Source organism: Gluconobacter sp. Dm-62, from assembly GCF_018256155.1.
Classification (GTDB): Bacteria; Pseudomonadota; Alphaproteobacteria; order Acetobacterales; family Acetobacteraceae; genus Gluconobacter.
The window spans coordinates 1-56597 of sequence record NZ_JAERLY010000015.1; the positions used below are offsets into that span (position 1 = coordinate 1).

General features: G+C 60.9%; 54 protein-coding genes, 2 tRNA genes and 1 other RNA gene (1 of these 57 running past the window's edge). 29 read left to right on the top strand and 28 right to left on the bottom strand.

The window, feature by feature from the left end; all coding sequences use genetic code 11:
* Positions 1-116 precede the first annotated feature (116 nt).
* The 6 genes from JK202_RS12585 (at position 117) to JK202_RS12610 (ending at position 5644) form a co-directional block, all read left to right on the top strand.
* A complete protein-coding gene (locus tag JK202_RS12585) occupies positions 117-1064 on the top strand; it encodes an alpha/beta hydrolase (RefSeq protein WP_211561576.1) in 948 nt (315 codons plus the stop codon).
* Between the two features lie 47 nt (positions 1065-1111).
* The gene (locus JK202_RS12590; protein WP_211561577.1) at positions 1112-1270 is read left to right on the top strand and encodes a hypothetical protein; all 159 of its coding nucleotides are present in this window, start codon (positions 1112-1114) and stop codon (positions 1268-1270) included.
* Entirely contained in the window at positions 1267-2178 is a 912-nt protein-coding gene (locus JK202_RS12595) for a DnaJ C-terminal domain-containing protein (protein ID WP_211561579.1), read from the top strand. Before JK202_RS12590 ends, JK202_RS12595 begins: the two co-directional genes overlap by 4 nt.
* A gap of 4 nt (positions 2179-2182) precedes the next feature.
* Positions 2183-2332, top strand: coding sequence for a hypothetical protein (locus tag JK202_RS12600; protein ID WP_211561581.1), 150 nt, complete (start codon positions 2183-2185; stop codon positions 2330-2332).
* Between the two features lie 36 nt (positions 2333-2368).
* Positions 2369-3868, top strand: a complete 1500-nt coding sequence (locus JK202_RS12605) for a peptide MFS transporter (RefSeq protein ID WP_211561583.1) — start codon at positions 2369-2371, stop codon at positions 3866-3868.
* Positions 3869-4087: 219 nt separating this feature from the next.
* Positions 4088-5644 carry a carbohydrate porin gene (locus JK202_RS12610; RefSeq protein WP_211561585.1) on the top strand — a complete coding sequence of 519 codons (1557 nt, stop codon included), beginning with the start codon at positions 4088-4090 and terminating at the stop codon, positions 5642-5644.
* Positions 5645-5732: 88 nt separating this feature from the next.
* Here JK202_RS12610 and JK202_RS12615 read toward each other — a convergent pair whose 3' ends face one another.
* Both JK202_RS12615 and JK202_RS12620 read right to left on the bottom strand, forming a co-directional pair.
* Positions 5733-7976: a TonB-dependent receptor gene (locus JK202_RS12615; RefSeq protein WP_211561588.1), complete on the bottom strand. Its 2244-nt coding sequence runs from the start codon at positions 7974-7976 to the stop codon at positions 5733-5735.
* 148 nt (positions 7977-8124) lie between these two features.
* Complete coding sequence (locus tag JK202_RS12620) at positions 8125-9681, bottom strand: carbohydrate porin (RefSeq protein ID WP_211561590.1); 1557 nt, start codon at positions 9679-9681, stop codon at positions 8125-8127.
* A gap of 300 nt (positions 9682-9981) precedes the next feature.
* Between JK202_RS12620 and JK202_RS12625 the strand changes: the two genes are divergently transcribed.
* A complete protein-coding gene (locus JK202_RS12625; RefSeq protein ID WP_211561592.1) occupies positions 9982-10611 on the top strand; it encodes a POTRA domain-containing protein in 630 nt (209 codons plus the stop codon).
* Between the two features lie 25 nt (positions 10612-10636).
* Here the strand turns inward: JK202_RS12625 and JK202_RS12630 are convergent, their stop codons facing one another.
* Genes JK202_RS12630 through JK202_RS12640 form a run of 3 tightly spaced genes read right to left on the bottom strand, consistent with a single transcriptional unit; the run spans position 10637 to position 13193 of the window.
* A complete protein-coding gene (locus JK202_RS12630; protein ID WP_211561594.1) occupies positions 10637-11224 on the bottom strand; it encodes a DUF1643 domain-containing protein in 588 nt (195 codons plus the stop codon).
* On the bottom strand, positions 11221-11769 hold the full coding sequence (locus JK202_RS12635; protein ID WP_211561597.1) for a peroxiredoxin: 549 nt from the start codon (positions 11767-11769) through the stop codon (positions 11221-11223). The genes JK202_RS12630 and JK202_RS12635 overlap by 4 nt, the downstream gene beginning before the upstream one ends.
* Positions 11770-11825: 56 nt before the next feature.
* Complete coding sequence (locus JK202_RS12640; protein WP_211561599.1) at positions 11826-13193, bottom strand: lytic transglycosylase domain-containing protein; 1368 nt, start codon at positions 13191-13193, stop codon at positions 11826-11828.
* Between the two features lie 207 nt (positions 13194-13400).
* On the opposite strand from JK202_RS12640, the gene JK202_RS12645 reads away from it, so the two are divergent.
* The 3 genes from JK202_RS12645 (at position 13401) to JK202_RS12655 (ending at position 15374) form a co-directional block, all read left to right on the top strand.
* The gene (locus JK202_RS12645; RefSeq protein ID WP_211561601.1) at positions 13401-14270 is read left to right on the top strand and encodes an ABC transporter permease; all 870 of its coding nucleotides are present in this window, start codon (positions 13401-13403) and stop codon (positions 14268-14270) included.
* Positions 14271-14274: 4 nt separating this feature from the next.
* On the top strand, positions 14275-15072 hold the full coding sequence (locus JK202_RS12650) for an ABC transporter ATP-binding protein (RefSeq protein WP_211561603.1): 798 nt from the start codon (positions 14275-14277) through the stop codon (positions 15070-15072).
* A gap of 83 nt (positions 15073-15155) precedes the next feature.
* Positions 15156-15374, top strand: a complete 219-nt coding sequence (locus tag JK202_RS12655; RefSeq protein WP_211561605.1) for a hypothetical protein — start codon at positions 15156-15158, stop codon at positions 15372-15374.
* Between the two features lie 36 nt (positions 15375-15410).
* Here the strand turns inward: JK202_RS12655 and JK202_RS12660 are convergent, their stop codons facing one another.
* From JK202_RS12660 to ssrA, 3 genes are all read right to left on the bottom strand, one after another.
* A complete protein-coding gene (locus JK202_RS12660; RefSeq protein ID WP_211561607.1) occupies positions 15411-15803 on the bottom strand; it encodes a VOC family protein in 393 nt (130 codons plus the stop codon).
* 93 nt (positions 15804-15896) lie between these two features.
* Positions 15897-16472 (bottom strand): SspB family protein, encoded by a 576-nt coding sequence (locus JK202_RS12665; RefSeq protein WP_211561609.1) that lies wholly within the window; start codon positions 16470-16472, stop codon positions 15897-15899.
* 98 nt (positions 16473-16570) lie between these two features.
* Positions 16571-16898: a transfer-messenger RNA gene (gene ssrA, locus JK202_RS12670) on the bottom strand.
* Between the two features lie 94 nt (positions 16899-16992).
* Between ssrA and thyX the strand changes: the two genes are divergently transcribed.
* On the top strand, positions 16993-17904 hold the full coding sequence (gene thyX, locus JK202_RS12675; protein WP_211561611.1) for an FAD-dependent thymidylate synthase: 912 nt from the start codon (positions 16993-16995) through the stop codon (positions 17902-17904).
* 635 nt (positions 17905-18539) lie between these two features.
* Here thyX and JK202_RS12680 read toward each other — a convergent pair.
* From JK202_RS12680 to JK202_RS12690, 3 genes are all read right to left on the bottom strand, one after another.
* A tRNA-Thr gene (locus JK202_RS12680) sits at positions 18540-18614 on the bottom strand.
* A 79-nt stretch (positions 18615-18693) separates the two neighbouring features.
* Complete coding sequence (locus tag JK202_RS12685; protein WP_211561613.1) at positions 18694-18849, bottom strand: hypothetical protein; 156 nt, start codon at positions 18847-18849, stop codon at positions 18694-18696.
* The gene (locus JK202_RS12690) at positions 18846-20045 is read right to left on the bottom strand and encodes an Mrp/NBP35 family ATP-binding protein (protein ID WP_211561615.1); all 1200 of its coding nucleotides are present in this window, start codon (positions 20043-20045) and stop codon (positions 18846-18848) included. Before JK202_RS12690 ends, JK202_RS12685 begins: the two co-directional genes overlap by 4 nt.
* Before the next feature lie 125 nt (positions 20046-20170).
* Here JK202_RS12690 and JK202_RS12695 point away from each other — a divergent pair, with 125 nt between their 5' ends.
* The 3 genes from JK202_RS12695 (at position 20171) to JK202_RS12705 (ending at position 24458) form a co-directional block, all read left to right on the top strand.
* Positions 20171-21757 carry a Do family serine endopeptidase gene (locus JK202_RS12695; protein ID WP_211561622.1) on the top strand — a complete coding sequence of 529 codons (1587 nt, stop codon included), beginning with the start codon at positions 20171-20173 and terminating at the stop codon, positions 21755-21757.
* Positions 21758-21784: 27 nt separating this feature from the next.
* The gene (locus JK202_RS12700; protein ID WP_211561624.1) at positions 21785-22852 is read left to right on the top strand and encodes an aromatic acid exporter family protein; all 1068 of its coding nucleotides are present in this window, start codon (positions 21785-21787) and stop codon (positions 22850-22852) included.
* Between the two features lie 148 nt (positions 22853-23000).
* Complete coding sequence (locus tag JK202_RS12705; RefSeq protein ID WP_211561626.1) at positions 23001-24458, top strand: mannitol dehydrogenase family protein; 1458 nt, start codon at positions 23001-23003, stop codon at positions 24456-24458.
* A gap of 81 nt (positions 24459-24539) precedes the next feature.
* Here JK202_RS12705 and JK202_RS12710 read toward each other — a convergent pair whose 3' ends face one another.
* Both JK202_RS12710 and JK202_RS12715 read right to left on the bottom strand, forming a co-directional pair.
* The gene (locus JK202_RS12710) at positions 24540-24692 is read right to left on the bottom strand and encodes a DUF3309 family protein (protein ID WP_077803360.1); all 153 of its coding nucleotides are present in this window, start codon (positions 24690-24692) and stop codon (positions 24540-24542) included.
* Positions 24693-24766: 74 nt separating this feature from the next.
* A complete protein-coding gene (locus tag JK202_RS12715) occupies positions 24767-25597 on the bottom strand; it encodes a TerB family tellurite resistance protein (protein ID WP_211561627.1) in 831 nt (276 codons plus the stop codon).
* A 170-nt stretch (positions 25598-25767) separates the two neighbouring features.
* Between JK202_RS12715 and JK202_RS12720 the strand changes: the two genes are divergently transcribed.
* A complete protein-coding gene (locus tag JK202_RS12720) occupies positions 25768-26088 on the top strand; it encodes a hypothetical protein (RefSeq protein WP_211561628.1) in 321 nt (106 codons plus the stop codon).
* Here the strand turns inward: JK202_RS12720 and JK202_RS12725 are convergent.
* Positions 26082-26315 (bottom strand): ribbon-helix-helix domain-containing protein, encoded by a 234-nt coding sequence (locus JK202_RS12725; RefSeq protein WP_211561629.1) that lies wholly within the window; start codon positions 26313-26315, stop codon positions 26082-26084. The genes JK202_RS12720 and JK202_RS12725 overlap by 7 nt on opposite strands.
* A complete protein-coding gene (gene queG, locus JK202_RS12730; protein WP_211561631.1) occupies positions 26312-27370 on the bottom strand; it encodes a tRNA epoxyqueuosine(34) reductase QueG in 1059 nt (352 codons plus the stop codon). Before queG ends, JK202_RS12725 begins: the two co-directional genes overlap by 4 nt.
* A 157-nt stretch (positions 27371-27527) precedes the next feature.
* Here queG and JK202_RS12735 point away from each other — a divergent pair, with 157 nt between their 5' ends.
* On the top strand, positions 27528-29069 hold the full coding sequence (locus tag JK202_RS12735; protein ID WP_211561681.1) for an adenosine deaminase: 1542 nt from the start codon (positions 27528-27530) through the stop codon (positions 29067-29069).
* Complete coding sequence (locus JK202_RS12740) at positions 29066-30142, top strand: purine nucleoside permease (protein ID WP_211561633.1); 1077 nt, start codon at positions 29066-29068, stop codon at positions 30140-30142. The genes JK202_RS12735 and JK202_RS12740 overlap by 4 nt, the downstream gene beginning before the upstream one ends.
* Positions 30143-30154: 12 nt before the next feature.
* Here the strand turns inward: JK202_RS12740 and JK202_RS12745 are convergent, their stop codons facing one another.
* From JK202_RS12745 to mazG, 7 genes are all read right to left on the bottom strand, one after another.
* The gene (locus JK202_RS12745) at positions 30155-30934 is read right to left on the bottom strand and encodes an MgtC/SapB family protein (protein WP_211561635.1); all 780 of its coding nucleotides are present in this window, start codon (positions 30932-30934) and stop codon (positions 30155-30157) included.
* Positions 30935-30997: 63 nt separating this feature from the next.
* Complete coding sequence (locus JK202_RS12750; protein ID WP_211561637.1) at positions 30998-32047, bottom strand: purine nucleoside permease; 1050 nt, start codon at positions 32045-32047, stop codon at positions 30998-31000.
* A 131-nt stretch (positions 32048-32178) separates the two neighbouring features.
* Positions 32179-33324 carry a tRNA guanosine(34) transglycosylase Tgt gene (gene tgt, locus JK202_RS12755; RefSeq protein WP_211561683.1) on the bottom strand — a complete coding sequence of 382 codons (1146 nt, stop codon included), beginning with the start codon at positions 33322-33324 and terminating at the stop codon, positions 32179-32181.
* Between the two features lie 29 nt (positions 33325-33353).
* Positions 33354-34397, bottom strand: a complete 1044-nt coding sequence (queA, locus tag JK202_RS12760) for a tRNA preQ1(34) S-adenosylmethionine ribosyltransferase-isomerase QueA (protein ID WP_211561639.1) — start codon at positions 34395-34397, stop codon at positions 33354-33356.
* Between the two features lie 90 nt (positions 34398-34487).
* Positions 34488-36908, bottom strand: coding sequence for a glucose/quinate/shikimate family membrane-bound PQQ-dependent dehydrogenase (locus JK202_RS12765; protein WP_211561641.1), 2421 nt, complete (start codon positions 36906-36908; stop codon positions 34488-34490).
* 127 nt (positions 36909-37035) lie between these two features.
* Positions 37036-37299, bottom strand: a complete 264-nt coding sequence (locus tag JK202_RS12770; protein ID WP_211561643.1) for a hypothetical protein — start codon at positions 37297-37299, stop codon at positions 37036-37038.
* A gap of 179 nt (positions 37300-37478) precedes the next feature.
* Complete coding sequence (gene mazG / locus JK202_RS12775; protein WP_211561645.1) at positions 37479-38261, bottom strand: nucleoside triphosphate pyrophosphohydrolase; 783 nt, start codon at positions 38259-38261, stop codon at positions 37479-37481.
* Positions 38262-38444: 183 nt separating this feature from the next.
* On the opposite strand from mazG, the gene argC reads away from it, so the two are divergent.
* The 7 genes from argC to JK202_RS12810 all read left to right on the top strand — a co-directional run bounded on the left by argC (position 38445) and on the right by JK202_RS12810 (position 45738).
* Complete coding sequence (argC, locus tag JK202_RS12780) at positions 38445-39344, top strand: N-acetyl-gamma-glutamyl-phosphate reductase (protein WP_211561647.1); 900 nt, start codon at positions 38445-38447, stop codon at positions 39342-39344.
* Positions 39345-39419: 75 nt separating this feature from the next.
* Positions 39420-39503, top strand: a tRNA-Leu gene (locus JK202_RS12785).
* 54 nt (positions 39504-39557) lie between these two features.
* The gene (locus JK202_RS12790; protein ID WP_211561649.1) at positions 39558-40715 is read left to right on the top strand and encodes a phosphoserine transaminase; all 1158 of its coding nucleotides are present in this window, start codon (positions 39558-39560) and stop codon (positions 40713-40715) included.
* Positions 40712-41851, top strand: a complete 1140-nt coding sequence (locus JK202_RS12795; protein ID WP_211561651.1) for an ATP phosphoribosyltransferase regulatory subunit — start codon at positions 40712-40714, stop codon at positions 41849-41851. The genes JK202_RS12790 and JK202_RS12795 overlap by 4 nt, the downstream gene beginning before the upstream one ends.
* 57 nt (positions 41852-41908) lie before the next feature.
* Entirely contained in the window at positions 41909-43198 is a 1290-nt protein-coding gene (locus JK202_RS12800; protein ID WP_211561653.1) for an adenylosuccinate synthase, read from the top strand.
* Positions 43199-43287: 89 nt separating this feature from the next.
* Positions 43288-45258 carry a hypothetical protein gene (locus tag JK202_RS12805; RefSeq protein WP_211561655.1) on the top strand — a complete coding sequence of 657 codons (1971 nt, stop codon included), beginning with the start codon at positions 43288-43290 and terminating at the stop codon, positions 45256-45258.
* A gap of 9 nt (positions 45259-45267) precedes the next feature.
* A complete protein-coding gene (locus JK202_RS12810) occupies positions 45268-45738 on the top strand; it encodes a hypothetical protein (RefSeq protein WP_211561657.1) in 471 nt (156 codons plus the stop codon).
* Between the two features lie 28 nt (positions 45739-45766).
* Here JK202_RS12810 and ftsY read toward each other — a convergent pair whose 3' ends face one another.
* The 3 genes from ftsY to dapF are packed head-to-tail and all read right to left on the bottom strand — an operon-like array spanning position 45767 to position 48759.
* Positions 45767-46726: a signal recognition particle-docking protein FtsY gene (gene ftsY / locus JK202_RS12815; protein ID WP_211561659.1), complete on the bottom strand. Its 960-nt coding sequence runs from the start codon at positions 46724-46726 to the stop codon at positions 45767-45769.
* A 60-nt stretch (positions 46727-46786) separates the two neighbouring features.
* A complete protein-coding gene (locus tag JK202_RS12820; RefSeq protein WP_211561661.1) occupies positions 46787-47989 on the bottom strand; it encodes a radical SAM protein in 1203 nt (400 codons plus the stop codon).
* Positions 47986-48759 (bottom strand): diaminopimelate epimerase, encoded by a 774-nt coding sequence (dapF, locus tag JK202_RS12825; protein WP_211561663.1) that lies wholly within the window; start codon positions 48757-48759, stop codon positions 47986-47988. The genes JK202_RS12820 and dapF overlap by 4 nt, the downstream gene beginning before the upstream one ends.
* 84 nt (positions 48760-48843) lie before the next feature.
* On the opposite strand from dapF, the gene JK202_RS12830 reads away from it, so the two are divergent.
* A complete protein-coding gene (locus JK202_RS12830) occupies positions 48844-49494 on the top strand; it encodes a class I SAM-dependent methyltransferase (protein WP_211561665.1) in 651 nt (216 codons plus the stop codon).
* Between the two features lie 196 nt (positions 49495-49690).
* The gene (locus JK202_RS12835; protein WP_211561667.1) at positions 49691-51511 is read left to right on the top strand and encodes a DEAD/DEAH box helicase; all 1821 of its coding nucleotides are present in this window, start codon (positions 49691-49693) and stop codon (positions 51509-51511) included.
* Positions 51512-51575: 64 nt separating this feature from the next.
* On the opposite strand, the gene JK202_RS12840 is transcribed toward JK202_RS12835, so the two are convergent.
* The 3 genes from JK202_RS12840 to JK202_RS12850 are packed head-to-tail and all read right to left on the bottom strand — an operon-like array spanning position 51576 to position 54311.
* A complete protein-coding gene (locus JK202_RS12840) occupies positions 51576-52679 on the bottom strand; it encodes a DUF563 domain-containing protein (RefSeq protein ID WP_211561669.1) in 1104 nt (367 codons plus the stop codon).
* A gap of 8 nt (positions 52680-52687) precedes the next feature.
* The gene (locus JK202_RS12845) at positions 52688-53566 is read right to left on the bottom strand and encodes a polyphosphate kinase 2 family protein (protein ID WP_211561674.1); all 879 of its coding nucleotides are present in this window, start codon (positions 53564-53566) and stop codon (positions 52688-52690) included.
* On the bottom strand, positions 53556-54311 hold the full coding sequence (locus JK202_RS12850) for an SDR family NAD(P)-dependent oxidoreductase (protein WP_211561686.1): 756 nt from the start codon (positions 54309-54311) through the stop codon (positions 53556-53558). Before JK202_RS12850 ends, JK202_RS12845 begins: the two co-directional genes overlap by 11 nt.
* Positions 54312-54457: 146 nt before the next feature.
* Between JK202_RS12850 and JK202_RS12855 the strand changes: the two genes are divergently transcribed.
* From JK202_RS12855 to JK202_RS12865, 3 genes are all read left to right on the top strand, one after another.
* The gene (locus JK202_RS12855; RefSeq protein WP_211561688.1) at positions 54458-55072 is read left to right on the top strand and encodes a YqgE/AlgH family protein; all 615 of its coding nucleotides are present in this window, start codon (positions 54458-54460) and stop codon (positions 55070-55072) included.
* Between the two features lie 58 nt (positions 55073-55130).
* Entirely contained in the window at positions 55131-55784 is a 654-nt protein-coding gene (gene grxB / locus JK202_RS12860) for a glutaredoxin 2 (RefSeq protein ID WP_211561675.1), read from the top strand.
* A 62-nt stretch (positions 55785-55846) separates the two neighbouring features.
* Positions 55847-56597 carry the 5' portion of a M20/M25/M40 family metallo-hydrolase gene (locus JK202_RS12865; protein WP_211561676.1) on the top strand. Its footprint extends 641 nt past the window's final position, so the window shows 751 of its 1392 coding nt (coding positions 1-751); the start codon lies at positions 55847-55849; its stop codon lies off the right edge, out of view.

Below are 56597 nucleotides of genomic sequence, written 5' to 3' on the forward strand. Positions count from 1 at the left end.
TGGCAGGGCAAAGCCCTCACCGACACAAGGCTCCCCGTCGAAGTCAAACAGCAAAACGCCATCGTCCGAGCCTTTACCCGGTAAAATACCGGATGCGCCTGAACAGGAGACGCAGAATGAAGTCGAAAATGTTTCGTTCCCTCGTTCTTCTGTCTGGTGTTGTCGGACTGACATCTCATGCGATTGCGGCTGAAAGCAGTGCCATTACGGCACCGGGCCCACAGGGAGCTCTGGCCGGGACATTCGTAAACGCGGGCACCGGCAAGCCCGTTGTATTGATGATCCCCGGCTCCGGCCCGACCGACCGGGACGGGAATTCAGCTCTGGGGCAAAAGCCTGCGACGCTGCGGCAGATTGCCAATGGTCTTGCCGCTCATGGAATTTCGTCCGTCCGGATCGACAAGCGTGGCATGTTTGGCAGCAAAGAGGCCGTGGCCGACGGCAATCGCGTCACGATTGCGGATTATGCCGCTGATGTGCGGAGCTGGATTGCGGTTATCCGGGTCAAAACGGCTGCACGGTGTGTCTGGCTGGCAGGGCATAGCGAGGGTGGGCTTGTCGCACTGGCAAGCGTGCAGGGGCAGGCCGACATCTGCGGACTGATCCTTCTGGCCACGCCCGGTCGACCTCTTGGCGAAGTCATGCGGGCGCAGCTTCACGCCATTCCTTCAGCACAGACTGTCCTGCCGCAGATCAATGCGGCTATTGATGCGCTCGAAGCCGGCCATCACGTGGATGTCCAGACGCTGCACCCGGGTCTGCGCGGCGTGTTTCATCCGCTGGTGCAGGATTTCATGATCGATCTGTTCCATCATGATCCGGCGGCTCTGCTGAAGGCGTATCATGGGCCGGTTCTGATTGTTCAGGGTGGTGAGGATCGCAAGGTCAGTCCGACTGAAGATCTGCCGTTGCTGAAAGCGGCAGATCCGCAGGCGCAGGTCGTCCTGCTGCCGAATGCGATCCACCCGCTGGCAGATCTGGGCGCTGCTCCATCTGCGGATGGATCGCTCCCGCTCGATGGCGCAGTGGTGCCTGATATTGCAGAGTTTGTTCTGAAACATTGACCCCAGCCCCGTGTGATCACACATCTGGGAATAACGGAGGATCAGACATGGCAGACGGCGGACATCCCGCAGAGGATTATCTTCGACCGAAACTGCAGGCCCTGATCTCAGACGGTGTGCGGGCCGGGTTCCCGCAGGATGAAGTCATTGCGGTCCTGATTTCCCTGCTGGATGAGGGACCTGAAGAAGACGGGGAGATGACATGAGCGATCCATATTCGGTACTGGGCGTTTCGAAAACGGCGACGGACAAGGAAATCCGCAGCGCGTACCGGAAGCTGGCCAAACAGTACCATCCGGATCACAACCCGGACGACAAGAAGGCTGAAGAGCGCTTCAAGTCGGTCGGTCAGGCCTATAATATTGTTGGCGACAAGGAAAAGCGCGCCCGCTTCGATCGGGGCGAGATCGATGCCGACGGTCAGGAACGTGGCCCCTTCGGCGGCGGTGGTGGATATGGTCCAGGCGGTCCACGTCCGGGCGCACAGGGCTTTCAGGGCGGGTTCAATCAGGAGGACCTTGGGTCTTTCTTTTCGGACATGTTCAGTGGCGGCTTCAGCGGTGATTTCCAGCCGGGCGGTTCTGGTGGCCGTCGTGCGTCCAAGGGATCTGACCGTCGCTATGCCGTGACGATCTCGTTCCAGCAGGCCGTTCTGGGAACATCTCTTGATCTGGCACTAGGCGAGGGGGGACATACCGAAGTTCGTATCCCGCCAGGTGTGGAAGACGGACAGACCCTGCGCGTGCGTGGCAAGGGTGCTCCCGGGCGTTCAGGCATGGACGGCCAGCCGGGTGTGGCCGGTGACGCGCTTCTGACGATCACCGTCACACCCGACAGCCGCTATGTTCGCGAAGGACGCAATTTGCGCATCACGCAGAATCTGGACCTGAAAACGGCCATTCTGGGTGGCAAGATTGCCGTCTCGACCCCCAAGGGGGATGTTTCGGTCAAGATCCCGAAGCATTCCGACAGCGGCAAGGTCCTGCGTTTGTCCGGCCGTGGGATCGGGGGCGATAAAAAGCATCCGGCCGGTGATCTGCTGGTGACGTTGCAGGTCCATATCGGTACTGTCTCCCCCGAGCTGGAGGCCTTCTTCGGCCAGCAGGAGAGCTGAAGACATGGGGATGGTGCGTCGCGTCCGGTCGAGACTGCCGGAATGGCCGTGGAGTGACATCATCGGCGGAATCGTGGCGCTGATCTTCGTGGTGGCTCTGGGCATCATCAGTACGCACGCACTGATCCTCGCCGGGGAATGGCATTTGCCCTAAGATGCGGCCCGTCTTCTGGTTTCTGACGGGCTCTGCATGACCGCTTCCTCTTTTTCTCCGGTCGGCGCTTCTGCGCCGGGACTGCGCCGCAAGGCCTTTACGGTCGTTCTGGCCATCGAACTGTGGGAGCGGTTCGGATATTACGGCATGCAGGCCGTCCTGACACTGTTCATGGTCGAACAGCTCAGGATGACCGATGTCGCTGCCAATCTGATGATGGGCGCCTTCGGGGCACTAACGTATATCACCCCTCTGCTTGGCGGCTTTATTGGAGATCGCGTGCTGGGCGCGCGGCGAACCACGGTCATGGGAGCTCTTCTGCTGACCGGTGGCTATGCCCTTCTGGCCGCAGCGTTGCAGTCCCATACATTGCTTCTGGTGGCGATGGCGCTGATTTCCACGGGAAACGGTCTATTCAAGCCCAATGCCGGAAATCTGGTACGCCGGATTTACAAAGGTGATGACGCCGCGCTCGACGCTGCATTTACGCTCTACTACATGTCCGTCAATGTCGGCTCGACAGTTTCCATGCTGCTGACGCCCTGGTTGCAGATCCATTATGGCGCGCCTTTTGCATTCGCGACATGTGCCGTCGGGCTTGGGATCGGACTGCTTTATTACGTATTGCGGTCCGGCTGTCTCGACGCCACCACTCCTGCTTTCGAAAAACAGCCTGTGCCGCTGCGCAGGTTTGGGCTGGTCGGGGCCGGTCTCGTCCTGCTGACTGTCTTCAACGCATGGATCCTCGGCAGCGATACGCTGGCCCGGCTTTGCGTCATTGCAGCGGGAGCGACCCTCGCAGCGATCTGGGCAGCACTCTATGTGCGGGCACCGAAAATCGAACGTCCGGGGCTGCGGCTGACCTATATGCTGTGCCTGCAAGGGACGATCTATCTTGTTTTCTACCAGCAGATGATGACGTCCCTGACGCTTTTTGCCCTTCGTGGCGTTTCGGGAGACTACCGCATTGGCAGCCTGACGCTGTTTCATATGTCTGCGGGGCAGTTTCAGGTTCTCAATTCCCTGTGGATCATGGCGCTCAGTCCTCTGCTGGCGTTTCTCTACAACCGGATGGGACAACAGCAGAAGCAGACCTCCCATGCCCGCAAGATGATCCTTGGGTATGCGATGGTCGCGCTTGGATTTGCAGTATGGTGGACAGCCGCCGCCCATGCCGACGGATTGGTGTCTCCCTGGGTCATGGTGGTGGGATATGGCTGCCTGTCTCTGGGCGAACTTCTGACAATCGGTCTGGGGCTGGCCGTCGTCGCCTGTTACTCCCCCCCCAGGCTGAGTGGCTTTATGATGGGTGCGCTCTACCTGCTGTGGGGCATTGCCATGTATGTGGGCAGTCTCATCGCCAATCAGGCCGCGCTGTCTCCGGAAGTGATCGCCGGGGGAGGAGGCACTTCACTGTATGCCGGGCTTTTCCGGACGCTGTGTGAAATTGCAGCGGGACTTGTGGTGATCCTGCTCTGCCTTGAGCCCCTGACTCGGCGATGGGACCGCGAACACGCAACTGTGATCGGGCAATAGAGGCCACGGAAACTGTAGCGTTAAACTTTTTGTAATCCGGGAGAAATCTCAGGATAAAAAAATCGCGTCAGGTGTCCAGTCTGTGTCGATGACGACATATTATGAAAACTGACGTCTCTCGCACTCTATTCTGGACTGTTTTCGGACTGTATGACATTGGCCAGCCGCACAACCATGCGCGGGCGGCTGCACTGGTGTCACAGGGAGACGGTTTGGAAGATGGGGAAGCTCGGACAAGGTTGGACGAAAACGCTGTGGATGGCCTCTGCCATGACAGCGGTGCTTCCCGGCATAACTGCCGTCGGACATGCCCAGACAACACCGGCAGGCATCGTGGACGGTCACCAGAAAGCGGCTGCCCGGACCAGTACGGCAACTATGGGCACGCCGCAGATCCGGACGAAATCCATTTCTCCCGTACCCCAGCTCGTGAAGCCGACCCCCGCAGGCGTTAAGCCGGTGGCCAGCACGTCTGACACCACGGAAAACCGTTTCTTCCCGGCATCGTTCCACGACTGGCTGACCCAGAGCACCATGACCGGTGACTGGGGCGGCTGGCGGACCTGGCTGACAGACAAGGGCATCAACATCGGCGGACACTATCTTGAGGATAGCGCTGGCAACCCGATGGGCGGCAAGACGAAGGCCGTGCGCTATGCGGATGAGTTCGGCATCAATGTCGACTTCAACCTCAAGAAGCTGACAGGCCTGAACCTGGGTATGTTCCACACGCTGATCACGGCCCGTCAGGGCCTTGGCATCGGCGCCACGCTTCCGGCGATGGACAGCCCACAGCAGATCTTTGGATCGGGCGAGACGGTGCGTCTGACGCGTCTGTCCTGGGAAATGCCCTGGAACCGGTATGTCTCGACCGAGGTCGGTGAGATCAACACCGAGAACGATTTCGAGCAGTCATCCATCTACTGGGGCATGAGCCAGTACTGCCAGTTTGAATCCAACGCGATTTGCGGCATGCCGCAGTCCATCGCGATGAACTCGGGCTATGGCTGGTATCCGACAGCTCATCCAGGCGCATGGGTGAAGTTCTACCCGGCCGGGAACGACCATTATCTGGTGCAGTTCGGCGCGTATTCGATCGATCCGACGATCTCGAACACGCATAACGGCTGGAAGCTGAACCTCCACGACGCCATCGGAACCTACATCCCGTTCCAGCTGGGCTGGCATCAGGGCGGCAAGGACGATTACAGCGGCCCGCTCCAGACCAACGTCAAGATTGGCGGCTACTGGGATACGTCCGAAGTCAGTGACGTCTATTCCAAGCTGAGCATGTTCTCCGTCCCGGCGCAGTATCTGCTTTCGGCGCCAAGCGAAAAGGTCCGCGGCCGGTTTGGTGGCTGGTTCCAGTTCGACCGGATGCTGGAGCGTGACGCAGGCGATCCGAACCGCGGCACGACGCTGTTCACGTCCTTCACCTGGGGCGATCCGCGTACGTCCGTCGCACCGTACTTCATTACCTGGGGCGTAACCCGTAAGGGCACGTTCCGCAGCCGTCCGAACGACACGATCAGCATCGGCATGAAGATGCTGTGGGTGAACCCGAAGCTGACGAACTGGGTGCGTCAGGTTCAGGCCGCCGGTGGCACCAACATCTACAAGCCCTCGGGTGAACATGCCCTCGAGCTGAACTATGGCTGGCGTCCGACGCCATGGCTCGTGATCCGGCCGGGTGCGCAGTATATCTGGAGCACAGGTGGCACGAACCGCTACAAGAACCCGCTGCTTCTGGATTTCGAAACGGGCATCACCTTCTGAAGTGTCCCGATCGGAAAGACCGGACATGAAAAACGCGCCGCTCCTGCAAGGGAGGGCGCATTTTTCGTTTTCGGTGGTGTGAGACGGATTACAGATCCGTCGTGAAGGAGAACTTGAACGTCCGCGGCATGCCCTGCATCAGATAACCGTTGAAGGCCGAGGACCAGTAACGCGTGTTGGCCAGGTTATCGACACCAAAGCGCAGTGTGACCGGCGTGTGATGCGTCACGAACGTATAGCGGCCTGCCAGATCAAAGCGCGTCCAGACCGGGATATGCAGCGTGTTGGCGGTGTTGACCCACTGCTTGCCGGTGTTGACCACGCGGCCCACGACCGTGGCGCCCTTGAGGAACGGCAGATCGTATTCAAGATTGCCGTTGATCGTGTAGTTCGGTACGCCGATGGCCGTATTGCCGTCCTGAAGACCGCCTGCCGTATGGCGTAGATCAGCCTGAATGAGCGTGCCGCCGCCATTAAAGCGCAGGCCGGGCAGGATCTCGCCATTGAGCGTCAGTTCGATGCCGCGATTGCGTTGCAGCCCGTCTTCGCGGAACGTGAACTCTCCTGTATTGCCAAGTGCGACGGAATAGGCGTTGGGCTGTGAAATCTCATAGACGGCGAGGGCGGCGCTGAAGCGGCCCGTGTCGTATTTCGCACCCACTTCATACTGCGTGGATTTGTAGGGCGGGAAGATCTCGCCCAGATTCTGGACATTCCCGCTGGCGGTCGGTCCCTGTGACAGGCCCTCGATCCGGTTGAAATACAGTGAGGTCCGATGCGTCGGATGAATGACCAGCCCGACCACCGGTGTGATGGCGTCCTGATCATAATGGCTGTTCATCGCACCCTGGCCGGTCGTGCTGTAATTGTACCCCAGGATGTGCATGTTCTGGTACCGGAAGCCCCCTGTCAGGGCGACGCGGTCATGGAAGAAAGACATCGTGTCCGAGAAGAACAGACTGTACAGGCGCGTGCGGCTGATCGTCTGCGGATCGTTGACGACGCCACCGACGAAGGTCTCCGCCGGGGCGGCAAACTGCGGCGTGTTGTAGATGTTGGTTGTACCCGGGGTCAGGGCCATCGTGTAGGCGGCGGCGCTGTCTTCCCACAGGCCGGACCCACCGGCATTGATTTCGTGGCGGACCGGGCCTGTGCGGAAATGGGCGCGGACGCCGGCGCGGGTGCTCTCATTGGTCTGATCGTAAGGCACATACATCGCGCCCGCCGTACCTGCCCCCGTGGTGGGGTCGGTGACGGTCGGGTTGGAGTAGTTGCCCTTTTCGTTGCTGGTCAGGGCCCCAAAGGCGCCATAAAGCGTGATGTTCTTCGTCAGATCATGCTCGACATTCAGCATGCCGAAGACGTAGTTCAGATCGTTATACGCCCAGCGCTGCCCGAAATTATGCGACGGCGCGACCGGGCGTGGGACGGATGTGACGGCGCTGCCAAGGAAAATCGCCGGACGGCCACCGTCCACCCCCTGGTTCTCGTAGTCGATATCCATGGTGACGCGCGTGCGGTTATCGCGGTCATGCCAGTCGAAATCCGCGCCGAGTGTCGTGGAATGGCGGTATTCGTCCGTCACGGCATCTTCGCCGCTCTTGCCCGCAACGTTCAGGCGGACACCAAAAGCCTTGTCCTCACCAAAACGCCGACCGACGTCGATGCTCCCGCCGCCCATGGCGCTGCTGGTGTAGTCGCCCGTAATGCGGGTGAGGGGGGCATTGGTTGCATGTTTGAACAGCAGGTTGATGTTACCGCCAATAGCCGATCCGCTCGGCGCTGCGCCGTTAAGGAACGCGCTGGCGCCATTGAGCACCTGTACCTGATCATACAGCTCAGGCGAGACGAGCTGGCGGGGCGTAATGCCATACAGGCCATTGATCGAAACGTCGTCTCCGTTCACGGCGAAACCGCGGATGACGAACATTTCCGAAAAATTGCCGTAGCCGTAGGTTGTGCGAACGGACGGATCGTTCTCCAGCACTTCGCCCAGTGTCTGGGACTGCTGGTTGAGGATCAGGCTGGAATTGTAGCTGCGGATGTTGAACGGAACATCCAGCCCCTTTTTGTTGCCCAGTGCCCCAAGCTGTCCGCCGCTGCTAACCTGCATCTGGTCCCGCCGTCTGGCGCGGACGACGATTTCTTCATCAGGAGTAAGCTTCTGTGCCTCTGGAGCTGCCTTGGCAGCAGCGGTCGTTGTGGACGCTGGAGCCGTTGTCGGTGTGGGATCAGCGGCAAGAACGGGAAAAGCTGTTCCCGTCAGAAGCAGACAGGACAGGCGCGCAACCCGAAGAGGGCGCAGGAGAGGTGCAGGAAGCGATGCGCGCACGGAAACCTCGAAACAATGGACAGTCTGGCGCGTTATTACGATAATGCGATTTATTCGCAACTAAATTATGGTGGCCGAGTGTAACCGCACATAAAAAAACGGGACCCGACCGGGCCCCGCTTTGCAAAAACTCAATGCGTTTTGAAGGTCAGAGAACGACGGTGAACTGAATGCCCAGAACAGCGGCATCGTGAAACGTCGTCGTAGCACTGGGACGCTGGATGTACTGGAAGTCCGGCTGGATCGCCATCGCCCGTGCGACATGCGCGGAATAGAACAGTTCGTACACGTTCTCATGGCTCTGCGGGCCATAAACAGCGCCCCACTGGTTATCCTGATAGGGCAGGCCAAGGGCCAAAGACGATTCCTGCTGCAGAGCGGCCGTGTGGCTCATGTCGAAATGCTGGTACATCGCACCAACCGTATCAAGCGGACGGCCCCATGCGGAACCCGTATCCACCAGACCGGCCCATTCATGGTCGCGCATCGCGACGGTCTGGCCATCGCTGTACATCGCGCCGGCAAGGGCGATCAGGCCGTTCGTGTTGCCCGGGCCATTGCGCATCAGCATCTGGTCGATCATGAGCCATGCGCTGTTGCGGCCGGCTTCGTAGCGACGCGGCTGACCCGTGGCCTGCCAGGAATTGCCGTGAATGTCCTCGTACAGGTTCACATAGCGCGAGTTGTCATAGGAATAGCCAAGGACGTAGTGGCCCTGAAGCTGGTTGTGCCCAAAGCGCGGCGTCCAGCCGATTTCAACCGGAGTGGAGAACTTGCCGAGGCCAGACTGCGCCCAGGACCAGCCCGAGATACCGCCGTTATAGGAATGCGGGCTCACGGCAAAAAGGCCTGCCATCACATAGGTGTTCATGGTCGGCATCACGCGCACCACGGCGCCCAGATTGCCCGACGGCCAGTCACGGTTGCCTTCGGTATATTTGTTCGGGGCTGGATTGCCGCACATCGCGACGTTCATGAAGTCACAGAACAGCGGTGAGGCAGCGAAGAAACTGCCGACCGGGATCCAGCCCGCGCTGACATCAATACGGTTATGAACGAAGGTCGCCTCGCCATACATCGCGACCATATGGGCCACCACGTTGCCTCGGGCACCATAGATCTGCTGCACACCCGCAATGGAGTCGCCGAAATTGCGGGAGACGCTCTGTCCATGACCGTTGACGACAAGGGTGTGGGTCCAGAAGTTCCGGATACCCGCCAGCTTGTCCCAGTCAACGTCGAGTTCGATACCGACCTGGCCAGCATCGGAATAGGCGCGCTGTTTGCCGCCCGTGACGTTGCCTGCAAATTCCTCGTTGATGGCCGCCATGAGGTGGATGCCATGCTTGAGCAGCCAGGGCTGCACGCCGCCCCAGTCACCAAGGAAATGCTGTGTGCCCATGGGTGCGGAAAAATAGGGTCCCGGGTCACCCGCCGTCTGGCCGAACCCCGAGACGGTGTTCTGCATGATGGGGGTGTTGTTCCCGCCATTGGCAGGTGTTTCGCTGCTCTGTGGGGCGGGCGCCAGGGCCGCGGCGCGGGAAACGCGGGCTTTGGCGCTGTTGGGATCAGGCGCGGACTGCGCCTGTGCATGATCGGCGGTGACCGCCAACGCGGAAACGGAAAGGAGCCCCATCAGGACAGACCGCAGGTGTTCGGAACGGATTCGGGAAGAAGTCCGGGCGAAAGAAGCGAGTACAGGCATGAAGCGGGCAGGGCCTTTCAGAAGTGAGTTGGTGAAACGGGAAGCTGGCGGTCGTCCAGAGCCTTGAAAAGCGATGTGCCCCTGGAGATCCGACCAGAGTCGATACGCGTTTCGCAAGCATGTGGACCCGCAGCGCCAGTGTCGAAAAGGAGGCGCCGCCGGGGTTCGAGGGTAATGAACGTATTGTGCCGAAAGATGTTGCTCCGGCAGGGCTTCGGAGGAAGATTTGCCAAAGCCGGGAAGTCCTGTAGCGTAAAAATCAGAGTTTTTCTCATTTTTTTCATTACAGGAGATTGCCAGATGTCCCTTCGCTCCCTGCTGGCCCGGAGTTTTCTGGGCGTTTCACTCGCCACGGTGTCTGTCACTGGAATGACTACCACCGAGCATGCTTTCGCCGCCATCCCGGCATCAACTGTTCCGCTAAAGTTGATGACTGTGGCCGTTCAGGGCAACAGTCGCGTCCCGACAGCCGATATTCTTCAGGCATTCGGATATCACGCTGGCGACATGGTCACGCGCAATGATCTGAGTGCCGCACAGAAGCGGGTGGGCGATCTTTATTCGTCGCGGAATGTCGGAGCCAGTCTGGGTGAGCAACTGCGGATTTCCGGCAAGGGCGTGTCGGTCAAGCTGGTCCTTGAGGAACAGGCTGCAGGGGCAGCGGTCCAGCCAACGGCTCTGGTGCTGGACAAAGTGGAGTTCCAGGGGAACAAAAAGGTCTCGACAGCGGATCTGGAGGCAGCAACCAAGCTGCGTGCAGGCAGCCCGATTTCAAATGAGCTGCTCTCTGCGGACCAGCAGGCCATTCAGGCCCTGTACAAGAGCAAGAATGTAGGCGCCTCGTTCCAGCCGCAGGCGACCTACCCGAACCATGACCAGCATGTCGTACTTGTCTGGACGATCCACGAACAGGAGAAGGCTGCGAACTGACGCAGCCTGATCCCTGAAATGCCGCTCAGCCCAGCGTATCGGGGTCGAGCGGCTGTGGCGTGAGAATTGCGGGCAGATAGAGCGGGTGCTCTGGACGCCCGCTCTTGCTCAGACGCAGGGCCGTGACGGTGATACCATGATGGCCAAGCAGCCGGGCGACGTCGGTCCCTCGTGCGCGCAGCCCCTTGGCCTGCGGGGAGCCGTAAGCGAGCACGACCAGATCTGCCTGCCGGGCCATATCCAGAAGATAGTGGTCGTTTTCCGGCCCAACAGGATCGGGAACTTCCAGCAGTCGCTTCTGGTCCGTACAGCGATAGGCGAAGCTGTTACCAACGAACATCCCGCCGTACCCCCAGGCACGGGCGTAACGCTGGCATTTGGCGACGGTGCGGTCATCACCGAATTCGGTCGCTACTGACGGATTCATCATCAACCACATGACCATGGGACGGCTGTCATCCCAGACCCGGCGGAGGGTGTAACGATAACAGTCCTGCGGACCGCCATAAACAGCAGTGCTGCGGACATCTCCGGCCAGCTTCAGGGGGCTTGAATCGCCGACATGATGCTGACCGAAAAGGTCACGGGTGGCTGACAAAGAGCGTGTACTCACGGAGTCTTCTTAAGGGCTTTCACTGCGGCGAGAGCCCGTGAGACATGTTCGTCAGGAGACATCGAGGCGTAGCTCATGGCCACATGCCCATCCTGCGCGATCACGTAGGACGTGCGGCTTGCCATGTGCAGCAGAGGCATCTTGGCGGCATAACTGCGTGTGATCTTGCCGGTCGGATCGGCTGCAACCGCAAAGGCGCTGCGGCATTCACTGACCGAAAAGCGGTCCAGCTTGTCGATCGGATCCATGGAAATACCGATGACAGTGGCTCCCTGTGCCTTGAAGTCAGGAATCGCGTCCGCAAATTCATGGGCTTCGATTGTGCAGCCCTTGGTGAAGGCCGCCGGATAGAAATACAGGACCACGGGGCCGGTCTTGAGAGCATCGGCCAGATGATACGTGAACTCGTGCCCTCCTAGGCTGGCAGGCGCCGAGAAATCCGGAGCATGGGTCCCGGTTTCAAGCGCGGCATGAGCCGGAGTGGTCGTCAGGGCGCCGGCGAGGGCGACAGCGCAGAAAGCGGTCGTTGCAAGAAAGCGGCGCATCAGGGGTTTGTATTCCTGTCAGAGAAGCGGGCCAGCAAGCCAGCCCGGCGAACGGATCAATATGCGCCGGGCGGAACCACGACGCAGGGAGAACCGTGCGACAGACGACGGCATGCTGCAACTGCATTTTCATGCGTCAGACCCGTCAGACGTGCGCGATAGAGATGGGCACGGCCTCCCTTGACGCTTTCCACCTGCGATCTGGCGGATGCCACAACAACGCCACCCTTGCTGTGGGCCGCAGATGTAGCAAGGCTGGCCTGACGGGCATTGGCAAAAGCGCCGACCTGAATAGCCCAGTTTCCGGTGGCTGCCACAGGCCGTGACGGCGCGGACGTCGCAGGAAGGGACATGTGGTACTGGGGTCGGCTGGCAGGCATGACAGCCATGATCGGCTGGGGCTGCAGATGATGCCCGATCGGGATTTCCTGGGCCGTGACACGGTTATCCGCGACGTCATCGGCCGCGACGGAAGCCTGTCGGACGGGAGGGCGCTCAGGCGTGGGCGCATAGCCCCGGGCGGCCCAGGCAGCGCTGATGCTTGTCGGCGCTTCCGACCCCGCGGCGGAGGCAACCTGCACCGGTGCCGTTTCGGGTACCGTGGCTGGCGCCGGCTCGGCAGCGGCATCCTCAGACGTGCTTTCGGCGGCTTCCCGATGGTTCCAGGCTGCGCTCACAGCCTGTCGCTCTGAGGGGGACGTAACAGGTGTTACGTCAGCAGGCGGGGTATTCTGGGCCAGCATGACCTGGGAATTGGGATCGTGCTGCGCGACCAGAAGATCTGCGGCGGAACGGCTGTGGGGCGCAATGCCAGCGATATGAGGCCCGATAGCGGCAACATAGCGGCGCGTTTCACGGGGCAGTGGTCGTCCGCGACGGAGATAGCGGTCAAGGCTGCCAGGACCGTCATTATAGGCGGCCAGAAAGCCGGGAGATCCATAGATATCATACATCTGCCGGAGATAGGCTGTCCCCGCGAGGATGTTATCATGCGGATCGTAGGGATCTTCGCCCAGTCCGAGCTGCTGGCGCATGTCATCATAAGTCGGAGGCATGAGCTGAAGCAGTCCCATGGCGCCCGGGGTCGAGGTAATGAAATTACCGCTGTGATCGAAAAGATGCCCCCCCGATTCCTGCTGCATCACCGCCCGGATCCAGGCCTCAGGCACGTCGAAGCGACTGGAGGCTTCCTGAATGTACGGGCCCCAGGGGTCGCCGGGAGGACCCGGGGGGGCATAATAGGATTTTGCATGGGCCCGGTAGTTGGCCGCTTCCTGTGATACCGGAAGTTCCGAAGACGACCCCATATCAGCATTGTTGCCGGCGCAGGCAGCAAGCAATCCAACCAGACCGAACGCAGCACCCGCACGGATGAGAGACAGGGTGCGGACAGGGGTCCGGAACGGAAAGACGGGTCTGGGCATCGGGTCGTGGCACCTGAGGAAAACTTGTCTCAATAGACCAAGCATACACGGGGATTACGGCGAAACTAGGAAAAAGGGCTCCACAGACCAGATTTTCTGACGAAGAATTGTTCCCGCGACAGAGTGTGATGAAGATTCATTTCCCGAATACGAACTTCACTGCCGCGCCTTCTTGCCGGAGCAGGGGGGATCGGGTAGGCGGACGATATGAGTGCACCTTCTCCAGCATCAGATGCCACCCGGGACGAAGCGCCGCGCAGGCATACCAGTCGGGACACTCCCCGTGGCAGTCCTGCCGCCAGGGCCTGGGCTGACTGGAAAGAAACGCGGCGTCTGTGGAGGCTGGGTGTCAGGCTGGGCTGGCTCGATATCCGTCTCCGGTATCGTGGTTCTGCTCTGGGGCCGTTCTGGCTGACCATCACTTCAGCGCTGATGGTGGCCTCAATGGGCGTGCTCTACAGTCGGCTGTTCCACATGCAGCTCGCGACCTATCTGCCCTTCCTCTCACTGTCGCTCACCCTGTGGAGCGTCGGGCTTTCAAGCCTGATCCAGGAATCCTGCACCTGCTTCCTCGATGCGGAAGATATGGTGCGATCAGTACAGCTGCCGCTCCTGCTGTATGCGGTCCGCGTCGTGGTCCGCAATGCGATCGTGTTTGCCCATAATATCGTGGTCCCGCTCGCCGTATTCGTCATTTACCATCTGTGGCCCGGGATAAATGCCGTTCTGGCCATTCCTGCACTTCTCCTGTGGGCTCTGGACGGGTTTGCCGCCTGCATGCTGTTCGGATCGCTCTGCGCGCGGTTCAGGGACATCACGCCGATCGTCGGTGCGCTCCTGCAGATCGTGTTCTATGTGACACCGATCATCTGGATGCCGCAGCAGCTGGGGGCAAAAGCCTCCCTTCTGCTGCTCAATCCGTTCTATCCCCTGCTGGAAATCGTGCGTGCGCCCCTTCTGGGTCACCTGCCGTCCCTTCAGGTCTGGGGGATTGCGCTGACACTCAGCGTGGTGTTCTGGGCGATCGCCATACGATCATTCATCAAGACGCGGGCGCGTCTGGTATTCTGGATCTGACATCATGGTTCACATCCACCTTGACGAGATCTCCCTGTCTTTTCCGGTCCTGCATGGCAGTTCCCGCTCCCTGAAAAAGACCCTTCTGGCACGTGCGAAAAGTACGGTGGCTGCCCGAACCGGAGCGGTCGGCGGCAGAATGCGTATCAGCAATGATTCATCCGAGGTCGTGGAAGTTCAGGCCCTTTCCGATGTCAGTTTCAAAATTTCCGGAGGCGAGCGGGTTGGTCTTGTCGGGCACAACGGTGCCGGTAAATCGACCCTTCTCAGGCTCCTGGCCGGGATTTACGAAACGGGTGAGGGGGTTCTGGACATCGTTGGGGATACCCACGCGCTTATTGACCCGAATGCCGGCATGAATGGCGAACTGACGGGGCGGGAAAACATCCAGCTTTTCGCCTGCAGAATGGGTATGGGGCGTACTGCAACACAGGAGCTGGAGCGGGACGTTGAGGCGTTTTCAGATCTGGGAGCATTTTTCGATCTTCCTGTCCGGCTTTATTCCTCCGGCATGTCTGTCCGGCTGGGATTTGCCCTCGCAACCGTGCCACGCCCCCGAATCCTGCTGATGGACGAGTGGTTCATGGCCGGGGACCAGAAATTTCAGGACAAGGCCAAGGCCCGTCTGGAAGGCATGGTCGACGCAGCAGACATTCTGGTCGTGACGTCTCACGCGCTTTCGATTCTCCGGCAGTGGTGCACGCGCATCATCTGGATGGAGAGCGGGGAAGTGCGCATGGACGGTCCGGCAGACGATGTGCTGGACGCCTATGAGGCCGCGCTGGCAGTCATTCCTGTTTAAGCCAGACATGCAGGCGGTGGAGTTGGTATCCCGCCGGGCGTGAGGTAGGCTCCTGCCCGGTTTTACATTCAGGGAGACAGTTCATGTCTTATGCCGCCATTGATGCAGCACGTGTCGCCAAAGCGTCCGAGTCCGCTCTGCTGACCTTATCAACCGTGAAGGAAACGTCTGAAGCGCATCAGCGCAAGACGATCATGATCGAACGCATTCATGCCCTCGCCAAGGCTGCCGCCGAGACGAAGGACTGCAACGCCATCACGCTGACATCCGAAGAATTCTGGCTGATTTCCAAGAACTGGTAACAAACACAGGGCGGAAGGGCAGAAGCTTTTCCGTCCTCAGCCGCTATAGGACGCGAGCTCGATCAGATTGCCATCGGGATCGCGGCAGTAGACGGACGTGATCGGACCCAGCGCGCCCAGACGCGCCACAGGCCCCTCGACGATCTCCACGCCACATTTTTCCAGATGCCGGATGATATGTTCGCTGGCGATGGCTGTCGTAAAGCACAGATCAGATGTGCCCGGCGCCGCATCCCCCGCTGTATCCCAGCCCTCGGAGCCTTCAGGGCGCAGGTTGATTTTCTGGCCGCCAAAGCTCAGGGCAACACGGTTGTTGCGACCGTATTCCTCGATATCCATCCCCAGAACACGCTGATACCACGATGCAGACACGGTCCGGTCCCGGACAGTCAGCACGATATGGTCAAGGCGATCGACGGTGAAACGCATGGGGATCCCTCATGAGAGCGACATTCCGGCCAGTATAGGCCGGAGAAACACTGTCTGGCTAATCCGTTTTACGACATCCCGGAAGAAGCGCCCTCAGGTCGGAGGACGCTTGCGGAAGGCCGCCAGGCTAACAACTTCCGCATCTTTCTTCACATCGTCGTCGGATGCCGTGTCGGGCTGGACGTCCGGATGATGGGCCGGATCGATATCGTCAGGCTCCACGGCCCCGTCGGGGATCTCAATGTCTTCATCATCTTCAAGCGGTGAATGATTGAAGCGCAGCGCCATGCGGATATGCGGGTCGGCGAATGCCGTGATGGCGTTCACCGGGATGCACAGGATGCTGCCGACGCCACCGAAGGACAGGCCCACGGAAATCACACCCTTGTCGCGGTCCAGTGCCAGATCCCAGAACTGGTGCTGCAGCACGATGGTCATTTCTTCTGGATACTGCGCGCGCAGACGGGCCGGGATGATGACGTCCGGGCGGTTCGTGCGGAATGTCAGATAGAAATGGTGGGCGCCCGGCAGGCCTTCCGCCGCGACATGCTCGATCGCACGCAGCATGACTTCGCGATAGGCGTCTTCCACCCAGTCGTCATAGGGAAGAAGGCTCTCGGGAAGGTCGTGCTCGAAGCCGTCCTGGCCGTTGTGATCGTCGTCGCTCATGGTCGCAAGCCTGATGTTTCGGTCAACTTGCATCAGGGATGCGACAGACCGGCGCGGATGGCAAGCCGTCTTTGTTGTGAATGTCGGGGACATGATGAGGTGGGAGGGCTTCTGTTGCCCGGTGCCCTCCCGAACCGCGCTTATCGCTTATGCAGCGACAGCGAGCACCTCTGAGTTATCGTTGGCACTTGTAAGTTTAGCCCGATGACGGTGGTACAATACCGGGCAAAAGATAAGTCTTTACCGTGCGCGTCGAGCCTGTTTCGTCCCCACAGACCCCTTTTGCGAGGGGTTTTTCTATGGTGGAGACGCCGGGCACTGCCCCCGGGTCCACAACACTTATTCCACTTACCGTTTATCGCCATAGCCGGGGACGAACCCCTTGCATTAATGAACATAGGAGTGCTGCTGGTCGCTCGCAAGGGAAAAGGCGGTCACGAAAAAAATTAAGCGCCCGGAATCGTGTCAATCCGATTCATTCGGATGACGGGGGAGGAAAGCCCATGCTAAAGCCGCCGCCATGGCACTGACATCCGAACAGCGCGCCGAGATCGAAGCTCAGCGCAGCGAACCCCAGCTCACGTCCCGTCCGACCGTGGCGGCGATGGAAAACCTGCTTTTCACACCTTTCGAGGTGCTGGATCATGGCTTCCTGCGCGTCGTCGACTATATGGGCGACGACGGCGCCGTCGTGCAGGCAGCACGGGTGTCTTATGGCCGCGGCACGAAGAAGGTGTCCGAAGATGCCGGGCTGATCCGCTATCTGATGCGCCATCGTCATTCGACGCCGTTCGAAATGTGCGAAATCAAGTTCCATGTGAAGCTGCCCGTCTTTGTGGCGCGTCAGTGGATCCGCCATCGCATGGCGAGCGTGAATGAGTATTCGGCGCGCTATTCCATTCTGGACCGCGAATTCTATCTGCCCGCGATGGATCAGGTTGCCGCGCAGAGTAGTTCAAACCGTCAGGGACGCAGCGACGCCCTGGATGCTGATACCGCGCATGAGGTTCTGGAGATCCTGCGTCGGGATGCCAGCCAGTGCTACGACGATTATGAGAGCCTGCTGAACCCGGAAGGCACGGGGCTGGCACGTGAACTCGCACGCATCAACCTGACACTGAATACCTATACGCAGTGGTACTGGAAGATCGACCTGCACAATCTGATGCACTTCCTCGCCCTTCGGGCCGATCCGCATGCGCAGTATGAAATCCGCGTCTATGCGGAAAAGATGATCGAGATCCTCAAGGCCTGGGTCCCTGCGACCGCCGCCGCTTTCGAGGAATATCGTCTTGGCGCGTTCACGCTTTCGGCCGGAATGCTGAAAGTGGTGCGTCGGCGTCTGGCCGGCGAGACGGTAACGCAGGAAAACTCGGGACTGACCAAGCGCGAGTGGTCGGAAATGGTGGCGGTTCTGGATGGTGCATCCTGAACCTGGCCCCGGCCCAGCCGGAAGCGATCTTGAACGGTTGATGCTCGAAGCGCGCGAAGCGCAGGCGGCAAATCCCGTTAAAGGTGAATCAGAAAAACCGCCCAATCTGTTATTCTGGTCTGTGGTGGCCGGAAGTCTTGTTCTTGCGTCTATTGCCATCCATTTTTTCTGGCCAGCGTCATAAAAGATTTGGCCCTGTAAAAGGTAAGTAAAGACGGAGTCTCTAATCTGTTTTTACCCAAACAGGCTTTATGAGAGATTCATGCCCGGTTGATGTGAATTTCGTCACATCCCGGCCCAATCTTTTTACAAACAGAGTTATCCACAAGGTGGCGGGGCTTGTTCAGAGGGTTCCGATTCGTTCTTTCCTGCGCCCGTGGAAAAATAAGTCTCTGATTTCAGGCGGTAATTTCCGTTACGAATCGCAGAGAAAAACGAGATTCCGCTCCAAGTCTGTCAAGTAGATTTTCGGAATACCCACATTCCACCCTTCGCAAATCCACTACTTGTGCATTACTGATCGCGGGAGATGATTTTTGCTCCTGCAGGGAAACTGCAAGCGATTGCACGAACGACCTCAGCCAGAGCGTCATTTTCAGCTCATGCGAGAACGTGAAGATGTTCTGAAAGAAATCTGGTGCCGGGTGAGGGATTTGAACCCCCGACCTTCGGTTTACAAAACCGCTGCACTACCACTGTGCTAACCCGGCATCGGCAGTGGGGCTTTTTCCATGTCCGGGCGTATCAGGTCAAGCGCCGGAGAACGATTCTTTGTTGCTGACCAGGAATTTAGTGCGGGATGGGTGTGATCAGGTCTGCCGGTGGCGGGAGGTGCTGCGAGTCTTTGGTGAAGCCGTAGCCGTCTGGCGAAAGGCCCCGATGCGTGACCGTCTGGGAGCATCCTGCCAATGTCAGGCAGGCACCAATCAAGAGAATACGGATCATGACCGCTCTTTCGTGTTGTGTTGGGAGGACAGCGCGCGGGTAACGGCCTGCGCAAGCCTCGTATAGGCCTGGGCCGCTTCGCTCTCAGGTGCGGAGAGGATGATCGGGGTGCCTTCATCGCCGCTGGCGCGGATATCGGCCAGAAGCGGGATCTCAGCCAGAAACGGAACTCCCATCTTTTCGGCTTCGGCCTTGGCGCCCCCGTGCCCGAACAGTTCCGTGCGATGGTTGCAGTTCGGGCAGCAGAAATAGGACATGTTCTCGACGACGCCGAGGATCGGGGTTTCCATCCGCTCGAACATCGCCACGCCACGCCGCGCATCCAGCAGCGCGATATCCTGAGGCGTGGAGACAATAACCGCCCCACCGGCAGCCAGCTTCGGGCCGAGCTTCTGGGCCAGCGTCAACTGGGCGTCTCCAGTGCCGGGCGGCATGTCGATCACAAGAACGTCGAGCTTCCCCCATTCGACTTCACCCAGAAACTGCGTCAGCGCGCCCATGACCATCGGCCCACGCCAGATCATGGCCTGGTTTTCATCCACCAGATAGCCGATGGACATGCTCTTCAGGCCCCAGGCTTCGATGGGAAGGATCGTGCCATCCACGACTTCAGGGCGGGTGTTGCGTCCCAGCATCCGGGGCAGGGAAGGGCCGTAGATATCCGCGTCCAGAAGTCCGGTTTTCAGGCCTTCCCGCGCAAGGCCGACCGCAAGATTGACAGCCGTGGTGGACTTGCCAACACCGCCCTTGCCTGATGCAACGGCAATGACGGCTTTGACGCCGGGCAGCAGTGTCTCGGGCGCGTGTCGGCTCGCGGCATTGCGGCGCTTGTCCCCCAGATTGAAAGGGCGGTGTCCGCCCCCCTGAGCAGGGGCGTTGGCCGCGGCGAGCGTGGCCGGCCGGTGAGACGTGAAGGACAGAGTGGCGCCCGTGATGCCCGGCAGGCTCGCAATGGCCGCCTCGACGCGCGGCCGCAGGGGTTCCACGCGGGAAGCGTTGTCACGTGACGTCGCCAGAGAGACATGCGCGTGGCCATTGCGAACAGACACACTCTCCAGCGCGGCAAAGGACAGAACGTTCGAACCCTGACCGTCCTGCTCGCTTTTCAGAATGTCGGTGATGCGGGTTTCGGCATTGGGAGCATTCGTCTCGGGGGAGCCGGGCGGCATGTCGTTCGGGGGCGTGGTGTCAGTCATGCCAGGCTCTCATCAGGGAAAATATCGTATTGGAAAGGACTCTGAGCCTAGCATGGCCGGGTCGAAAACGCATCCTGAACGGCAGGATGGTGACGAAGGGCCACGTTCTGCGTTAGCGTGCGGGTATGAAAAACCTGTCTGCCCGTTCCGGCGCCCGTCGTGCTGCCCGTCTTGCTGTTTCCGGTCTGGCCATGTCCCTTGCTACGGGATGGGGCGTCAGTGCTGCTCCGGCTTTTGCCCAGAGTGCTTCGCCGGTCTCAAACCAGCCGTCTTCGGTGCCGACACCCGCACCGCGTTCCGTGCCGTCGAGCTTCGCGGATCTGGCCAACAGGCTGCTGCCGTCTGTCGTGAACGTCTCGACATCAGCGGTTCTCAAGCCTTCGAAAAACGACGACAAGGGCCCGGATTTCAGCGATCCGGACGGCCCGCAGGTGCCTCCGTTCCAGCCGGGTTCGCCGCTGGAAAAGTTCTTTCATGACTACATGAAGCACAAGCCCGCCCCGAACCATCCGCCGCGTCGTCAGCAGGCGCTGGGGTCGGGATTCATCATCGATGCGTCCGGCATCATCGTGACGAACAATCACGTGATTGAAGGGGCGGATCAGGTCAGCGTCACGCTACAGGACGGGACCGAAATGCCGGCCCGGATCGTAGGCCGGGACAGTCAGGTCGATCTGGCCGTGCTTGAGGTCAAGCCGAAGCATCCGCTCCCGACCGTTCCGCTTGGACATAGCGACAAGGCCCGGATCGGCGACTGGGTTCTGGCGATCGGCAACCCCTTCGGCCTGAACGGCACCGTGACGGCCGGTATCATTTCCTCGCGCGGACGAAACGTCGAACATGGCCTGTATGATGATTACATTCAGACCGACGCCGCCATCAATCGTGGCAACTCAGGTGGTCCGCTGTTCAACCTGTCTGGCGAAGTCATTGGCATTAACACACTGATTTATGGCGGTGCGGGCGGCGATTCCATCGGCATCGGCTTCGCCATTCCGGCCGATGACGCACGTGGGATCATCGACCAGCTTCGGCGCACGGGGCATGTCTCCCGTGGCTGGATGGGGCTGAAATTCCAGGATGTGACGAACGACATCGCCGAGACGCTCGATTTCCACAAAGCCGACGGCTCCAACGGCAAGGGCACGCTGATTTCGGAAATTGATCCGAAAGGTCCGGCCGCGAAAGCCGGGCTTGAGGTCGGCGACATCATTACCCGCGTCGGCGATCAGGACGTGACCGGCCAGACCATGCCGCGCATCATCGCCTCCATTCTGCCGGGAACGCAGGCGCAGTTAACGGTGTGGCACAAGGGTGCGCTCAAGACGCTGCCGATCACGCTCGGCCAGTCGCCCACGCCGCCGGATATGCCACCTTCGGATACGCACCAGCCGGAACACCGTCATGCGGCTCTGGGGGAAATCGGTGTGACGGTCAGTGCGATCGATGCGGACGCCCGGACACAATACGCCCTGACCGACGACCAGCGCGGTGTGCTCGTCTCTCGTGTTGAGGCCGGAAGCCCCGCCGCATCGCGCGGTATTGCGGAAGGCAACGTGATCACGCAGGTCGGGCAGGACCAGATCAACACACCGGATGATTTTGCCAAGGCCGTGCAGCGTCTGCATGAAAGCAAGAAGACGGAAGTGCTGCTGCTGGTTCAGGATGATGACGGGCTGCGCTGGGTGCCGGTGCCCTTCCTTGGGAACTGAGGCCGTCCCCCTGCGCTGAAACCTGCCATGAATGTCCTGACACGCCTGAGCCGGAAATGGCTGTCCGTGCCGCCCCGAAACAGCAGATGGCGCGAAGTAATGCGCCCCGCAACCCGCCAGACCATCCGCGTTCTGGTGTCGGTTGTGGTCGCGTGGATCGTGGGTTCGCTCATGCATCTGCAGGAAACGATCTGGGCGCTGGTGACGGCGCTGATCGTCACCCAGTCCAGCATCAGCCAGACCATGACGACGGCACGGGATCAGATCAGCGGCACGCTGATTGGCGCGCTGGCGGGTGTCTGCGCGGTGGTGCTGGAAATCACGACGGGCCTGCGCTGGATTCCGTTCTGGATCATGCTGGCCCCGCTGGTGTTCCTGACAGCCATCCAGCCGACGCTGCGTTTTGCCTGTATCACGCTGATGATCGTGTACCTGTTTCCCAGCCAGGGCAGCCCGTTCCTGCCCATGATCACGCGGCTTCTGGCAATCGTGGTCGGCGTGGCGGTGTCGATCGTCGTGTCTTTCTTCATCCTGCACAGCAGCGCGCGCAAACAGGCCTTTCATACAGCCGCGCGTCTGTTGCGGCGCATGGATCAACTTCTGAAGAGCGCGCTTGACCAGGATGTTGGATGGGCGGCCATCGAACGCCAGAACGATGATTGTGTGGCATTGCTGGCCGAGCTGGAAGATGCCGTAACCGAGGCCCGGCGCGAGCGCCTGAAGGAGCTGGAAAAGCGCGATCCTGTTCTGGCCGCCCTCCCGCGCCTCATGCGGCGCCTGTTGAACGACACGATGCTTGTCGCGCGTGCCATCGCGACGGGCCGTGCAGCAGGAAATACGGGATTATTGCCCTTGTACAAAGGACTGAGCCACGCGCTTCGTGCGCTGGCACATAGTTGTGAAGAGCAACTCGCCGCCAGAAGCAATCAGCACGAACAGCAATCCGAAGACGAGGAAATCCTGGATCTTCTGCCCCGTCTGGAAGAGCAGACCCGACCTGAAATGCGCTTTGTGATGTCCCTGTTCCGCGAGGATCTGGAACGCGCCGTCGGGGTCATCATGCGTGAGGACGCCAGCGCCGTAAAAGGGCTCTGACACGGTCTTTCAGCAGCCGTTGTCAGGACTGCAAACAGGCTGCTGTTGAAACCGTCATTCGGCTTTTACGTTGTTCAGGGGCTATGATGGCACATGCCCGGCCTTGTCGGTCCCCGTCAGCGACCGGCCCGAAACCACGGAGAATTCCATGATTACGCGCGAAACCCTCAAGTCTCTTCCTGCCAATGTCCAGGCTCCTCCCTACGACATCGACGGGATCAAGCCGGGGATCGTGCATTTCGGAGTGGGCAATTTCTTCCGGGCGCATGAAGCGTTTTATGTCGAACAGATCCTTGAGCACGCACCGGACTGGGCCATCGTCGGTGTTGGCCTGACAGGCAGCGACCGTTCGAAGAAAAAGGCTGAAGAATTCAAGGCGCAGGACTGCCTTTATTCCCTGACGGAAACAGCCCCGTCCGGCAGAAGCACGGTGCGCGTCATGGGTGCCCTGCGCGATTACCTGCTGGCCCCGGCCGATCCGGAAGCCGTGCTGAAGCATCTGGTCGATCCGGCCATCCGCATCGTCTCCATGACGATCACGGAAGGCGGCTACAATATCAATGAGAAGACCGGGGCATTCGATCTGGAGAATGCGGCAGTAAAAGCTGACCTTCAGAATCCGGAAAAGCCATCAACCGTTTTCGGATACGTCGTCGAGGCGCTGCGTCGTCGTCGTGATGCCGGGAACAAGGCCTTTACGGTCATGTCCTGCGACAACCTGCGCCATAACGGCAATGTCGCCCGCAAGGCATTCCTCGGCTATGCGAAAGCACGTGATCCCGAACTGGCAAAATGGATCGAGGAAAACGCGACTTTCCCCAACGGCATGGTCGATCGCATCACCCCGACCGTCTCCTCAGAAATCGCCAGGAAACTGAACGCAGCCAGCGGACTGGCGGATGACCTGCCGCTCGTCGCTGAAGATTTCCACCAGTGGGTGCTGGAAGACCGGTTCGCCGATGGCCGTCCGCCGCTTGAGAAGGCAGGTGTGCAGCTTGTCGATGACGTGACTGATTGGGAACACGTCAAAATCCGGATGCTCAATGCCGGTCACATCACGCTCTGCTTCCCCGGCATTCTGGTCGGGTATGAGAATGTGGACGAAGCGATCGAAGACAGCGAACTGCTCGGCAATCTGAAAAACTATCTCAACAAGGATGTCATCCCGACGCTGAAGGCCCCCGCTGGCATGACGCTTGAAGGCTACCGGGACAGCGTCATCAGCCGCTTCTCCAACACCGCGATGTCCGATCAGACGCTACGGATTGCGAGCGACGGCTGTTCCAAGGTTCAGGTATTCTGGACAGAAACCGTACGTCGGGCGATCGAAGGCAAGCGTGACCTGTCCCGGATCGCATTCGGGATTGCGTCCTATCTGGAAATGCTCCGTGGCCGGGACGAAAAGGGCGGGGCGTATGAATCGTCCGAACCGACTTACGGCGAAGCCGAGAAGAAGCTGGCCAAGGCTGATGATTTTGAAAGTGCCCTCAAGCTCCCCGCCTTCGATGGCTGGCGCGATCTGGACACCTCGGAGCTCGACCAGAAGGTCATCGCTCTGCGTAAGGTGATCCGCGAAAAGGGTGTGAAGGCCGCCATTCCGGCCTGAATCCCACTTTCGAAAACATAAAAAACACCGCGTCCCGTAAAGGGCGCGGTGTTTTTTATGAAGAAATCTTCGAGATAACGGTCAGATCTGTCCCATGAGGACAAGAATCACGACGATGACCACGATCAGGCCAAGGCCGCTGGATGGGTAGTAGCCCCATTTTGAGCTGTACGGCCATGATGGCAGCGCACCGATCAGCAGGAGGATCAGGATTACAAGAAGGATCAGTCCCATGGCACATCTCTCTTGCCGGTTGAGACTGCTTTACGCTTCTGGATGACTGAAAGTTTCCGTACGGTTGCGAAAGATCAAAGCTGCCGGTCGCGCTTGATGCGGTCCCAGGCTGCATTGATGCGGGCAACCCGGTCCTGCGCACGCTTGCGCTCGGCCTCGGACATCGGCTTCTGGGCCAGAACATCCGGATGGTGCTCACGGATGAGGGTGCGCCAGCGGATACGGACTTCGGTATCACTTGCGCTGCGGGTAATGCCGAGAATGCGATAGGCATCCGGCTCGTTGCCGCTGGCAGCGCGGCTGTTCCCGCTTTCCGCCCGGTCCCAGGCCCCCGCTGGCAGACCAAAAGCCCGATGCACGCGCTGAAGAAAATCGACTTCCTTGGGATGCAGTTCGCGGCTTGGGCCCGCATCGGCACGGGCAATCCGGAACAGCGCCGTCATGAGATTTTCAAGCGGCGCGGTGTTATCGGCATAGGCCTTGCCCATCTCGCGGGCATACATCTCGAAATCGTCCGTCCGGTCGCGGGCGCGATCGAACAGCATGCCGACTTCCTTGACGTTATCGGGCGGGAACTGGAAGCAGGTTTTGAAAGCGTTGATTTCGTGCCGGTTCACCGGTCCATCGACCTTGGCGAGCTTGGCGCACAGGGCAACGAGTCCAATGGCATAAAGCTGGTCGCGCTTGCCAAGAGCCGCTGCAATCTTGGCAGCACCAAAGAAAGCGGCGCTATTGGGGTCGGGACGGCCGTTCGCAGGAAAACGCTCGCTCCACCCACCCGTAGAGGGCTTGAGTAGCGAACCGTTATCGGCAGCATGCCCCAGCGCTGCGCCCATCAGTGCTCCGAAAGGACCACCAACCGCGAAGCCCGCGACACCACCGAACATCTTGCCCCAGATAGCCATCCCTTCAATCTAGCACGCCCATTCACAGGGGCAAATGACAGATCGCACGGATCGCTCTGCGGCGGATGAAACGTCATGCTTCCTGCGTGGTATAAGGACGGAATTACGAACCCGACGCCGCCTCATGCATTTGTGCCCCAGGTTCTTCAGATCGTTTTACGGATATTTTCATGCCCCCTTCGCCCTCAATACCCCGCACCGATGACGAACTGATGGATCTCCTGATCCAGCGCCTGCCCGAACGTTTACAGAAAGCGCTGAACTGGCTGCGGGAGCCGGATCGCAAATGGGTCCGGATTCCGGCCGGCATTCTGTTCATGCTGGGCGGCGTATTGTCGATCCTGCCGGTTCTGGGCCTGTGGATGCTGCCCATCGGCGTCATGCTGCTCTCACAGGATATTCCGTTCTTCCGCCGTTTGCAGGGCCGTGTCCTGCGCTGGATCGAACACAAACATCCGGACTGGCTCGGCCTACCGAAGGATGGTCATTGATCGGGAGTTTTAAGCTCTTTCTGCAGATGCATCAGGGCCGCCACCCTCAATGCTGAGGCCAAAGGGCGCTCGGGCGGTCGTGTTGCATCCAGCGTAGCCACCAGCGAAGCGAAGCTCTGCTGGCGCACGGTGGCTATCGTGTCCAGAACCGCCCAGAATTCGGGCTCCAGCGCAACTGAGGTCCGGTGACCGGATAACGACAGGCTGCGTTTGACGAGATCACTCATACAGCGTGTTCCTCAAGACGGGTCAAAGCCCAGTGCGCGGTTTCAGAAATATCCGGGTTCGGATCATGCAGCAGATCCCGCACCGAAGATGCAAGTGACGGATCGGCAGAATTGCCAATCGCAATCAGAACATTGCGGACGAACCGGTTGCGTCCGATCCGCTTGACCGGTGAGCCGGAAAAGAACGTCCGGAAGGTCGCATCATCCAGCCGGACCAGTTCATCGAGCTTCGGGGCGACCAGTTCAGGCCGCGCCTGAAGCTTGATATGCCGTGCGCTCTCGGCAAACCGGTTCCACGGACAAACGGACAGGCAGTCGTCGCAACCATAAATATGATTGCCGATTTTCGGCCTAAGCTCATGCGGGATCGGGCCTTTATGCTCAATCGTCAGATACGAAATGCAGCGCTTGGCATCCATTTTCCCCGGCCCCGTAAACGCATCAGTCGGACAGGCCGTCAGGCACCGCGTGCAGGAGCCGCAGCTCCCGCCTGTGGGAGCGGAGGGTGTCAGCTCCAGCGTGGTGTAGATCTCGCCCAGCAGCAGCCACGACCCGTGGTCTCGCGAAACAAGGCAGGTGTGCTTCCCCGTCCAGCCCAGATGCGCCTTTTCCGCCAGTGCACGCTCCGAGACAGGAGCTGTATCGACAAAAACCTTCACCTGCGTCTCGGGTCCGCCCAGCTTCACGACGAACTGCGCAAGATGTTTGAGCATCCCCTTGATGACGTCATGGTAGTCGCGGTTGCGGGCATAGACGGAAATATTGCCGCATTCGGGATCGGTTGTCGGGCCCTCTGCCGGGGCATAGGACAGGCCGAGGGAAATCACGCTCCGGACTTCGGGCCACAGGGCCTGCGGATGGGCGCGTTCCTCGATCCGCGTTTCCATCCACTCCATCGTGCCATGATGGCCCTGCGCGACGAATTCCCGCAGACCCAGCGCCACATCCGGCCCGAGTTCAGCCTTGCAGAACCCGACCGCATCGAAACCGAGATGGCGGGCATGGTCCGCAATCCGGGTTTCAGGCCCTGTGTCGGGTTTCGGGAAAGCGGTCATGGAGGGGATAAGTCTCGCCGGTGAACAGGCTGCTGTTATGCCATCGGGGGCACAAACGGACCAGCTTTTCCGGCTTCCCGGACGCCTGATCCAGACAGGATTTGTCACGATCTTAAAATGGCTTGCCACGTCCGGGACAGGGCGGCATCGTCGGGCCATGCGACATCCCTCCTATCCCGTTCTGCCAGCCATTTTTCTGGCCATAAACGCCGCGCTGACAATGATTCCGGCCGCACACGCTGCCACTCCTTCTGCCGCGCAAATTTACGACCACGTTCGGAACGATCCTGTCCGGCTGAACATGTTCCTCCGCGCTTTTCCCAAAGGGGCGGACCTGCACAACCATCTGGTCGGCGCGATCTATGCCGAGAGCATGCTGGACTGGGCCGCACGGGATGGTCTGTGTGTGTCCCTGAAGGAAAAACGCATTCTCGATCACGCCTGCGCGCATCCAGGAGACGGAGAGATATCTGCTGCCGAGCTGTCGCATCATGCAGGATTGGAAAATGTCCTGATCGATGCGCTGTCCATGCGCGACTTCGTGCCAGCCCCAGGTGACGCCTCCGGGCATGACCATTTCTTCGCAACATTCGCCCGCTTCGGCGCCATCGATGATGCGCATTCCGGTGACATGCTGGCCGAAGCGCGGGACCGTGCAGCCCGTGATCATGTGACCTATCTGGAACTGATGGTCTCGCCCGGTATCGGTGGAATGATTGGCGCGGGTTTCCATCATCCGCTGAAAGATGATGATCTGCCCGCCGCGCATCAGGCGCTCGCCCCCGAAATCCCGGCTCTCGTGCAGAAAGCCCGCACGGCTACGGACCAGATGGAAGCACAGGCGAAAGACGTCCTGAAATGTGGAACGCCACAGGCGCATCCGGGATGTGCCGTGACGGTGCGTTATCTGTTCCAGACCCTGCGCACATTACCACCGCAGGCCGTCTATGCGCAGCTTGACGCGGGATATGCGACCGTAAAAGCCGACCCGCGCTTCGTCGGGCTGAATATCGTGGCGCCCGAAGACGATCCGACCGCCATGCGCGACTATGACCTGCACATGCGCATGTTCCATTTCCTGAACGGCGTCACTCCAGGCGTGAAACTCAGCCTGCATGCCGGAGAACTCACAACCGGTCTCGTCCCGACAGACGGCCTGCGTCACCACATCCGCGCAGCTATGGATGTAGCGGGAGCCAGCCGGATCGGCCACGGCGTCGATGTGGCGCTTGAGGACGACCCGGCATCGCTTCTGGCCAAAATGGCGCGGCGTCACCTGATGGTGGAAATCAACCTGACCAGCAATGACGAGATCCTCGGCGTCAAAGGCGCGGCCCACCCGTTCCCGCTGTACCGCCGGACCGGTGTCCCGATGGCGCTTTCCACGGATGACGAGGGCGTCTCGCGCGGGGATCTGACGCAGGAATATGTCCGTGCGGCCCAGACCTATGACCTGTCCTACGCCGATCTGAAAACCCTGTCCCGCACTGGTCTGGAATATGCGTTCGTCCCCGGGGAAAGCCTGTGGTCCGATCATCAGCCGGGACAGTTCGTGTCCGCCTGCCGGACGCTGCCCGTCGTATCCGCGTCCTGCACGACATTCCTGAAATCCAGCGAAAAAGCCCGTCTGCAATGGGCGCTCGAACAACGGTTCGGCACTTTCGAAGCCACTGTCACACATGAGGGACTCTACCAGTGAAATCTGTCTCAACCGTCTTCGGGGCCGCGTTCCTGTCCCTCTGTGCCCTGGGTTCGGCTTCCGCCCACACACCAATTCCCGTGCGCGTAGTCGTCGTCACGACCTTCGAAATCGGCAAGGACACGGGTGATACGGCTGGCGAATACCAGAACTGGATCGAAAAACTCCCGCTTCAGAAGACGATCCCAGCCCCCGGTACCGATCACGACGTGATGCACTACAATCCGGACCTGCATGTTCTGGGCATCGCAAGCGGGGAGGGGCCAGAGCACATGGCCTCGGCCATCACGGCACTCGTGCTCGATCCGCGCTTCGATCTGCGCCATGCCTATTTCGTGCTGGCAGGGATTGGCGGGATTGATCCCAATTTCGGCACGATCGGTTCGGCCGTCTGGGCACCGCGCGTTATCAATGGTGGCCTGTCCCATCTGGTGGACCCGCGTGAAATCCCCGCCTCCTGGCCGGACGGGTTTACGCCCGTGCAGGGCAGCACCCCCGATGAAAAGCCGCGTCCTGCGCTTCATTCCGGCATGGGGGACATGGAATACACGCTCGATCCGTCCCTCGTGCAGTGGGCCTATGGGCTGACAAAGGACATCGCGCTGCCGGACAATGCAGGCCTGAAGGCCTCGCGCCTGCGCTACACCGGCTTTGCCGCTGCCCAGAAGCCGCCCGCCGTGCAGCTTGGTGACACGATCTCGGGCGAAGCCTTCTGGGTCGGCGCGAAAATGAACCATTGGGCCGAGCGCTGGGTGAAATACTGGACAGACGGGCAGGGCGTGATGGCCACGACGGCGGAAGAAGACGTCGCGTTCTGTCAGGCTCTGGCGCTTCAGGGCAAAGCCGGACGTGTTGATCCGAAGCGTGCGCTCATCCTGCGCACCGCCAGCAATTTCGACATGCCGCCGCCGGGTCAGAGCGCCGCGCAGCTTCTGTCGGACGAAGCACATGAGACCGGCTTTTCGGGTTTTCAGGCATCGGTCGATGCCGCCTATACCGTGGGCAGTATGGTTGTGAAGGAACTGGCAACGCACTGGGGTCAATATGAAAAGGCGCTGCCAACGGCCCGGTAAAATCCAGGGTGTTCAGTCGTGGTCAGGAGCAAGCTTTCTGACCTCATGAACACCATCAATCGCGCCCAGCCCCGTGATGAGATGGGAAACAGGACGCCTGCCATGGACCAGCATGATCAGCGTCACGAGGCGCGGACGCGGAGCTGCAGGAGCCGTCCCTTCACGGTCCGCCTCGTCCAGAAGCTGCTCGGCGCTTCGGCTTTCTTCATCAAGTCGCACGCCATCAATGGCAAAGCGCAGCTCCGTGCAACTCACCAGAATGGTCCTCAGCAGCCCGCGACTGTCTTCATAGGAAATCGTTAGCTCGGTTGACTGTTCCCCCGAGCGCGGAAGCTGTTTCAGTAGTTTTGGAAACAGCACCATGACGATGAAATGGGCAGCCGTCGTGGCAATGGCGAGAATGGGCAGTCCCGCACCACAGGCCATTCCCAGAGCTGCCGTGAACCAGATGGCCGCAGCCGTGGTCAGGCCCCGCACGGCATCGCGGCGCATGAAAATCACACCGCCCCCGATGAAACCGATCCCCGAGACGATCTGCGCGGCCACGCGGGACGGATCCAGCACGATCCGCCCGGCATCAATGACGTCCATGAAGCCGTATTTAGAAATCAGCATGAACAGGGCGGCGGAAACCCCGACCAGCGTATGCGTCCGCAGACCAGCACTTTTCTGCCGGATCTCACGTTCCAGCCCCACAAGGGAAGACAGAACGAAAGCGAGCGCCAGCTCTTCAAGCTGAAGCCGCCCTTCACCCACCAGTCCCTGTGCCGTCAGCGTGATGAGATTCTGCATGCCGTGTCTGCTCCTTCTGCGAGGTTAACGCAGGCAGGCGCTAGAATGTTGTGACAGTTTGGCTCAGCGCTCGGGGATATGGTCGCGGTAGCGGTCCCAATGCGTCGCAAGTTCGCGCACGACCGGCTCTCCCGCACGCTCGTTGTTGTCATAGGCAACGGCTTGTCCCGGTCCTTCGTCCCCCATGGACGCCGTGACCGAAACGCCGGGTGGCGGCATGTCGAAATTGCTGCCTGAGCGCAGGACCATGATCCGCTCCGGATCGACATAGCCCAGCCGTGCCAGTATTCGCATGTCGTACTGGTAATGCTGGCTTTCCTCATTGGTCATGACGAAGCGCCCCTGACCCTTCGTCCACATCGTGACCCAGTTCTCGGCCCAGCGGTTGCGTTCCGCGCCATGCCAGTAGCGTTCCGTTCCCAGTGTCTCGCCCATCAACACCATCGGCGGCTTCTGGGCCTGCGGATAGCCGCGCCATGCCTTGCGGCGCTCAGCGATGACCGGATCATCCTCAAGCGTTACGTTCTGGCTCAGGGCAAACGCCCAGCGTGCCAGCCCCCGGTTGAGCGGATAGGCCTTGGTCAACTGCGCCACATCCGTCACCGAACCATAATGGTTCGGATTGTCGGGCAGGGTGTCCGGGCGGCTCGCACCAATCGCGTAAAGCCCGTAAGGCCAGCCCTTGGGAATGGTCCGGTCGTCGATTTCGCGCAGGGCGTCCGCGTCCACAACCCATTGCGCCCAGGCCACGCTGCCGACCGATGCCATGTTCGGATTGACGCCGGAAATGCCGGTAAACAGCCAGTAGGTGTGGTGCAGGTCAAAGCGCGGATCGAGTGCCAGTGCATGCAAATCCATATCGCCATGTCGCAGGACGATGCCGTACACACCGTCCGCATTGCGGCGCAACTGGTCCGGTACGCCGCGGATGGGAACGGTTTCATCCAGATGCAGCCGCTCCACCCAGTCCTGATATTCGCCGGGCGTGTCACCCGTATCATGCCCGACTTCGAAATTGGCGACGACCAGAACGCGGATTTCTTCCGGCGCGGCGCAGGCCGTTCCCGTTGCGAGGAGGATGCCTAGAATGAAACCGGAGACGGCGTGGCGCATGGATGGGGCTTTCTTGAGTGACGCAGGGCTCTGCCCTGCACCCAGAAGGGGTCTTGACCCCTTCACCCCAATTCATGAATCGGGATCAAAGGGACCGCGTCCCTTTGTGGGGTCTGGGGCAAAGCCCCAGCTTACAGGGCCAGATCCGGCATCGGCCATTCGTCTTCGGTCCAGTCGCCCTTGGCCCAGTCTTCCCGCAGCTTCACAGCCAAAGCGTCAAGCGTGCCGTCCACGATGGCGGCGCGGATCTGGCGCATCAGGCGCTGATAATAGGCCAGATTGTGCCATGTCAGCAGCATCGGGCCGAGCATCTCGTTGGCGCGGAACAGATGATGCAGGTATGCGCGGCTGTAACGCCCGGCGATGGGTGTGTCGTCATGGGGTGTCAGCGTGCGGGTATCGTCCGCAAAACGGGCGTTGCGCAGGTTGATCGTGCCGCGCTCGGTATAGGCGCGGGCCGTGCGACCGGCGCGGGAAGGCATTACGCAGTCGAACATGTCCACACCGCGCATGACTGCGCCCAGAAGATCGTCCGGCGTGCCGACACCCATCAGATACCGCGCCTTGTCCTGCGGCAGCATCGGCGTGGTGAAGTCCAGCGTCGAGAACATCAGCTCCTGACCTTCGCCCACGGCCAGACCGCCGATCGCATAGCCTTCAAAGCCGATATCGCTCAGAGCCTTGATGGAATATTCGCGTAAATCCCGCTCGGTTCCGCCCTGTACGATGCCGAACTGTCCATATCCCTCGCGCGCGACAAACGCCTCGCGGGAACGGGCGGCCCAGCGCATGGACATTTCCATGGATTTCCGCAGCACTTCCGGCGTGGCGGGGAGTGCGGGGCATTCGTCGAACGCCATGGTGATGGTTGCGTCGAGCTTGAACTGGATGTCGGTCGAGATCTCCGGCGTCAGGCGATGCTTGCTGCCGTCGATATGCGAGCGGAACGTCACGCCGTCTTCGTCGAGCTTGCGCAGCGCGCCGAGCGACATGACCTGAAACCCGCCGGAATCGGTCAGGATCGGGCCGGACCAGTCCATCATTTTGTGCAGGCCACCAAGCTTCTGCACGCGGTCCGCCGTGGGGCGCAGCATGAGATGGTAGGTGTTGCCCAGAACGATGCCCGCACCCGTGGAGCGCACGGCGTCCATCGTCATGCCTTTGACCGTTCCGACGGTTCCCACTGGCATAAAGGTCGGGGTCGGGACCGTGCCATGGCGGGTGTGCAGATGCCCCGCGCGTGCCATGCCGCAGGTCGCTTCGGGTGCCCAGGTCATTTTGGTGGCGTGATCGGTCGGGTGGTCGCTCATGGCGCGCGCTCCAGCAGGCAAGCATCGCCATACGAATAGAACCGCAATCCGTTGGCGATGGCGTAGGCATAGGCCTCACGCATGGTCTCGGTGCCGCTGAACGCGCAGACGAGCATGAACAGCGTCGAACGCGGCAGATGGAAGTTCGTCATCAGCACGTCCACCGCCTTGAAGCGGTATCCGGGCTTGATGAAAATGGAGGTCTCGCCGCGCCATGGGGCCACGGTGCCGTCCTCGCGGGCCGCGCTTTCCAGCAGGCGGAGGGACGTGGTGCCGACGGCGACGATCCGGCCGCCACGCGCACGGGTCTCGTTGATGGCAGCCGCGGTTTCGGCGTCGATCTCGCCCCATTCGGCGTGCATTTTGTGCTCGGCGATGGTGGAGCGGACGGGCAGGAACGTGCCTGCGCCGACATGCAGCGTCAGCGTCCGGCGCTGAACGCCTTTCGCGTCCAGTGCTGCGAGCACTTCAGGCGTAAAATGCAGGCCCGCCGTGGGCGCTGCTACAGCGCCACGATACTGCGAGAAGATGGTGCGGTAATCCGCATCGTCCTGCTTCGTTGGGCCGAAAGGGCGTTCGATATAAGGCGGCAGGGCCAAGGCACCAACACGTTCGAGAAACGCGTCGAATTCGTCTCCCTCGACCGAGAAGCGGATGCTGACCGCGCCGTCGCCTTCGTTTTCGACAACGGTGGCCGTGACCGGATCATTGCCGAAATGTAGGATGTCCTGCGGCTTCAGCTTGCGGGAATTGCGCGCCAGTGCATGCCAGCTTCCGTCTGCCAGAATGCGGTCGAGCGTCAGGCCGATCTTCGCCTCGCCGCGTGTGGCGGCAAGCTGGGCGCGGATAACGGCCGTATTGTTGGCAATCAGCAGATCCCCTTCACGCAGGAAATCCGGCAGCTCGCGGATTACATGCGGATCAGGCGCCAGACCGGGCCGGACATGCAGCAGCGTTGCGCTGTCACGCGGGCGTGCAGGTTCCGTTGCGATATGATCGCGGGGAAGTTCGAAATCGAAGGGGGCGAGATCGTCCGTCATGGGGACGTTCTCTAGCAGGTTCGGCTCACATGAAAACGCCGGACCCGCAGGCCCGGCGCATCTTTTTGAATGAAAAATGCCTTTTCGAGGCTACTTCGGGAGTGCGAAGGCCACGACCTCGTCACTGTTCCGCGTTTTCAGCCCGCCATGTCCCCCCACGGCGAGTACGACATACTGCCTGCCATCCTCGCCCATATAGGTCATGGGTGTGGCATTGCCGCCCGCATCGAGCTCGGTTTTGAACAGTGTGTGCCCGTCATGCCCGTCCAGAACATGGAAACTCTGGTCCGCCAGTGCGCCCATGAAAACAAGTCCGTTAGGCGTGGTCACGCTGCCGCCCATGGAGAAGATGCTGGTGGGAAGCCCAACGGGCATCCGCAGCATGTTGGTCGGCCCGACATTCTTCGTGGTGCCGAGAGCGCGCTCCCAGATAACCCGACGATGAACAAGGTCGATTGCCTGCATCTTGCCCCAGGGCGGCGCAAGGCACGGAGCGCCAAACAGCCCGAGCCAGGGCTTGATGACGGCGGCATAGGGCAGGCCATGCTGCGGGTTGTTAGTGAAGACCGGTTCCGGATAGGGCTGGTTCCACCCCTTCCAGGGTTTGAACAGCCCTTCCTGCACGGCCTTGTCATGCGGCACGAGCGTCATGAGGAACGGGATGAACGTCGTGTTGATATACATGACGCCATGGACCGGATCGATCGTCCCGCCATACCAGTCCGCCACGCCATCGAAAGCGGGAAAGCCGATCGTGCCCTGCTCGCTGGGCGGAGTGTAGAGGCCCTTGAAGCGCATGGAATGGAAAGCAATCCGGCAGGCAAGCTGGTCGAACGGCGTAGCACCCCACAGATCATCTTCCGTCAGATCCGGACGACGCAGGTTTGGCATGTCCACTGAATAGGGCTGGGTCGGGGAATAGCGCTCATTGGGAATATCCCCACCCGGAACAGGCTTTTCCTGCACGCGATAGAACGGCTGGCCGGTCCGGCGATCCAGAACGAACAGCTCACCCTGCTTTGTCGTCTGGACGAGGGCCGGGGTGAGCGTGCCGCTGGCATCCGGCAGATCAACCAGAGACGGGCCGACGGGAAGATCGAAATCCCACAGATCATGATGCACGGACTGGAAATGCCAGCGCTCTTCGCCAGTCGTCAGATCCAGCGCAACAAGAGACGTGTCGTATTTCTCGTCAAACGAGCGCCGCTTGACGCCATAATAGTCCGGCGTGGCAATCCCAAGCGGCACATAAACCATGTTCAGCCCCGCATCGGCCGTATAGACGCCCCAGCCATTCGGCGTCCCACGCGTAAAGGTTTCATTGGGGCCGAGCGGACTGTTGGCCGGAACGCGGCCCATGTCCCAAGCCCAGGCGAGCTGCCCGGTGGTGGCATCAAAGGCGCGGATAACGCCGGAAGGTTCATCAACGGACTGGTCATCATAGACCCAGCCGCTCGTGACGATCCGGTTGTGCAGAACCATCGGCGGGGACGTGATGAAATGGAAGCCCGGCGGGATGGCGCCCATGCCGTCGCGGAGATCAATCTTTCCGTCATGCCCGAAGCTGTGACAGATCTGCCCGGTCTCGGCATCAAGTGCGAAAAGCGTCGGCGGAGAGCCAGAATCCGTCGAGATAATGCGATGCGTACAGTCCGTGGCTCCCGGAATGTCGGCGTAGGACACGCCACGGCACGCCTGATAGATATTCGCGCCAAATTCGCCGCCGGGCCGGTAATGCCAGACCTCCTTGCCGGTCGTGGCATCCAGCGCCACGACGTCCCGGTGCGGTGTACAGAAGAAAAGGCGATTGCCGATCTTGATGGGTGTGGCTTCGAAACTGAACTCGCGGCCGCGGGAGTTCTCGCCCGAACGCGGCAGATCACCGCTGTGATAGACCCAGGCGACTTTCAGATTATGCGCATTCTGCGCATTGATCTGCGTCGGGGCTGCAAAACGGTCTCCGGCGGGTGTGCCGCCATGGAACTGCCAGTCATTGGTCGCCATCTGGTCACTGCCGGACAGACTGGCTCCCGTTGATCCGGGGAAGGAATTGAGCTGCTGATAGCGCTGGCTCGTAATATACCAGCCGCAGGCGAACATGAACACAAACAGCGTCAGACAGCCTCCCATACCGCCCAGCACGGTGCTGTTGACCCGGACATGGCGCCGGCTGTCCATCAAACGGCCGCCGATCCAAGGGCCAAAAACCCACAGACCGATTCCGGCGGGAAGGGCCAGCGGCGGAATGAGTCGCCAGCCATCCAGCCCGACCCGCCACAGCGCCCAGATCAGGGTATAGACCAGAAGGGCGGTATAGATCGCCAGACCGGAGCGCCGTCCCATGGCCAGCATGATGCCGGACAGAACCATGAGCAGACCGGCTACCGCGTAATAAAATGCCCCTCCCAGAGCGATGAGCCGCAGTCCCGGCAGAAAAAGGGCCAGTCCCAGTATGGCAAGGCCAATACCGGTCAGGGTCTGCACTAAAGGCCGGGCGGACGACGACGCCATGGATGTTTTTCCTTCGGAATGGATCTGAAGGATTTAAAGCGCAGCCTGAGAGTGGGGTTTCTTTAAAATAAAGGTACAGAAATGCGGATGGGCAGCAGTAAACGTCACCGGCTGCCCGCGGCGTTTATCAGGCGGAGACGCTGAGCAGATGGCTCGTGTCGCTGCTTGAGCCGGTGCTGGAAGAGCCACCAGAGGTCGTTTCGGAAATGATGTTGCCCTGGGCATCTTCAACGATGGTGGTTGTGGAGCCATCGGCATTCGTCTTGGTCGTGGTGGTTTCCTGCGTGGAGGACGTTCCGCTCGACGACGAGGACGAACTGGAAGACGACGCGCTGCCCGAACTGTAAAGGCTGCTCATGGCGGAAGAGCCGATGGAGGAAATGCTTGTCATGAGGAAAAGACTCCGTGGGAAAGGAACGAAGTCATTTTCGGATCAGAAAGTTAATAAAGGATAAGGACCCATGTAACCGAGTGATACGGATTGTACAGGGATAGAGCCGTACGGCGGTTACATTGACGGTGGAGCGTCTGTTACATCCGGAATAGACGCCCATACCAAAAATCCGGTCCTTATTTCATACCGGGCAGCTTTTTCGCAGCCTGCCAGAGTGCTTCCATCGTCGGCAGATCCTGTTCGGCCATGGTCTGACCCTTCTGGGCGAGCATGGCTTCCATGGCCTCAAACCGACGGGTGAACTTGGCATTGCTCCGGCGGAGGGCGGCTTCGGGGTCGATATCCAGCTTGCGGGCCAGACTTGCGACCGTGAACAGGACGTCGCCCAGTTCGTCCTCGATCCGGTCACGGTCCCCGCCGAATTCGGCTTTCAGCTCGTCGATTTCTTCATGGACCTTGTCGAGAATGCCCGTGGCATCGTCCCAGTCGAACCCCACGCGAGCCGCGCGGCGTGTCAGCTTGGCGGCGCGCATCAGGGCAGGCAGCGGCAGGGCAACGCCCGCCAGCGTTCCATATTCGGCCTTGCGCTGGCGTTCGGCTTCCTTTTCCCGCTCCCATGTGTCGTCATCCATCGCCGCATCGCCAAAAACATGCGGGTGACGGCGCACCAGCTTGTCGGCAATCGTGCCCGCGACGGTCTCAAAGTCGAAATGCCCGGCTTCTGAAGCCATCTGGGCCTGAAAGACCACCTGCAGCAGCAGGTCTCCCAGTTCGTCCGGAATGGCGTCACGGTCGTCACGCGCAATGGCGTCCATGACCTCGTAGGCTTCCTCGATCGCGAAAGGCGCAATCGTGGCCGGGGTCTGTTCCACGTCCCAGGGGCAGCCGCTCTCAGGGTCCCGCAGTCGCTTCATGACGTCCAGCAGGCGGTCGATCTGCCGGGGGGAGGACTGGGTCATGGAAACATCCTGCTGTTATCGTGCTGCACGGTTCATACCCGTGCGGCGTCAGGTATGAAAGCGCCGGGTAAGGCGCCAGCGGGTGACAGCATGACATTCCCGACGTAAAACGACTGCCGGACGTTTCAGGGACCTGCCCGATACTACAGTGGCGGGTGGATTTGCAGACAGGGTGGATGGCGCATGGCACGCATTTTCATTGACGGGGAAGCAGGCACGACGGGTCTGGGTATCCGCCAGCGGATCGAAGCCCTCCCGGCCTCTTATGGTCTGGAAGTCCTGTCCATCGATCCGGCGCTGCGCAAGGATACGGCAGCACGCCGCTCCATGCTTGAACAGGCGGATGTCGCCATTCTGTGCCTGCCCGATGATGCTGCACGCGAGACCGTGGCACTCTCTGAGGGACTGGACGTCCGGATTCTGGACGCCAGCACGGCGCATCGGATTGCGGATGGCTGGGCTTATGGCTTTCCCGAAATGGATGCGGAACAGGCCGCTGTCATCAAAGACGCACGGTTTGTCGCCAATCCCGGCTGCTATCCGACGGGCGCCATTGCCCTGATGCGGCCTCTGGTCCGGGCAGGGCTGCTCCCGGCCGACCATCCTGTCTCGATCAACGCCGTCTCCGGCTATAGCGGGGCAGGGCGGGTTGCGATTGAAGAGCATGAGAAAAACGGCGGTCCGGCCTTCTTCCTGTATGGGCTGAACCTCAAGCACAAGCATCTGCCCGAGATCCGACACTATTCCGGCCTGACGCGCCAGCCGCTGTTCGTGCCGTCGGTGGGGCATTTCCCGCAGGGCATGATCGTGTCCATTCCGCTGCACCTGAAAGATCTGCCGGGACAGCCCTCGGCTGCGGAACTCGAAGCGGTACTTCAGGATGCCTATGCCGGATGCGAGCATGTGCGCGTCGTCCCCGCCGAAACGCAGCTTGTGGCGGATACCCTCGCCAACACCGACGACATGGAGCTGCGCGTCCATCATAATGGCGAGCAGGTCGTCCTGACCGCGCAGTTGGACAATCTGGGTAAGGGCGCTTCGGGGGCTGCCATCCAGAACCTGATCCTGATGCTGGACCTCTGAGGCATATCATTTTTCGGTCCGGATTTTGCACTCTGGCACTTTCGCCGGGAATGCATTAGGGTTCGGGCCGCCCGCGCGAGAGTGGCGGAACGGTAGACGCAGTCGGCTCAAAATCGACCGCCGAAAGGCATAGGGGTTCGAATCCCCTCTCTCGCACCATGTGCGGTCATTTCCTGCCGGAATGACCTCAGGACCGATCAGCACGGAACGAGCATGTCCAAGCCGACTGTCAGACCCTCCCGCCCGTTCTTCTCCTCAGGTCCCTGCGCCAAGCGTCCCGGATGGTCCTTGTCCGGTCTGGATCAGGCCCTGCTGGGCCGCTCGCATCGTGCGCCGGAAGGTCGCGCGCGCCTTAAAGACGTCATCACACGCTCCAAAGACCTCCTTGGTATTCCGTCGGACTGGCGCGTCGGCATTGTCCCGGCCTCCGATACGGGGGCCGTGGAAATGGTCCTGTGGGCGCTCGCCGGTGAGCGCGGGATCGATGTCCTGTCCTTTGAAAGCTTTTCCGGAACCTGGGCACAGGATCTGCGCGACGTCCTGAAAATCGAGGATCTGCGCGTTCTGGACGCGCCCTATGGCGAGCTGCCGGATCTGACGAAAGTGGACTGGACCCGCGATGTCGTTCTGACATGGAACGGCACGACGTCCGGTGTCTGCATTCCCAACGCGGACGCCATTCCGGCCGAACACGAAGGTCTGGTTATCTGTGACGCCACCTCTGCGGCATTTGCGATGGATCTGCCCTGGGACCGGCTCGATATCGTGACCTGGTCTTGGCAGAAAGCACTGGGTGGCGAGGCCGCGCATGGCATGGTGGCACTCAGCCCGCGTGCTGCCGCCCGTCTGGCCCAGCCGTCTCCGCGTCCGCTGCCCAAGATTTTCCGTCTGGCCAATAAAAAGGGCCTGATCGAAGCCATTTTCGAAGGCGATACGATCAACACGCCGTCCATGCTCTGCGTCGAAGACGCGCTGGATGGTCTGCGCTGGGCCGAGCAGATTGGCGGTCTTCCGGCCCTGAAGGCCCGTTCACAGCGCAATCTCGCAGTCGTCGCAGCATGGATCGAAACTGCGGACTGGGTGTCGTTCCTCTCGGTTCGGGAAGAGACCCGTTCCAGCACGTCCATCTGCCTGAAAATCACGGCGCCTTGGTTTGAGAGCCTGTCTGACGAAGCCAAAGGCAAGGCGGTCAAGCACCTGACCGGGCTCGTCGCGAAGGAAGATGCGGGTTACGACTTGGCCGCCTATCGCGATGCTCCGGCCGGCCTGCGAATCTGGGGTGGTGCGACGGTCGAGACGGCCGATATCGAAGCGCTGCTGCCCTGGCTCGACTGGGCGCATGAGCAGACCCGGATGGAGTTTTCGGTATGAGCCTGTATTCCGAAACCCCCAGCGCGGCCCTGCTGCCCTCCGGTTTTGCGGACCTGCTGCCCGGTGAGGCTGAAGCCGAAGCCCGTGGCATTGCCAGCGTGATGGAAGCGTTTTCCCGTCACGGTTATCAGCGCGTCCGGCCGCCTCTGCTGGAATTTGAAAGCTCCCTGCTGGGCGGATCGGGCGAATCCCTGGCCCCCCAGACCTTCCGCCTGATGGACCCGAATTCGCATCGCATGATGGCGCTGCGTCCAGACATGACGACGCAGATTGCGCGCATTGCGAGCATTCGCCTTCAGGACGCCCCACGCCCGCTGCGCCTGTCATATTCGGGAAGCTGCATTGTTGTCGGCACGCCGGGTCGCGAAGCCGACCGTCAGGTTTCGCAGGCCGGGATCGAACTGATCGGCCCCGACTGCGCGCAGGCCGATGCTGAAGTCATCGCGCTCGGCGCGAAGGCTCTTGCGGAACTCGGAATTGAAGGCGTTTCGTTCGATCTGTCCATGCCCGTTCTGGCGCTGGGCCTGATCGAAGCTGTCATTCCCGAAGCCGATCGTGAGCCCCTGCTGCACGCGCTGGACCGCAAGGATGCCAGTGCCGTGGCCGAACTTGGCGGTTCGATCGCCGGAATGCTGGCCGTCATGCTGCGCGCTGCCGGGCCTGCCGACCGTGCGCTGGATCTGCTGGCAGAGCTGGATTACCCCGAAGAAATCGCCGGACATTTCGAGCGTCTGGCGGCGTCCGTGGCAGCAATCCGCGAGCGTAGCCCGGATCTGCGTCTGACGATTGATCCCGTGGATTTCCGTGGCTGGCGCTATCACACAGGCCTCTGCGTGACGGTCTTTTCGACCAGTTCGCGTGAAGAACTGGGACGTGGCGGACGCTATCTCGCGGGGAAAGAACCCGCCTGTGGCCTGACGCTCCGTCCGCAGGCCCTTTTGCGCGCGGCTCCCGTGTCTGCGTCGCGCCCGCGCTGCTATGTGCCGGTCAGTCTTGATACAGACGCTCTTTCCGGTCTGCACAAGGCCGGTTACGCCACGGTTTCTGCATTGTCGCATGATGAAGATGCGGCCGCTCAGGCGCGTCATCTGCGCTGCACCCATGTCTGGAAGGATGAGGCGGCCCAGCCGCTCTGACCCGTCGGTCCCTTTCGTTTCTCCCGCCCTGTATTGTCAGTTCTAGGAAGTCAGCTCATGTCCAACGTCACCGTGATCGGAACCCAGTGGGGAGACGAGGGTAAAGGCAAGATCGTCGACTGGCTCGCCAGCCGCGCCGATATCGTCGTTCGCTTTCAGGGCGGCCACAATGCTGGTCACACGCTGGTCGTGGGCGATCAGGTCTACAAGCTGTCCCTGCTGCCGTCCGGTCTGGTGCGCGGCAAGATCGGCGTGATCGGCAATGGCGTCGTCGTGGACCCGAAGGCCCTGATGACCGAGATCGACCGCGTCACCGGACAGGGCCTCGTCGTTACGCCCGAGACGCTGTGGATCGCCGAGAACGCCCCGCTGATCCTGCCGGTTCATGGTGCGCTTGATCGTGCCCGTGAAGCTGCCCGTGGTGAGCACAAGATCGGCACGACCGGCCGTGGCATCGGCCCGGCTTATGAGGACAAGGTGGCCCGTCGCGCCATCCGTATCTGCGATCTGGCCGAGCCCGAGACGCTGGACTGGAAGCTGGACGAACTGCTCCTGCACCACAACACGCTGCTTGCTGGTCTGGGTGCCGAGACCTTCACGAAGGAGCAGCTCAAGGACTTCCTGACCGAGATCACGCCGCGTCTTCTGCCGTTCTCCTGCCAGGTCTGGGATCGTCTGGACGAAGCCCGTCGTGCCGGTCGTCGCATCCTGTTCGAAGGTGCACAGGCTGTCATGCTGGACGTCGACCACGGCACCTATCCGTATGTCACGAGCTCCAACACAGTTGCGGCCGTTGCTGCATCGGGCAGCGGTGTCAGCCCGTCTTCCGTCGGCTTCGTGCTCGGAATTGCCAAGGCCTACACGACCCGCGTGGGTGAGGGACCTTTCCCGACCGAACTGCATGACCAGACCGGTCGGACCCTTGGCGAGCGCGGTCATGAATTCGGCACCGTGACGGGCCGTCCGCGTCGTTGCGGCTGGTTCGATGCGGTTCTGATCCGTCGTGCCGTCCGCGTCGGTGGCGTCAGCGGTATCGCCCTGACGAAGCTGGATGTGCTGGATGGTCTGGACGAGATCTCCATCTGCGTCGGCTATGAACTGGACGGTCAGATGATCGAGACCTTCCCGTCGGCTCCGGGCGCACAGGCCCGCGTCAAGCCGGTTTACGAGACGATGCCGGGCTGGAAAGAGACGACCGCAGGTGCTCGTTCCTGGGCCGAACTTCCCGCGCAGGCCATCAAATATGTCCGCCGCATCGAAGAACTGATCGAAGCCCCGGTGACGCTGCTTTCCACGAGCCCGGAACGCGACGACACCATCCTGATGCGCGATCCGTTCGAAGACTGATCTTCCAGCCCCGGAATCGGTCGTTGCATTAACGAAGTCTCAATCCCTATCCGGCACAAAAGACCGGATAGGGAAACAACGGGATTTCAATGGCCGACACGCAGGCAGATAACAGCCAGGAACTGCTCATCGCCGAGCGGTATCTGATCAGCCTGGACCGCAAACAGCCTGACCTCGGGGGCTGTGAGACATATAGCGCCCAGGACATGACCACATCCGGGGCGTCCTATCTTGCCCTGGCCCCGTTCGCACCATCAGCCCGCCTTTCCGAAATCATGTTCTTCCGTCATGAGAGCGTGATTCCTATCCGGACCCATGAATACTCTCAGGGCATTCTGTGGGTCTTCTGCCCACATCCGCCTGGCCCCTCGCTTGCAGAAAGCCTTGGCTTATGGACGGAAAGCCAGCTGATCGATGGTGTGATCCGTCCGCTGGCTTCGCTTCTGCAAAACCTGGAAGCCGCAAAACTCACATGCCGCAGTATTCGGCCCGACAATCTCTTCGTGGGGCAAGGACTGCATCAGGTCGTCCTGGGGCCGTTGGGAGTGTCCGCACCGGCTGAGAAGCAGCCTGTTCTTTTCGAGCCGTTGTCTTCCGCCGTCTGTCGCCCGTCCGCACGCGGCGAAGGCACGACGGATTGCGACATTTTCTCCTTGGGGGTCATTATCCTCGCGCTCGCTACGGGGAAGCTGCCACTTGAGGGATTGTCCGATGCGGACATCCTCAAGAAGCGTTTTGAAGTTGGCACCCCCGCTGCCTACATGGACGGTCAGAACGTGCCCGTCGGACTGCGCTCCCTTCTGACGGCGATGCTGTCCGATGACCCCGTCAGCCGTCCGTCGCCACGCGATCTGGTGACGATTGCGCCCAGCAAACTCTTCACGGTCCGTCCCGTCATCCCCGCGCGGATCCCGATCATGATCGGGGGGAACGCCGTCCATACGCCGCAGGCTCTGGCCTGGTATGCCGGGCGACATCCTGCGGAGTTTTCGGCATTGCTGCAAAGGAAGGTAGTCAGCAACTGGCTCCACCGCGAACTTGAACTCTCCGTCATGGCGAGCCTGATCGAGCAGGCCAGTGCCTCATTCCTTCCAGCGGGCGGCAGCAAAGCGGTCGATCCGGCCACAATGGTCATCACACACGCGATTTCCGTTCTGGATCCTGCGGCGCCAATGTTCTGGGGAGGGCTATGGTTCTGGCCGGAGGCGCTGCCCCAGATGCTGGTTCAGGCCACAACCCGGCCCGCCACGCCCGATGAAGAGCGAACAGTCCGCAATATCCTGAGTTTCATGGCGGGAAATCCGGATGCTTTCATGTCGGCTCATCTTCCCCAGCGGCAGGCGCGGCAGATAACAACATTATCCGTGGCCGCACGGCGCATGGGTCTTAAAGGGGCAGATCTGGTCAGACGCTTCCCGTATGACATGAACAGTTTTCTCCCGTGCCTTTCCAAGAGATGCCAGGAATTGCGGATTTCTCTTCCGGAAGGGTTGCTGCAATGGCTGAACCGCCATGTGGGGATCGAGGACCTGCCTGATGAAGCGCTTGGCAGAAGCGGCTTTCTGGATGACCAGATGCGCTCTTTCCTTGAAGCGAACTGCGCACGCCAGGGTGTCATTCCTCTCTCGCAGTCGCAGAAAGCGGGACTGCCGGCTTGGCTGGCGGACCTGACGCTGCTTGCGTCCGTGCAGAGAAAATTTGACAAGACGTCGCTCAGTTTCATGGCCCAGCGGGCACTCCCATTGCTGGAAACGGAGCTGCGCCAGTGGCGGAGTAAAACCGCCCGCGCCCGGCGGCGCGTGCGCCTTGGCAAGGTGGCAGAGGAAGGAAATCTGGGCACCTTTCTTGCAACCGTCAATGATCCGACCGGCCTTCGACTGGACCAGCGACAGGCTCAGGAAGCGGAGGCTGAAATCAGCAATCTGATGCGTGTTCTCGATGAGGCGCCCGAACGAAGGGCCGCCAATGATCGTGAAGCACGCAATTCCGGGGAGTTCTTCTCACTTCTGACGGGCATTGCGGTAGCCATGGCAAGCATCTGGCTGGAGTTCTGTCGGTGAGGAAGACCTATGGCGTCCGTTAGACAGGCAGAACAGGACTCACTTCGTGCTCCGGGATTCCGCTGGTGGCACGGGATCATTATCGGCCTGCTGCTCTCCTATGTTCCAGGCAGCCTGGTGGTCGCGGGCGTTCTGCTGCTTCCTCTGGTGGCATTGAGGTTCTTTGACCCCAATGCAGACGGTCAGCGGATCATGATCGTGCTGTTCTATGTCGGGGCGGCAATGGTGCATCCCCTGCACGAAGCCTGGGCCGCCAACGGAGACTGGGATACGTGCATCGCGCAGATCACGCAGCCCGTCACCCTGGCACTCGACTGGCTTTCAGCGGGAGCGGCCTGGCTCGTGGCGGAAGCATCGGCCATTGGTGGCAGGCTGTGGAACGCGGAAGTCGCACGCCGCGAGCGCAAGTCCATCGAAAAGCGTATCGCGTATCTTCAGGACGAATGGATGTCTTCGGACGAAGACGCGCCTGCGACCTGACCTGTATCGCGGTCGCAGGAGCCGGGCCTCACTCGGGCGTTGTTTCTTCAGTTGAAGTTTCCATCAGTCTGGCAGCCAGATCGTTGGAGCCGCCAACAAGACCCTTCGCATATTCCTGCGCAGAGAAGGGACGCAGGTCTTCGGCCTGTTCCCCAACGCCGACCATGTGGACCGGTAGCTTGAACTGTTCCGCCAGTGCCACGACGATACCGCCGCGGGCAGAACCGTCCAGTTTGGTCACGATCAGCCCGGTGACGTTGACCAGTTCCCGGAAGACACGGACCTGCTCGATGGCATTCTGGCCAGTCGTGGCATCAAGGACGAGTAGAACGGAATGGGGGGCCGTTTCGTCGAACTTCCGCATGACACGGATGACCTTGGCCAGTTCCTCCATCAGCGCGCCCTTGTTGTGCAAGCGTCCGGCAGTGTCGATCAGGAGCAGATCTGTTCCGGCTTCCGTTGCGCGCTTGAGGCCGTCATAGGCCAGCCCCGCAGCATCGGCGCCATGCTTTCCGGAGATCACCGGCACATTGGCGCGCTTGCCCCAGACTTCGAGCTGCTCAACAGCGGCAGCGCGGAACGTGTCCCCTGCCACCAGCATGACGGATTTGCCCTCTTCCGTATAAAGACGGGACATCTTGCCGATGGTCGTGGTCTTGCCGACGCCATTGACGCCGACGACCAGCACGACATGGGGCTTTTTCTTCGGGTCGGGCTCAAACGGAATGGCGACGGGTTCGAGGACACGGGCGATTTCGGTTGCCAGGGTCTCGCGGATTTCGTCGCTGGTGACGTCCTTGCCAAAGCGCGTGCTGCGGAAGCTTTCAATGACGCGCTCGGCCACAGCGGGTCCGAGATCGGCCGCGATCAGTTCGTCTTCAAGTTCTTCAAGCGCGGTCTCATCCAGCTTGCGATGCGTGAAAACAGCACCGAGACGGGTGCTCGAGCGCGAAAGACCCTGTTTGAGTCGTGAGAAAAATCCAGCCATGCAAGGGAGTTCGGACAGGTCGGGCCGAACGTCAAGAGGATAGGGAGATCTGAGCGCGTTTCAGCTGCGGATTTCAGCGAGAAGTGTCCCGTTTTCCAGTCTCGTAGCCCGAACGGGCACAAAACTGCCCCGGACTGGCGCAGGCGCGGTTCCGGTCAACCGTACGGCGGCAAATTCCGGCGAATGGCCGCGATCCGGCGCTTCGGCCAGAATATCGAATTCGGTGCCGATGAGACGTGCAAGAAAACGGTCGCGGTTTTTGTCCCCGACTTCGCGGAGCTGTGCCGCGCGTTTCTGACGTTCTGCATTGGGGACGGCTGGCATCCGTGCAGCGGGGGTTCCGGGGCGTTCGCTATAAGGGAAAACATGCAGGAAAGGGATCTGCTGCTCTTCAATAAAGGAGCGGGTTTCTTCGAACAGGGCGTCCGTTTCCGTGGGAAAGCCTGCGATCAGATCGGCCCCGACGCCCGTCTCGGGACGCAGGGCCCGAACACGGCGCAACGTCGCCGTGACCCCGGCCGTATCGTGACGGCGCTTCATGCGCTTGAGAATAAGGTCCGATCCCGCCTGCAAAGAAAGGTGCAGATGGGGCATCAGGCGCGGTTCATTTTCCAGCAGCCACCACAGATCCGCATCCCCCGTCTCTGTATCCAGAATGACGGGATCAATGGAAGAAAGACGCAGTCTCCGGACACCTTCCACACGCCCCAGCAGTTCGCGGCACAATGCGCCCAGACCTTTGCCGTCGCGACCTTGCCAAGACGCGATATCCACGCCGGTCAGGACAATTTCCTGATGCCCGGCTTCGACAAGCGCCTCGGCACGCGCGATGGCGTCCTCAACAGGTGTGGAGCGGGAATCGCCGCGACCATAGGGAATGATGCAAAACGTGCAGCGATGATCGCAGCCCTGCTGGACCTGAAGAAGCGCGCGCGCATGACGGGAAGGAGGCAGTCCCGCGCCGTGGTCGCCCCAGATGGCAGGCTTGAGCTTGTCTTCGTTGGGCACGACGCGGACAACACCCGGAAGCTCGGCCCAGCGATCTGGCGCGATGTCGGAGGCACAACCCGTCACGACGATCTTCGCGTCCGGGTTCTCCCGGTGCGCGCGGCGGATGGCCTGTCGGGCCTGTCGCTCGGCCGTGGTCGTTACGGCGCAGGTATTGACGATGATGGTGTCATCCTGCCCGCGCGCATGATGGGCCATGCCATCGCTTTCATGCGCATTAAGGCGGCAGCCGAACGTCAGGACGGAGGCGGTCACGCGGTGGTCCCGTGGAAAACCGTGACGGCTGGGCCGGTCATGAGAACATGGCCGTCCTCGCGCCATGTGATGCGCAGATCTCCGCCATCCATTGTCACGGTGCAGGTGCGCTCGGTCAGGCCCCGGCGAGCGGCGTTCACCACGGCAGCGCAGGCGCCGGACCCGCAGGCCAGCGTCAGACCAGCGCCACGTTCCCAGACGCGCAGGCGCATATGCGTCCGGGACAGGATCTGCGCAAAGCCGATATTGGCGCGTTCGGGGAAGAGAGGATCCCGTTCGAAGTCGGGTCCCAGCATTTCAGCGCGGGAGGCATCGCCAAAGAGCGTGGCATGCGGATTGCCCATAGAGCAGGCTGCCGCATCATGCAGTGGCAGATGGAGCGTGTCACAGGGTTCCGAAAGCGGCACGTCCCGCCAGTCCAGACGGGGTGCGCCCATATCGACCGTGAAAAGATCGCCGTCATGGGTCGTGGGAAGAAGCCCGGCCGCCGTCTGGAGCGTCGGCGCGCCACCGACGAATTTTGCCACGCAGCGCGACGCATTGCCGCAGGCCCCGGCCTCAGAACCGTCCGGATTGAAAAAACGGACATGCACATCCGCCCCTGCCAGCGTTGGCGGTGTCAGCAGCACAAGCTGGTCACAGCCGATTCCAAAGCGCCGGTCACAGAGGTGGCGGATCGTTGCGGTATCAAGGGCAGGATCGTTCTGGCGGCCGTCGATCACGACGAAATCGTTGCCCAGACCGTGCATTTTCGTGAAGGGGAGGGTCATGATGGGGCCTCTCATAAAGCATCCCGCGGGTTGACGCACGGGGAACATGCCCTCATCTCGGCTGCTGGATCAGAAGGAGTGGACATGAGCGGCCCAGAAAAGCTTGAAGGCATGCACGAAGCAGCGTTCACGCGCGCCAACAACGAGCCCGACACGATTTTCTATGCACAGCGCGTGCCGGATTCGCTGATGGATATGGGCGCGCGCACAGCCGTGACGGCCCTGTATCAGACGGCCCTGCCGGTCGGTGGTGCGGTGCTGGACCTGATGGCGGGCGCCCTCAGCCATTATCCCGAGGAAGCAACATTCCAGCGCGTGGTCGGGCTCGGGATTTCCAAAGCGGCTCTGGATGCCAATCCCGTCCTCGGCGAACGGGTGGTGCAGGACCTCAATGATGAGCCTGAACTTCCTTTTGAGGATGACAGCTTTGATGCCGTGACGCTGTGTGACGGGCTGGCCTATCTGACGACGCCGCTGGCTGTGCTGATGGAAATTGTCCGGGTTCTCAAGCCCGGCGCACCGCTGATCCTGACATTTTCCGACCAGTTCCACGCGGCAAAGGCCGTTGCGATCTGGCAGGCGCTTGAACCGGCGGACCGGGTGCGTCTGGCGAGTGTCCTGATGTCGCGGACCGGTCTGGCCGAGCTGGATACGGGCGAGGTGGTGCCACCCGAGGATCTGACGGCATGGCGCGATACGGTGCATGCCGTGGTTGGTCGCAAGCCAAGAAACTGAATACCGCAAGGGGCGGCCGGCGCTGTTTCGACGCAGGTTGGCAGCCCACCGTTATGAATGTCAGAATAGTCTGGAAGAACAAGAAAAAGCCTTCCATACGTTCTTTCTGGCATTTTCGAGTGGAAGTCTTTATGCAGCGGCATTCCAGCCGCCGCATCCTGTCGTCGGCGTGACGTTTGCCGAGTGTTCATAAAATATGCCTTTTCCCGATACCCATCCTGCCCTTAAGCGCGCCCTTGAGGCACGTGGCTACGAACAGCTGACTCCTGTTCAGGAAGCAGTTCTGCAGCCGGGGCTGGACGAGCGCGACCTGCTGGTTTCCGCGCAGACGGGGTCGGGCAAGACCGTCGCCTTCGGCCTGGCCATCGCTCCGACCCTGCTCGGAGATGCCGATCGCCTTCCGCCGTCCCCTCAGCCCATGGCGCTCGTGATTGCGCCGACGCGTGAGCTGGCGCTTCAGGTCCAGTCCGAACTCAAGTGGCTCTATGCCGAAACCGGCGCCCGCATCGCGAGCTGCATTGGCGGCACCGATGCCCGCAGTGAAGCCCGCGAACTGAATCGCGGCGTCCATATCGTTGTCGGCACGCCGGGTCGTCTGTGCGATCACCTGTCGCGCGGCTCCCTCGACCTGTCCGCTCTGCGCTGCGTCATTCTTGATGAAGCCGACGAAATGCTGGACATGGGCTTCCGCGACGAGCTCGAAAAGCTGCTCGATGCCGCCCCGACCGAGCGTCGTACGCTGCTGTTCTCCGCGACGATCGCCCGCGAGATCGCATCCCTGGCACGCCGTTACCAGAAGAATGCCGAGCGCATCGATACCGTGTCGGGTGCGAAGCAGCATTCTGACATCACCTATCGCTGCGTCATCACGCAGCCGCAGGAAATCGAGCGTTCGCTCGTCAACGTGCTTCGTTTCTACGAAAGCCCGACGGCGATGGTGTTCTGCAACACCCGTATGATGGTCAATCAGGTTCAGGCAACGCTGCTTGAGCGCGGTTTTGCGTCCGTCGCCATTTCCGGCGAAATGGGCCAGAACGAGCGTAGCCGCGCGATCGAGAGCCTGCGTTCCGGTCAGGCCCGCGTCTGCGTTGCGACGGACGTTGCAGCCCGCGGCATTGACGTGCCGGCGCTGAACCTCGTGATCCATGCCAGCATCCCGACCGCTGCCGAAACCCTGCTGCACCGTTCGGGCCGTACGGGTCGTGCGGGTCGCAAGGGCACCAGCGTCCTGATGGTTCCGCTGAACCAGCGTCGCCGAGCCGAGCGTCTGCTTCAGCTCGCGAAGATCCAGGCCGAGTGGGAAGCCGTTCCGACGGCTGACGCCATTGCCTCGCAGGACAAGACCCGTCTGATGGACGATCCGATCCTGACGAACGCCGTGGACGACATGTCCGATGAGCTGGTCAACCAGCTGGTCGAGAAGTACGACGCCACGAAGCTCGCAGCGGCACTGGTCGGTCTGTATCGTGCACGTCTGCCGAAGGTCGAGCAGATCCGCCCGATGTCCGTCGAGGCTCCGCGCCATACGGAACGTGGCGAGCGTGCCCCGCGTGAAGAGCACGTCATGGCGGGCGAGTGGTTCAAGATGAGCGTTGGTCGCACCGAGCGCGCTGACCCGAAATGGCTGATCCCGCTGATCTGCCGCCTGGGTGGCGTGCAGAAGCGCGAGATCGGCAGCATCCGCATCGATCAGGAACAGACCTACTTCCAGATCGCCGATGAGAGCGTGGCCCGCTTCAAGTCCTGCCTCGCCGGTGCGGAAGCCGACGAAGTGACGATCGAGCCGTCCGAAGCCCCTGCCGGTGGCATGGGTGCCCGTGGTCGCAACCCCGGTGAAGGCAAGCGCTTTGGTGGCGGTGGTCGTCCGGGTGGCGGCGGTGGCTTCAAGGGCGGCCCGCGTGGCGGTGGCGCCGGTGGCGGCTACAAGGGCCGCGGCGGTTCGGGCTTTGGTCGTCCGAAGCCCGCAGGTGGTGACGGCCCGCGCAGTGACGGTTCAAGCCGCAAGCGCCGTTCCTGATCCGTCTTCAGGGAGCTGAGAAGCAAACCCCGCCGGAGCAGGTCTCCGGCGGGGTTTTGTTTTTTCAGGCGTCGGGCAGGAGTGCAGTCAGTTCCCGGACCCGATCGAGAATATCTGCGACCGGGAGCGGAATGGCGGCATCGTCCGTGTGGTTTTCCTGAGCTGCCCCTGTCTGGAAAACATCCGCCCAGTATCTCAGCGCACCCTGTGTCGCCATGGCGGCAAAGCAGGGGTTGATGTGGTGTGACGGAACGAGCTCGTAAACGAGTGTTCCGGGCTGGCACCAGGCGATATTGGCCATGCCTGCCCCCAGCATTCCCATGACCATCCCAGCGTCGCTGAACAGACGGATCTGCTCGCTCAGGGACAGTGTTTCGGGATGCACACGCTCGAAACCGAGTTTTTCCAGAGCATCTGCCAACTCGGCTTCGTTGGGAACATGCCGGTTGGCCGAGCTGCCACGCTCGATATAGAGCAGCCGTCCGGCCGATACCGCCGAGCCTCCAGCCGCCTTACGCAGTCGCGCATAAGCGGCCCGGGAAAGCTCCGAGACCGCAAAATCAGCGCTCCCATTGACGAAACTGATGTAGTCGAGCGCCTCAAAAGCATACTGCCGCCCCTGTTGCAGGCGAATATGTTCGTCGGAGGTCAAGCCGAAAAAATCCAGCGTCTCGAACTGCCAGGGATGCATATGTTCGGGCAGAACAAGGCGCACCGGTCTGCCTGTCAGTGACAGGGCATGCAGCGTCGGGACCGTATGGGCGACCCAGTGGTAATAGTTCGACGCCCAGTGATCGACACAGCTCGCCGTAATCCCCCTGAAGGTGGGGCACCGGATGACATCCGCAGGGCGGATGCGCAAAGCCCGCACGGCTTCCGGGTCCTGAACATAGACAGTTTCAGAGACAGGCTGCCCGGCATGCAGCAGCGTCATCAGGGGCTGATCCAGTACAACATCACGCAGGGCGTAATGCTGGATTGTGATCGCCATGCTCTCCCAGTTCCGGAACGGATTGCGCTCCGGATGGCTCAGGTCAGAGGCGCAGAGCGGGGAAACCGGCTGTACAGGACAGGTTTCGAGAACACTCGTCCTCCGGGCAATCTCAGCCAGACCGGACGATCCGGCGGACGGAGAGAAAAAGTGCCTGAGACGGGAGAGAAGCTGCATGATCAGGATCAGACGGTCTTGGCCGCTCCTTTGAGAAGGGCCTGCTGGGCTTCCTTGAGCGGATCGGACATTTTCTGTTCCGGCTCCTTGAGATGCAGGCTTTCAAGCGTGTCCAGCAGCGCCTCGGCCACCAGTACGCGCGCGAGCCATTTATGGTCCGCCGGGATCACGATCCAGGGGGCGTCCGGCGTTGCCGTTGCGCGGATCGCCTCTTCGTAGGCTGCGGTATAATGCGGCCAGAACTCGCGCTCCTTCAGGTCAGACGGGCTGAACTTCCAGCGCTTTTCCGGATGATCCAGCCGCTTGAGCAGACGCATGCGCTGCTCTTCGGGTGAAATATGCAGGAACAGCTTGAGGACGATGATGTTCTGCCGACGCAGATAGCTTTCGAAATGACGCAGATCACCCAGCCGATGATCCCAGAAATCCGGAAGATCGGGATTGAGCCCGCGCGCACGAACCATGTCCGGATGAACGCGCTCCACCAGAACGTCTTCATAATGGCTGCGGTTGAAAATGCCGATCTCACCCCGTGACGGCACGGCAAGATGAATGCGCCACAAATCATCATGACGCGTCGCGATGCCGACAGGCGCCTTGAACGACGTGACATGCACGCCCTGCGGGTTCAGGCCGGAAAAGGCATGGCGGATCGCACCATCCTTGCCGGCAGTGTCCATGCCCTGAAGCACAACAAGGATGCCATGCGTGGCATATGCCGCCAGCCGCTGCTGCAGGACAGACATCCGGTCCACGCAGTCGCGGATGCGCGTGCGGGACGTGTCTTTCTGGCGACCAAGTTTGTCATTCGTGGCGATGGAGGACAGACGGAAGTTCTTGCCGTCCGTAATGCGAAGTTGGGAAGGAAGCCCGGTCTCACCCGACATGACGGTTCACCGCAAGCCCACCCGATGCCTGACAGACCGGCATCATTTCCAGATAATTGACGTTCACATGCCAGGGCAGACCAATCAGCCAGGAGACTGTTCCCGCGATGTCTTCCGGTGTCAGCGGTGTCGTGTCCTTGTAAACGGCCGCCGCTTTGCTGTCGTCGCCCAGACGCACATTGCTGAATTCGCTGCCACCACACAGGCCAGGCTCGATATTCGTCACGCGGATGCGGGTGCCGAGCAGATCCGTGCGCAGGTTCTGGGTGAACTGATGCACGAAGGCCTTGGTCGCGCCATAGACGTTTCCGCCTGTGTAGGGATAGGTCCCCGCCGTGCTGCCCAGCGCGATGATGTAGCCCGTATTGCGCTGGACCATGCCCGGTAAAAGCGCACGCGTCAGCTCCACCACACCGGACACGTTCGTTGCGATCATCGACTCCCAGTTGTCGGCCTCGGCGTCCTGCGCCGGCTCCATGCCGAGGGCCAGACCCGCATTGTTCACAAGCACGTCGATATCCTGCCATTCTTCAGGCAGGGCGGCGGGCAGGGCACGCAGGGCATTGCGATCGGTCATGTCGAGCGTGAAGGGCAGGACGCTCTCGCCGAGTTCCTCCTTGAGAGCTTCCAGACGCTCCTTGCGGCGCCCGGTTGCGATAACGCGGTGACCTTCACGGACAAGCCGCGTGGCAATGGCATGACCGAAGCCTGCGGTGGCGCCGGTGACGAGAACGGTGAGAGGCATGACAATCTCCAGACGGACAGTCCGCACCCGACCGGTGCGGTTCGTGGGGCGGTTCGGGATACTCAGGTCAATGACATTGGATGTCATTAACACTCCTGAAGGCAAACGCTTGCAATACAGGAAGGGATGCACCCATGTTGGCAGGCATGAAGAAAACACTCGATGGACGGAATGACAACCTGACGGATCCCGCTCTCATGGAGCTCGGCCTGACGGGAAAACTGCTCGTGGCGGCGCCTGCGCTGGCGGAGACGTTCTTTGAACGGACGGTGATCTATCTCTGCGCCCATTCGGAGCAGGACGGCGCGATGGGGCTGATCGTCAACAAGCGCCTGTCCCAGCCCGGGCTGGACGAACTGTTCGGACAACTGGGAATCGAGCCCAACCCTCCCGAACGCCGCATCGGCGTCTGTATGGGAGGCCCGGTCGAGCACTCGCGTGGGTTTGTCCTGCATTCAGCGGACTGGGCAGGCGAGGGCAGTCTGGACGTCGATGGCCACACGTCCCTGACCGCCAGTCTGGATATTTTGCGCGAGATCGCCGCCGGACATGGCCCGAAACAGGCCATGATGGCGCTCGGACATGCCGCCTGGGCGCCAGGGCAGCTCGAACAGGAAATCCAGCGCGACAGCTCGTGGTTCGTGGCGCCTGCCACCGACGAGATCGTGTTTGGTACCGATCATGCAAAAAAATGGCGACAGGCCCTCGTCGCAATCGATTTCGATCCACTTCTTCTTTCGTCGTCGGTCGGGGAAGCCTGAAGCGGCGTTCTGTTCCGAAGATGATCCACCAGACACAGCCCAGAAACAGGAAGGTAGCATGAGCGCATCCCATATCCTCTACATCTATGAACACTGCCCGTTCTGCACCAAGGCGCGGATGATCTTCGGGCTCAGGAACATTCCCTATGAGCAGCGCATCCTGCTCAATGATGATGTCGACGGCCCGGTTCGCATGGTCGGCCGCAAGGTCGTTCCCATCCTTGAAGAAAACGGAACATTCATGCCCGAGAGCATGGATATCGTCACGCATGTCGACGCAATTGGCACGCCGGTCCTGACCGGGAAAACTCATCCTGAAATTGCGGCATGGCTGAAAAAGGTGGGGACGCCGCTCTATCGCCTGTTCCTGCCCCGTGCCGCGGCGGCACCCCTGCCGGAGTTCGCAACAACATCCGCACGCGCCGGGTTCATCCGTCGCAAGGAACCGTCCGTCGGATCGTTCAGTGCCCTGCTGGAAGACAGGACCGACGAACTGACGCAGCTTAACGCGCTGCTGAAGGAACTGGCGCCGCTGATCCGCTCGCCTCAGGCCGTGAATGGCGAACTCTCCACGGACGACATCCATCTCTATGCCCATCTGCACAGCATGTCGCTGATCCGGGGCGTTGTGTATCCGCCCGAAGTCGAGGCCTACCGGCAGGCCATGGCGGCACGGTCCGGCGTGACGCTGTTTGACGCCATCGCCGTCTGAGCGGCCCTCTTGGAAAATCCAGTCCGGACAGTTACGGTTGCGCATTAAATCTGGAGGTTCGGATGCGCGGAACTGTTTGTGGACTTGTTGTCTCCTGTCTGATGGCGGGGAGCGCGCTCGCCGCCCCCGCCATCCATCCGCAGGCTGAAACGCAGGCCCTGTCACTGGCCGAGAAAGCCATCGCCCTGCGTTCGGTCGCAGGCACGGGCAACCAGACCCCCCAGGTCGCGACGCTGTTTCGTGACGCGCTGGTTCAGGGCGGCTTTGCACCTGCTGACATCACCATCACGCCTTATCATGACACCGCCTATCTGATTGCCCGATGGCACGGCACCGACCCGTCCCTGAAGCCACTGGTCATTTCCGGTCATATGGATGTGGTCGAAGCCAAAGCCGCCGACTGGACCCATGACCCGTTCAAACCGCAGATTGTGAACGGCTATCTGCTCGGACGCGGCGCCACGGATATGAAGCTCGACGATACGGTCAGCATTGCGTCTCTTCTGGAGCTCAAACGTGAAGGGTATCGCCCAAGGCGGGATATCATCATCGCGTTTTCGGGCGATGAAGAGACCGACATGAACACCGGACAGGCCATCGCCAAACTTCTTGATACGGCGGATCTGGTGCTGAACGTCGATGGCGCCAACGGTGTTCTGGACGATCGCACCGGAAAACCGATCTATTTCAGTTGGGAAGGCGCGGAGAAATCCTACGCGGATTATCGCCTGACAGTGACCAATCCCGGCGGCCATTCCTCCGAACCGAGAGCCGTGAACGCGATCGACGAACTGGCCGCGGCTCTGCTGCGGA

Excerpts from the sequence above, each read along its gene's own strand:
- JK202_RS12585 (WP_211561576.1), top strand. The coding sequence starts at position 117 with ATGAAGTCGAAAATGTTTCGTTCCCTCGTTCTTCTGTCTGGTGTTGTC.
- JK202_RS12590 (WP_211561577.1), top strand. The coding sequence starts at position 1,112 with ATGGCAGACGGCGGACATCCCGCAGAGGATTATCTTCGACCGAAACTG.
- JK202_RS12595 (WP_211561579.1), top strand. The coding sequence starts at position 1,267 with ATGAGCGATCCATATTCGGTACTGGGCGTTTCGAAAACGGCGACGGAC.
- JK202_RS12600 (WP_211561581.1), top strand. The coding sequence starts at position 2,183 with ATGGGGATGGTGCGTCGCGTCCGGTCGAGACTGCCGGAATGGCCGTGG.
- JK202_RS12605 (WP_211561583.1), top strand. The coding sequence starts at position 2,369 with ATGACCGCTTCCTCTTTTTCTCCGGTCGGCGCTTCTGCGCCGGGACTG.
- JK202_RS12610 (WP_211561585.1), top strand. The coding sequence starts at position 4,088 with ATGGGGAAGCTCGGACAAGGTTGGACGAAAACGCTGTGGATGGCCTCT.
- JK202_RS12620 (WP_211561590.1), bottom strand. The coding sequence starts at position 9,681 with ATGCCTGTACTCGCTTCTTTCGCCCGGACTTCTTCCCGAATCCGTTCC.
- JK202_RS12625 (WP_211561592.1), top strand. The coding sequence starts at position 9,982 with ATGTCCCTTCGCTCCCTGCTGGCCCGGAGTTTTCTGGGCGTTTCACTC.
- JK202_RS12635 (WP_211561597.1), bottom strand. The coding sequence starts at position 11,769 with ATGCGCCGCTTTCTTGCAACGACCGCTTTCTGCGCTGTCGCCCTCGCC.
- JK202_RS12640 (WP_211561599.1), bottom strand. The coding sequence starts at position 13,193 with ATGCCCAGACCCGTCTTTCCGTTCCGGACCCCTGTCCGCACCCTGTCT.
- JK202_RS12645 (WP_211561601.1), top strand. The coding sequence starts at position 13,401 with ATGAGTGCACCTTCTCCAGCATCAGATGCCACCCGGGACGAAGCGCCG.
- JK202_RS12650 (WP_211561603.1), top strand. The coding sequence starts at position 14,275 with ATGGTTCACATCCACCTTGACGAGATCTCCCTGTCTTTTCCGGTCCTG.
- JK202_RS12655 (WP_211561605.1), top strand. The coding sequence starts at position 15,156 with ATGTCTTATGCCGCCATTGATGCAGCACGTGTCGCCAAAGCGTCCGAG.
- JK202_RS12660 (WP_211561607.1), bottom strand. The coding sequence starts at position 15,803 with ATGCGTTTCACCGTCGATCGCCTTGACCATATCGTGCTGACTGTCCGG.
- JK202_RS12665 (WP_211561609.1), bottom strand. The coding sequence starts at position 16,472 with ATGAGCGACGACGATCACAACGGCCAGGACGGCTTCGAGCACGACCTT.
- thyX (WP_211561611.1), top strand. The coding sequence starts at position 16,993 with ATGGCACTGACATCCGAACAGCGCGCCGAGATCGAAGCTCAGCGCAGC.
- JK202_RS12685 (WP_211561613.1), bottom strand. The coding sequence starts at position 18,849 with ATGATCCGTATTCTCTTGATTGGTGCCTGCCTGACATTGGCAGGATGC.
- JK202_RS12690 (WP_211561615.1), bottom strand. The coding sequence starts at position 20,045 with ATGACTGACACCACGCCCCCGAACGACATGCCGCCCGGCTCCCCCGAG.
- JK202_RS12695 (WP_211561622.1), top strand. The coding sequence starts at position 20,171 with ATGAAAAACCTGTCTGCCCGTTCCGGCGCCCGTCGTGCTGCCCGTCTT.
- JK202_RS12700 (WP_211561624.1), top strand. The coding sequence starts at position 21,785 with ATGAATGTCCTGACACGCCTGAGCCGGAAATGGCTGTCCGTGCCGCCC.
- JK202_RS12705 (WP_211561626.1), top strand. The coding sequence starts at position 23,001 with ATGATTACGCGCGAAACCCTCAAGTCTCTTCCTGCCAATGTCCAGGCT.
- JK202_RS12710 (WP_077803360.1), bottom strand. The coding sequence starts at position 24,692 with ATGGGACTGATCCTTCTTGTAATCCTGATCCTCCTGCTGATCGGTGCG.
- JK202_RS12715 (WP_211561627.1), bottom strand. The coding sequence starts at position 25,597 with ATGGCTATCTGGGGCAAGATGTTCGGTGGTGTCGCGGGCTTCGCGGTT.
- JK202_RS12720 (WP_211561628.1), top strand. The coding sequence starts at position 25,768 with ATGCCCCCTTCGCCCTCAATACCCCGCACCGATGACGAACTGATGGAT.
- JK202_RS12725 (WP_211561629.1), bottom strand. The coding sequence starts at position 26,315 with ATGAGTGATCTCGTCAAACGCAGCCTGTCGTTATCCGGTCACCGGACC.
- queG (WP_211561631.1), bottom strand. The coding sequence starts at position 27,370 with ATGACCGCTTTCCCGAAACCCGACACAGGGCCTGAAACCCGGATTGCG.
- JK202_RS12735 (WP_211561681.1), top strand. The coding sequence starts at position 27,528 with ATGCGACATCCCTCCTATCCCGTTCTGCCAGCCATTTTTCTGGCCATA.
- JK202_RS12745 (WP_211561635.1), bottom strand. The coding sequence starts at position 30,934 with ATGCAGAATCTCATCACGCTGACGGCACAGGGACTGGTGGGTGAAGGG.
- JK202_RS12750 (WP_211561637.1), bottom strand. The coding sequence starts at position 32,047 with ATGCGCCACGCCGTCTCCGGTTTCATTCTAGGCATCCTCCTCGCAACG.
- tgt (WP_211561683.1), bottom strand. The coding sequence starts at position 33,324 with ATGACCTGGGCACCCGAAGCGACCTGCGGCATGGCACGCGCGGGGCAT.
- queA (WP_211561639.1), bottom strand. The coding sequence starts at position 34,397 with ATGACGGACGATCTCGCCCCCTTCGATTTCGAACTTCCCCGCGATCAT.
- JK202_RS12765 (WP_211561641.1), bottom strand. The coding sequence starts at position 36,908 with ATGGCGTCGTCGTCCGCCCGGCCTTTAGTGCAGACCCTGACCGGTATT.
- JK202_RS12770 (WP_211561643.1), bottom strand. The coding sequence starts at position 37,299 with ATGACAAGCATTTCCTCCATCGGCTCTTCCGCCATGAGCAGCCTTTAC.
- mazG (WP_211561645.1), bottom strand. The coding sequence starts at position 38,261 with ATGACCCAGTCCTCCCCCCGGCAGATCGACCGCCTGCTGGACGTCATG.
- argC (WP_211561647.1), top strand. The coding sequence starts at position 38,445 with ATGGCACGCATTTTCATTGACGGGGAAGCAGGCACGACGGGTCTGGGT.
- JK202_RS12790 (WP_211561649.1), top strand. The coding sequence starts at position 39,558 with ATGTCCAAGCCGACTGTCAGACCCTCCCGCCCGTTCTTCTCCTCAGGT.
- JK202_RS12795 (WP_211561651.1), top strand. The coding sequence starts at position 40,712 with ATGAGCCTGTATTCCGAAACCCCCAGCGCGGCCCTGCTGCCCTCCGGT.
- JK202_RS12800 (WP_211561653.1), top strand. The coding sequence starts at position 41,909 with ATGTCCAACGTCACCGTGATCGGAACCCAGTGGGGAGACGAGGGTAAA.
- JK202_RS12805 (WP_211561655.1), top strand. The coding sequence starts at position 43,288 with ATGGCCGACACGCAGGCAGATAACAGCCAGGAACTGCTCATCGCCGAG.
- JK202_RS12810 (WP_211561657.1), top strand. The coding sequence starts at position 45,268 with ATGGCGTCCGTTAGACAGGCAGAACAGGACTCACTTCGTGCTCCGGGA.
- ftsY (WP_211561659.1), bottom strand. The coding sequence starts at position 46,726 with ATGGCTGGATTTTTCTCACGACTCAAACAGGGTCTTTCGCGCTCGAGC.
- dapF (WP_211561663.1), bottom strand. The coding sequence starts at position 48,759 with ATGACCCTCCCCTTCACGAAAATGCACGGTCTGGGCAACGATTTCGTC.
- JK202_RS12830 (WP_211561665.1), top strand. The coding sequence starts at position 48,844 with ATGAGCGGCCCAGAAAAGCTTGAAGGCATGCACGAAGCAGCGTTCACG.
- JK202_RS12835 (WP_211561667.1), top strand. The coding sequence starts at position 49,691 with ATGCCTTTTCCCGATACCCATCCTGCCCTTAAGCGCGCCCTTGAGGCA.
- JK202_RS12840 (WP_211561669.1), bottom strand. The coding sequence starts at position 52,679 with ATGCAGCTTCTCTCCCGTCTCAGGCACTTTTTCTCTCCGTCCGCCGGA.
- JK202_RS12845 (WP_211561674.1), bottom strand. The coding sequence starts at position 53,566 with ATGTCGGGTGAGACCGGGCTTCCTTCCCAACTTCGCATTACGGACGGC.
- JK202_RS12850 (WP_211561686.1), bottom strand. The coding sequence starts at position 54,311 with ATGCCTCTCACCGTTCTCGTCACCGGCGCCACCGCAGGCTTCGGTCAT.
- JK202_RS12855 (WP_211561688.1), top strand. The coding sequence starts at position 54,458 with ATGAAGAAAACACTCGATGGACGGAATGACAACCTGACGGATCCCGCT.
- grxB (WP_211561675.1), top strand. The coding sequence starts at position 55,131 with ATGAGCGCATCCCATATCCTCTACATCTATGAACACTGCCCGTTCTGC.